The 56,658-nt window shown below is 70.4% G+C and carries 53 protein-coding genes and 2 tRNA genes (2 of these 55 only partly in view); 13 read left to right on the top strand and 42 right to left on the bottom strand.

Going from position 1 to position 56,658, the window contains the following annotated elements; translation table 11 throughout:
• The 4 genes from OG875_RS21630 to rplU form a co-directional block, all read right to left on the bottom strand.
• Positions 1 to 20: the 5' portion of a glycosyltransferase family 4 protein gene (locus OG875_RS21630; RefSeq protein ID WP_330175875.1), read on the bottom strand. It extends 2,014 nt beyond the left edge of the window; 20 of the gene's 2,034 nt are visible here — the first part of the coding sequence; it begins with the start codon at positions 18 to 20; its stop codon lies off the left edge, out of view.
• 467 nt (positions 21 to 487) lie between these two features.
• Positions 488 to 1,924: a GTPase ObgE gene (obgE, locus tag OG875_RS21625; RefSeq protein ID WP_330175874.1), complete on the bottom strand. Its 1,437-nt coding sequence runs from the start codon at positions 1,922 to 1,924 to the stop codon at positions 488 to 490.
• Positions 1,925 to 2,085: 161 nt separating this feature from the next.
• Positions 2,086 to 2,343 carry a 50S ribosomal protein L27 gene (gene rpmA, locus OG875_RS21620; protein WP_330175873.1) on the bottom strand — a complete coding sequence of 86 codons (258 nt, stop codon included), beginning with the start codon at positions 2,341 to 2,343 and terminating at the stop codon, positions 2,086 to 2,088.
• Positions 2,344 to 2,357: 14 nt separating this feature from the next.
• The gene (rplU, locus tag OG875_RS21615) at positions 2,358 to 2,681 is read right to left on the bottom strand and encodes a 50S ribosomal protein L21 (protein WP_330175872.1); all 324 of its coding nucleotides are present in this window, start codon (positions 2,679 to 2,681) and stop codon (positions 2,358 to 2,360) included.
• 383 nt (positions 2,682 to 3,064) lie between these two features.
• Between rplU and OG875_RS21610 the strand changes: the two genes are divergently transcribed.
• Together OG875_RS21610 and OG875_RS21605 are read left to right on the top strand one after the other, a co-directional pair.
• Complete coding sequence (locus tag OG875_RS21610; protein ID WP_330175871.1) at positions 3,065 to 4,141, top strand: acyltransferase family protein; 1,077 nt, start codon at positions 3,065 to 3,067, stop codon at positions 4,139 to 4,141.
• A 66-nt stretch (positions 4,142 to 4,207) separates the two neighbouring features.
• Positions 4,208 to 4,807 carry an acyltransferase gene (locus OG875_RS21605; protein WP_330175870.1) on the top strand — a complete coding sequence of 200 codons (600 nt, stop codon included), beginning with the start codon at positions 4,208 to 4,210 and terminating at the stop codon, positions 4,805 to 4,807.
• Positions 4,808 to 4,876: 69 nt separating this feature from the next.
• Here OG875_RS21605 and OG875_RS21600 read toward each other — a convergent pair whose 3' ends face one another.
• From OG875_RS21600 to OG875_RS21515, 18 genes are all read right to left on the bottom strand, one after another.
• A complete protein-coding gene (locus OG875_RS21600; RefSeq protein ID WP_330175869.1) occupies positions 4,877 to 6,160 on the bottom strand; it encodes a nucleotide sugar dehydrogenase in 1,284 nt (427 codons plus the stop codon).
• A complete protein-coding gene (locus OG875_RS21595) occupies positions 6,157 to 7,791 on the bottom strand; it encodes a glycosyltransferase family 2 protein (RefSeq protein ID WP_330175868.1) in 1,635 nt (544 codons plus the stop codon). Before OG875_RS21595 ends, OG875_RS21600 begins: the two co-directional genes overlap by 4 nt.
• Entirely contained in the window at positions 7,788 to 9,368 is a 1,581-nt protein-coding gene (locus OG875_RS21590; RefSeq protein WP_330175867.1) for a glycosyltransferase family 4 protein, read from the bottom strand. Before OG875_RS21590 ends, OG875_RS21595 begins: the two co-directional genes overlap by 4 nt.
• A complete protein-coding gene (locus tag OG875_RS21585; protein ID WP_330175866.1) occupies positions 9,358 to 10,380 on the bottom strand; it encodes a Gfo/Idh/MocA family protein in 1,023 nt (340 codons plus the stop codon). The genes OG875_RS21590 and OG875_RS21585 overlap by 11 nt, the downstream gene beginning before the upstream one ends.
• Positions 10,377 to 11,495, bottom strand: a complete 1,119-nt coding sequence (locus tag OG875_RS21580) for a DegT/DnrJ/EryC1/StrS family aminotransferase (protein WP_330175865.1) — start codon at positions 11,493 to 11,495, stop codon at positions 10,377 to 10,379. The genes OG875_RS21585 and OG875_RS21580 overlap by 4 nt, the downstream gene beginning before the upstream one ends.
• Before the next feature lie 356 nt (positions 11,496 to 11,851).
• Complete coding sequence (locus OG875_RS21575; RefSeq protein WP_330175864.1) at positions 11,852 to 15,850, bottom strand: Rne/Rng family ribonuclease; 3,999 nt, start codon at positions 15,848 to 15,850, stop codon at positions 11,852 to 11,854.
• A gap of 237 nt (positions 15,851 to 16,087) precedes the next feature.
• Positions 16,088 to 16,870 carry a TIGR03936 family radical SAM-associated protein gene (locus OG875_RS21570; protein ID WP_330175863.1) on the bottom strand — a complete coding sequence of 261 codons (783 nt, stop codon included), beginning with the start codon at positions 16,868 to 16,870 and terminating at the stop codon, positions 16,088 to 16,090.
• A 444-nt stretch (positions 16,871 to 17,314) separates the two neighbouring features.
• The gene (locus tag OG875_RS21565) at positions 17,315 to 19,243 is read right to left on the bottom strand and encodes a TIGR03960 family B12-binding radical SAM protein (protein ID WP_330175862.1); all 1,929 of its coding nucleotides are present in this window, start codon (positions 19,241 to 19,243) and stop codon (positions 17,315 to 17,317) included.
• 119 nt (positions 19,244 to 19,362) lie between these two features.
• Positions 19,363 to 20,988, bottom strand: a complete 1,626-nt coding sequence (locus OG875_RS21560) for a CYTH and CHAD domain-containing protein (RefSeq protein WP_330175861.1) — start codon at positions 20,986 to 20,988, stop codon at positions 19,363 to 19,365.
• 64 nt (positions 20,989 to 21,052) lie between these two features.
• Complete coding sequence (gene rodA / locus OG875_RS21555) at positions 21,053 to 22,255, bottom strand: rod shape-determining protein RodA (RefSeq protein ID WP_330175860.1); 1,203 nt, start codon at positions 22,253 to 22,255, stop codon at positions 21,053 to 21,055.
• Between the two features lie 3 nt (positions 22,256 to 22,258).
• Positions 22,259 to 24,523, bottom strand: a complete 2,265-nt coding sequence (mrdA, locus tag OG875_RS21550) for a penicillin-binding protein 2 (protein ID WP_330175859.1) — start codon at positions 24,521 to 24,523, stop codon at positions 22,259 to 22,261.
• Positions 24,520 to 25,185 carry a rod shape-determining protein MreD gene (mreD, locus tag OG875_RS21545; protein ID WP_330175858.1) on the bottom strand — a complete coding sequence of 222 codons (666 nt, stop codon included), beginning with the start codon at positions 25,183 to 25,185 and terminating at the stop codon, positions 24,520 to 24,522. The genes mrdA and mreD overlap by 4 nt, the downstream gene beginning before the upstream one ends.
• 11 nt (positions 25,186 to 25,196) lie before the next feature.
• Complete coding sequence (gene mreC / locus OG875_RS21540; protein ID WP_330175857.1) at positions 25,197 to 26,156, bottom strand: rod shape-determining protein MreC; 960 nt, start codon at positions 26,154 to 26,156, stop codon at positions 25,197 to 25,199.
• A gap of 268 nt (positions 26,157 to 26,424) precedes the next feature.
• Positions 26,425 to 27,444, bottom strand: coding sequence for a rod shape-determining protein (locus OG875_RS21535; RefSeq protein ID WP_330177846.1), 1,020 nt, complete (start codon positions 27,442 to 27,444; stop codon positions 26,425 to 26,427).
• Positions 27,445 to 27,730: 286 nt separating this feature from the next.
• Positions 27,731 to 28,141 (bottom strand): nucleoside-diphosphate kinase, encoded by a 411-nt coding sequence (gene ndk, locus OG875_RS21530; RefSeq protein ID WP_330175856.1) that lies wholly within the window; start codon positions 28,139 to 28,141, stop codon positions 27,731 to 27,733.
• Positions 28,142 to 28,258: 117 nt separating this feature from the next.
• Positions 28,259 to 28,609 carry a DUF4233 domain-containing protein gene (locus OG875_RS21525; RefSeq protein ID WP_330175855.1) on the bottom strand — a complete coding sequence of 117 codons (351 nt, stop codon included), beginning with the start codon at positions 28,607 to 28,609 and terminating at the stop codon, positions 28,259 to 28,261.
• A gap of 4 nt (positions 28,610 to 28,613) precedes the next feature.
• Positions 28,614 to 30,137, bottom strand: coding sequence for a bifunctional tetrahydrofolate synthase/dihydrofolate synthase (gene folC, locus OG875_RS21520; RefSeq protein WP_330175854.1), 1,524 nt, complete (start codon positions 30,135 to 30,137; stop codon positions 28,614 to 28,616).
• A 69-nt stretch (positions 30,138 to 30,206) separates the two neighbouring features.
• Entirely contained in the window at positions 30,207 to 32,828 is a 2,622-nt protein-coding gene (locus tag OG875_RS21515; protein ID WP_330175853.1) for a valine--tRNA ligase, read from the bottom strand.
• Positions 32,829 to 32,965: 137 nt separating this feature from the next.
• On the opposite strand from OG875_RS21515, the gene OG875_RS21510 reads away from it, so the two are divergent.
• Positions 32,966 to 33,898, top strand: a complete 933-nt coding sequence (locus tag OG875_RS21510) for a hypothetical protein (protein ID WP_330175852.1) — start codon at positions 32,966 to 32,968, stop codon at positions 33,896 to 33,898.
• 90 nt (positions 33,899 to 33,988) lie between these two features.
• Here OG875_RS21510 and clpX read toward each other — a convergent pair whose 3' ends face one another.
• The 5 genes from clpX to OG875_RS21485 form a co-directional block, all read right to left on the bottom strand.
• A complete protein-coding gene (clpX, locus tag OG875_RS21505; RefSeq protein WP_330175851.1) occupies positions 33,989 to 35,281 on the bottom strand; it encodes an ATP-dependent Clp protease ATP-binding subunit ClpX in 1,293 nt (430 codons plus the stop codon).
• A 153-nt stretch (positions 35,282 to 35,434) separates the two neighbouring features.
• Positions 35,435 to 36,118 (bottom strand): ATP-dependent Clp protease proteolytic subunit, encoded by a 684-nt coding sequence (locus tag OG875_RS21500; RefSeq protein ID WP_330175850.1) that lies wholly within the window; start codon positions 36,116 to 36,118, stop codon positions 35,435 to 35,437.
• 53 nt (positions 36,119 to 36,171) lie between these two features.
• The gene (locus OG875_RS21495) at positions 36,172 to 36,777 is read right to left on the bottom strand and encodes an ATP-dependent Clp protease proteolytic subunit (RefSeq protein WP_031231653.1); all 606 of its coding nucleotides are present in this window, start codon (positions 36,775 to 36,777) and stop codon (positions 36,172 to 36,174) included.
• Between the two features lie 280 nt (positions 36,778 to 37,057).
• Positions 37,058 to 38,509, bottom strand: a complete 1,452-nt coding sequence (tig, locus tag OG875_RS21490) for a trigger factor (RefSeq protein ID WP_330175849.1) — start codon at positions 38,507 to 38,509, stop codon at positions 37,058 to 37,060.
• A 179-nt stretch (positions 38,510 to 38,688) separates the two neighbouring features.
• Positions 38,689 to 38,765: transfer RNA gene (locus tag OG875_RS21485), tRNA-Pro, on the bottom strand.
• Between the two features lie 147 nt (positions 38,766 to 38,912).
• Between OG875_RS21485 and OG875_RS21480 the strand changes: the two genes are divergently transcribed.
• Positions 38,913 to 38,983 (top strand) — tRNA-Gly (locus tag OG875_RS21480).
• Between the two features lie 146 nt (positions 38,984 to 39,129).
• On the opposite strand, the gene OG875_RS21475 is transcribed toward OG875_RS21480, so the two are convergent.
• Entirely contained in the window at positions 39,130 to 39,324 is a 195-nt protein-coding gene (locus OG875_RS21475) for a hypothetical protein (protein WP_330175848.1), read from the bottom strand.
• 450 nt (positions 39,325 to 39,774) lie between these two features.
• Here OG875_RS21475 and OG875_RS21470 point away from each other — a divergent pair, with 450 nt between their 5' ends.
• The gene (locus tag OG875_RS21470; protein ID WP_330175847.1) at positions 39,775 to 40,980 is read left to right on the top strand and encodes an acyltransferase family protein; all 1,206 of its coding nucleotides are present in this window, start codon (positions 39,775 to 39,777) and stop codon (positions 40,978 to 40,980) included.
• Here OG875_RS21470 and OG875_RS21465 read toward each other — a convergent pair.
• Positions 40,960 to 41,406 carry an HD domain-containing protein gene (locus tag OG875_RS21465; RefSeq protein ID WP_330175846.1) on the bottom strand — a complete coding sequence of 149 codons (447 nt, stop codon included), beginning with the start codon at positions 41,404 to 41,406 and terminating at the stop codon, positions 40,960 to 40,962. The two genes, OG875_RS21470 and OG875_RS21465, sit on opposite strands and share 21 nt — an antisense overlap.
• A gap of 217 nt (positions 41,407 to 41,623) precedes the next feature.
• Here OG875_RS21465 and OG875_RS21460 point away from each other — a divergent pair, with 217 nt between their 5' ends.
• Positions 41,624 to 42,820, top strand: coding sequence for a cation:proton antiporter (locus OG875_RS21460; protein WP_330175845.1), 1,197 nt, complete (start codon positions 41,624 to 41,626; stop codon positions 42,818 to 42,820).
• Between the two features lie 184 nt (positions 42,821 to 43,004).
• Positions 43,005 to 43,493, top strand: a complete 489-nt coding sequence (locus OG875_RS21455) for a polypeptide N-acetylgalactosaminyltransferase 2 (protein WP_330175844.1) — start codon at positions 43,005 to 43,007, stop codon at positions 43,491 to 43,493.
• 79 nt (positions 43,494 to 43,572) lie between these two features.
• Here the strand turns inward: OG875_RS21455 and OG875_RS21450 are convergent, their stop codons facing one another.
• Positions 43,573 to 44,718: a PP2C family protein-serine/threonine phosphatase gene (locus OG875_RS21450; protein WP_330175843.1), complete on the bottom strand. Its 1,146-nt coding sequence runs from the start codon at positions 44,716 to 44,718 to the stop codon at positions 43,573 to 43,575.
• Positions 44,719 to 44,825: 107 nt separating this feature from the next.
• Here OG875_RS21450 and OG875_RS21445 point away from each other — a divergent pair, with 107 nt between their 5' ends.
• Complete coding sequence (locus OG875_RS21445; protein WP_330175842.1) at positions 44,826 to 46,088, top strand: GNAT family N-acetyltransferase; 1,263 nt, start codon at positions 44,826 to 44,828, stop codon at positions 46,086 to 46,088.
• Between the two features lie 27 nt (positions 46,089 to 46,115).
• Here the strand turns inward: OG875_RS21445 and OG875_RS21440 are convergent, their stop codons facing one another.
• Together OG875_RS21440 and OG875_RS21435 are read right to left on the bottom strand one after the other, a co-directional pair.
• Positions 46,116 to 46,937, bottom strand: a complete 822-nt coding sequence (locus tag OG875_RS21440; RefSeq protein WP_330175841.1) for an Fpg/Nei family DNA glycosylase — start codon at positions 46,935 to 46,937, stop codon at positions 46,116 to 46,118.
• A gap of 140 nt (positions 46,938 to 47,077) precedes the next feature.
• Positions 47,078 to 47,566 (bottom strand): ribose-5-phosphate isomerase, encoded by a 489-nt coding sequence (locus OG875_RS21435; protein WP_330175840.1) that lies wholly within the window; start codon positions 47,564 to 47,566, stop codon positions 47,078 to 47,080.
• A 166-nt stretch (positions 47,567 to 47,732) separates the two neighbouring features.
• On the opposite strand from OG875_RS21435, the gene OG875_RS21430 reads away from it, so the two are divergent.
• Positions 47,733 to 49,082 carry an FAD-binding oxidoreductase gene (locus OG875_RS21430; protein WP_330175839.1) on the top strand — a complete coding sequence of 450 codons (1,350 nt, stop codon included), beginning with the start codon at positions 47,733 to 47,735 and terminating at the stop codon, positions 49,080 to 49,082.
• 33 nt (positions 49,083 to 49,115) lie between these two features.
• On the opposite strand, the gene OG875_RS21425 is transcribed toward OG875_RS21430, so the two are convergent.
• The 5 genes from OG875_RS21425 to OG875_RS21405 form a co-directional block, all read right to left on the bottom strand.
• Positions 49,116 to 49,709, bottom strand: coding sequence for a biotin transporter BioY (locus OG875_RS21425; protein ID WP_330175838.1), 594 nt, complete (start codon positions 49,707 to 49,709; stop codon positions 49,116 to 49,118).
• Positions 49,710 to 50,152: 443 nt separating this feature from the next.
• Positions 50,153 to 51,328 (bottom strand): methyltransferase domain-containing protein, encoded by a 1,176-nt coding sequence (locus OG875_RS21420; RefSeq protein ID WP_330175837.1) that lies wholly within the window; start codon positions 51,326 to 51,328, stop codon positions 50,153 to 50,155.
• Entirely contained in the window at positions 51,325 to 51,462 is a 138-nt protein-coding gene (locus tag OG875_RS21415) for a hypothetical protein (protein ID WP_330175836.1), read from the bottom strand. Before OG875_RS21415 ends, OG875_RS21420 begins: the two co-directional genes overlap by 4 nt.
• A gap of 154 nt (positions 51,463 to 51,616) precedes the next feature.
• Positions 51,617 to 52,429: a helix-turn-helix domain-containing protein gene (locus tag OG875_RS21410; RefSeq protein WP_330175835.1), complete on the bottom strand. Its 813-nt coding sequence runs from the start codon at positions 52,427 to 52,429 to the stop codon at positions 51,617 to 51,619.
• Positions 52,426 to 52,956: a DUF6879 family protein gene (locus OG875_RS21405; protein WP_330175834.1), complete on the bottom strand. Its 531-nt coding sequence runs from the start codon at positions 52,954 to 52,956 to the stop codon at positions 52,426 to 52,428. Before OG875_RS21405 ends, OG875_RS21410 begins: the two co-directional genes overlap by 4 nt.
• 327 nt (positions 52,957 to 53,283) lie before the next feature.
• Here OG875_RS21405 and cutA point away from each other — a divergent pair, with 327 nt between their 5' ends.
• A complete protein-coding gene (cutA, locus tag OG875_RS21400; protein ID WP_330175833.1) occupies positions 53,284 to 53,607 on the top strand; it encodes a divalent-cation tolerance protein CutA in 324 nt (107 codons plus the stop codon).
• Here cutA and OG875_RS21395 read toward each other — a convergent pair whose 3' ends face one another.
• The 5 genes from OG875_RS21395 to OG875_RS21375 all read right to left on the bottom strand — a co-directional run bounded on the left by OG875_RS21395 (position 53,608) and on the right by OG875_RS21375 (position 55,524).
• On the bottom strand, positions 53,608 to 53,820 hold the full coding sequence (locus OG875_RS21395; RefSeq protein ID WP_330175832.1) for a DUF397 domain-containing protein: 213 nt from the start codon (positions 53,818 to 53,820) through the stop codon (positions 53,608 to 53,610).
• A gap of 80 nt (positions 53,821 to 53,900) precedes the next feature.
• Positions 53,901 to 54,113, bottom strand: coding sequence for a DUF397 domain-containing protein (locus tag OG875_RS21390; protein ID WP_330175831.1), 213 nt, complete (start codon positions 54,111 to 54,113; stop codon positions 53,901 to 53,903).
• A 45-nt stretch (positions 54,114 to 54,158) separates the two neighbouring features.
• A complete protein-coding gene (locus OG875_RS21385; protein ID WP_330175830.1) occupies positions 54,159 to 54,368 on the bottom strand; it encodes a DUF397 domain-containing protein in 210 nt (69 codons plus the stop codon).
• Positions 54,369 to 54,430: 62 nt separating this feature from the next.
• Positions 54,431 to 54,643: a DUF397 domain-containing protein gene (locus OG875_RS21380; RefSeq protein WP_330175829.1), complete on the bottom strand. Its 213-nt coding sequence runs from the start codon at positions 54,641 to 54,643 to the stop codon at positions 54,431 to 54,433.
• On the bottom strand, positions 54,640 to 55,524 hold the full coding sequence (locus OG875_RS21375; protein WP_330175828.1) for a helix-turn-helix domain-containing protein: 885 nt from the start codon (positions 55,522 to 55,524) through the stop codon (positions 54,640 to 54,642). The genes OG875_RS21380 and OG875_RS21375 overlap by 4 nt, the downstream gene beginning before the upstream one ends.
• A gap of 219 nt (positions 55,525 to 55,743) precedes the next feature.
• On the opposite strand from OG875_RS21375, the gene OG875_RS21370 reads away from it, so the two are divergent.
• The 3 genes in view from OG875_RS21370 to OG875_RS21360 are tightly spaced (at most 4 nt apart) and all read left to right on the top strand, a layout consistent with a single transcriptional unit that may run on beyond the window.
• Positions 55,744 to 56,070: a hypothetical protein gene (locus tag OG875_RS21370; protein WP_330175827.1), complete on the top strand. Its 327-nt coding sequence runs from the start codon at positions 55,744 to 55,746 to the stop codon at positions 56,068 to 56,070.
• Positions 56,067 to 56,411: a recombinase family protein gene (locus tag OG875_RS21365; RefSeq protein ID WP_330175826.1), complete on the top strand. Its 345-nt coding sequence runs from the start codon at positions 56,067 to 56,069 to the stop codon at positions 56,409 to 56,411. Before OG875_RS21370 ends, OG875_RS21365 begins: the two co-directional genes overlap by 4 nt.
• A gap of 4 nt (positions 56,412 to 56,415) precedes the next feature.
• On the top strand, positions 56,416 to 56,658 hold the 5' portion of the coding sequence (locus tag OG875_RS21360; RefSeq protein WP_330175825.1) for an ATP-binding protein. The gene runs 330 nt beyond the window's last position; the window shows 243 of its 573 coding nt (coding positions 1-243); the start codon lies at positions 56,416 to 56,418; its stop codon lies beyond the right edge, outside the window.

Genomic DNA, 56,658 nt, shown 5'->3' with positions numbered 1-56,658 from the left:
ATGAGGAAAGAGATCTTCATCAACGCTCCGTTCGGTGATCGGAATCCCGGGTGGTCGGTCCCGGGGTTCCCTGTGGTTCCGGACGGGTTCACGCGGCCCTGGCCCCCGTCCGCGAGAGTCCCGCCCGGCCTCCCGGCGGACAGCGGCACTTCGCGGAACCGGCACCTGCCGCCCCCTCAGGCAAGACGGGTCAACGCGGTCAACGGTTGTGCGCACGCGTGAGGAGAAACCGCATGCCTATTATTCCGCCCATATCGCTCAATACCCGCAGCTGTCTTTCGGCCAACGGGCGCGTCGCGGGACGTGTGTACGACGAAGGCCGCGGCCCGCTCCGAAGGGAGCGGACCGCGGCCTGTGCCGTCGGAGCCGTCGCGTGGGGTGAGAGGGTCGTCACCGCTCGAAATCGGCGGGTACGGACTCGAACCCGGCCCGGACCGGACTCGAACGCGTGTCAGGACCGGGCCGGGCGCGACTTTCGCAACACGCCTTAGAAAGGCTTGAACTCGTCGTACTCCTTGTCCGCGTCGTCCCGCTCCGCGTCCCGGTCCCTGCGCCGTACGGCCGCCGGACGGGGTGCGTCCAGCCGGTGGTCCTCACCGCGCCGCCCGAGCATCTCGGCGCCGGCCATCACGGTCGGCTCCCAGTCGAAGACGACCGCGTCGTCCTCGGGGCCGATCGCGACACCGTCGCCGGACCGGGCGCCCGCCTTCATCAGTTCGGCCTCGACGCCGAGCCGGCTGAGCCGGTCCGCGAGATAACCGACGGCCTCGTCGTTGTTGAAGTCGGTCTGCCTGACCCAGCGTTCGGGCTTGTCGCCGCGGACGCGGTACAGGCCGTCCTCCTCCAGCGTGACGGTGAAGCCGGTGTCGTCCACGGCCTTGGGCCGGATGACGATCCGGGTGGCCTCCTCCACGGGCTTGGCGGCCCGCTGGGCGGCGATGATCTCGGCGAGCGCGAAGGAGAGTTCCCGCAGCCCGGTACGGGCCACGGCGGACACCTCGTACACCCGCAGGCCGCGCGCCTCCAGCTCGGGCCGGATCATCTCGGCGAGGTCCTGGCCGTCCGGGATGTCGATCTTGTTGAGGACCGCGATACGCGGGCGGTTCTCCAGACCCCCGTACTGCTTCAGCTCCTCCTCGATCATGTCGAGGTCGGAGACGGGATCGCGCTCGGACTCCAGCGTCGCGGTGTCCAGGATGTGCACGAGGACCGAGCAGCGTTCGACATGGCGCAGGAACTCCAGGCCGAGGCCGCGGCCCTGGCTGGCGCCGGGGATCAGACCGGGGACGTCCGCGATGGTGTAGACGGTCGAACCGGCCGTGACGACACCGAGGTTGGGGACGAGCGTGGTGAACGGGTAGTCGGCGATCTTGGGCTTGGCCGCGGAGAGCACGGAGATCAGCGACGACTTGCCGGCGCTCGGGTAGCCGACGAGCGCGACGTCCGCGACGGTCTTCAGCTCCAGGACGACGTCGCCGGAGCGGCCGGGCTCGCCGAGGAGCGCGAAGCCGGGGGCCTTGCGGCGGGCGGAGGAGAGCGCGGCGTTGCCGAGTCCGCCGCGACCGCCCTCGGCGGCCACGTAGACGGTGCCCTGGCCGACCAGGTCGGCGAGGACGTTGCCCTGCTTGTCGAGGACGACGGTGCCGTCGGGGACCGGCAGGACGAGGTCCTGGCCGTCCTTGCCGGAACGGTTGCCGCCCTCGCCGGGCCTGCCGTTGGTGGCCTTGCGGTGCGGCGAGTGGTGGTAGTCGAGCAGCGTCGTCACCGACTGGTCGACGACCAGGATGACGTCCCCGCCCCGGCCGCCGTTGCCGCCGTCGGGGCCGCCGAGCGGCTTGAACTTCTCACGGTGTACGGAGGCGCAGCCGTGGCCTCCGCTACCCGCGGCGACATGCAATTCGACGCGGTCCACGAAGGTGGTCATGGTGGTGCCTCCAGTACATACGGAAAGTCTTGCCTTCACCGGACCGTCGGGTCCAGTGGGTTCCACGCGTTCAACACGCGAAGGGCGGACCCGCTTCCCGTACGGGAAGTGAGGTCCGCCCTCGCGAGAAACCGATCGAAGATCGCTCTACGGGTACCGAATTACTCGGCGACCGGAACGATGTTCACGACGTTGCGGCCACGGCTCTTGCCGAACTCGACCGCGCCGGGGGTGAGCGCGAACAGCGTGTCGTCGCCACCACGGCCCACACCCGAACCGGGGTGGAAGTGGGTGCCACGCTGGCGGACGAGGATCTCACCGGCGAGCACGACCTGACCGCCGAAGCGCTTCACGCCGAGCCGCTGAGCGTTCGAGTCGCGCCCGTTACGGGTGGACGATGCGCCCTTCTTGTGTGCCATGTCTCCTCAGTCCCTTACTTCTTCGCCGCGGCGGGAATCGCGGTGACCTTGATCGCCGTGTACTGCTGGCGGTGGCCCTGGCGACGGCGGTAACCGGTCTTGTTCTTGTAGCGAAGAATGTCGATCTTCGCACCCTTGTGGTGGTCCACGACCTCGGCGGTGACCTTGATGCCGTCCAGCACCCACGGGTCGCTGGTCACGGCCTCGCCGTCGACCACGAGCAGGGTCGAGAGCTCGACCGTGTCGCCAACCTTGGCCGTGGGAATCTTGTCAACCTCAACGATGTCGTCGACAGCAACCTTGTGCTGGCGACCACCGCTGCGCACGATGGCGTACACGCGGAACTCACTCTCGCTCGGAACGGGACTCCTGATGCCAGCCGCTCACGGGGCCCGGGGACCCCGCCGCATCCGGATCGGACGAGCGGCCTCCGCCGGCGGCGTCGATGACAGCCACCGGTAGGTGAGGTGCTCAGGAGCAGGCGCGCACAGAAACACGCCGAAGGTAGAGACTACGGGTCGGCCGCGCGGGGGGTCAAACCAGGTGGGGAGCCGGGCGCGAGCCGTCCCGGGGAGTGGGCGGCCACGGGTCGGCCCGCAGGACGGCGCGCTTGACGCGCCCGGTGGTGCCGTCCGCCCCCGGGACCGGTGGGGCCTTTGGCGAATCACCGGCGGGGCGGGCCCGCAGGAGCCACGGATGTGGCGGGATCTAGGGTGTCGCCATGGCCTCATCCCTCTCCCGGACGCTTCCCGAAACCTCCGCCGACACGCGTGCCGGGGACGCCGCCGGGGTGCGGGATCCGTTCTTCGACAACGCGAAGTATCTGGCCATCGTGCTGGTCGCGGTCGGGCACGCGTGGGAGCCGCTGCCGGGCAGCGGGCGGGTGGTGGAGGCGCTGTACAGCTTTGTGTACGCCTTCCACATGCCCGTCTTCATCGTGATCGCGGGCTACTTCTCACGCGGTTTCGACATGAGCCCGAAACGGGTGTGGCGGCTGTTCACCGGGATTCTCGTGCCGTACGCGATCTTCGAGGTGGCGTACACCCTCTTCCACCGCGCCGTGGAGGACCCCGGCTTCCCGCTGACCCCGGCGGACCCGTACTGGATGCTCTGGTTCCTGCCCGCTCTCTTCCTGTGGCGGATCACCACGCCGTTCTGGCAGCTGGTCCGGTGGCCGGTGCCCCTGGCGCTCGCCGTCGCCGCGTTCGCGTCGATGTCGACCGGGATCGGGGACGATCTCCAGTTGATGCGGGTCCTTCAGTTCCTGCCGTTCTTCGTGCTGGGCCTGTGTCTGCGCCCCGAGCACTTCGCCGCTCTGCGCCGCACCCGGGTGCGGGTCGCGGCGGTGCCCGTCTGCCTGGTCGCGCTGCTGGGCGCCTACTGGTCGGTCCCGCGCATGTCCACGTCCTGGTTCTTCAGGAGCTACGGGGCCCGGGAGCTGGGTGAGCCGGTCTGGGCGGGTGCGGCGATGACACTGCTGCTGTTCGCCGTCGCGCTGGTGCTGGGCGCGTGCTTCCTGGCGTGGGTGCCGCGCCGTCGCCTGTGGATGACCGTGCTGGGCGCCGGGACGCTCTACGGATATCTGCTGCACGGCTTCCTCGTCCGGGGCGCGCGCTACCTCGGCGGCTACGACCACCCGTTCCTGGAGACCCCGGCCGGCCGGATCGCGGTGACCCTGACCGCCGCGCTGCTCGTGACGGCGCTGTGCACACCGCCGGTGCGGAGGGTGTTCCGGTACGTGGTGGAGCCGCGGATGAGCTGGGCGCTGCGGCGGGACGGTGCCGGGACGCGGGCGTAGCCTCCCGCGGCCCGCGACGTATGCTCAGCCGTCGGAAACGCACTCGGACATCCGGAAGGCAGCAGCGTGAACTACAGGGTCCAGCCCACCGCCCAGGTCGACGAGACCGCCGCGGTCGGTGACGGCAGCAGTGTCTGGGAGCTCGCGCAGATCCGGGAGAACGCGCGTCTCGGCGAGAACTGCGTGGTCGGGCGGGGTGCCTATGTCGGGACCGGGGTCCGGATCGGCGACAACGTCAAGATCCAGAACTACGCGCTGGTGTACGAGCCCGCCGAGCTGGCCGACGGGGTCTTCATCGGGCCCGCCGTCGTCCTCACCAACGACCTGAACCCCCGCTCCGTGGACCCGGACGGCACCCTGAAGCGCGGCTCCGACTGGGAGGCCGTCGGCGTGAAGATCGCGGAGGGCGCCTCGCTGGGCGCCCGGTCGGTCTGCGTCGCGCCCGTACGGATCGGCCGCTGGGCGATGATCGCCGCCGGGGCCGTCGTCACGAAGGACGTGCCGGACTTCGGGCTGGTCGTGGGCGTGCCCGCCCGCCGGATCGGCTGGGTCGGGCGGGCCGGTGTGAAGCTCGTGGAGCGGGACGCGGAGCCCGGGGTGTGGGAGTGCCCGAGGACCGGCGCGCTGCACGACGAGAAGGACGGCGTCCTCACCGAGCGCCGCTGACACCGTCGCCGGACGGCGAAGAGGCCCGAACCACCGTGGTTCGGGCCTCTTGCGGTCTGCCGGGAGCCGTCAGCCGCCGATGACGACACGGCGCACACCGCGCCAGGCGTCCGGGTCGGTGGTGCGGCGGCCGTCGACCAGGACCGTGACGTCCGGCAGGTCGGCCGGCTTCAGGTCGCGGTACTCGGCGTGGTCGGCCTGGAGCACGGCGGCGGTGACCTTCTCGCCCTGGTGCGGCGGCAGGCCGTGCGCGGTCAGTTCCTCGGCCGTGTACATCGGGTCGGAGACGTACGGCACGGCGCCGCGTGCGCGCAGGGCCTCGACGGTCGGGTAGACGCCGGAGAACGCGGTCTCCTTGACGCCGCCGCGGTAGGCGGCGCCCAGGACGAGCACGTTCACGCCGGCCAGGTCGCCGTACGCCGCCGCCAGCAGGTCCACCGCGTACTCGGGCATGGCCGCGTTGGCCTCGCGCGCCGAGCGCACGACCGTCGCCGCCGGGTCGTTCCACAGGTACATGCGCGGGTAGATCGGGATGCAGTGGCCGCCGACGGCGATGCCGGGCTGGTGGATGTGGCTGTAGGGCTGGCTGTTGCAGGCTTCGATGACCTTCTTGACGTCGATGCCGTTCTGGTCGGCGAAGCGCGCGAACTGGTTGGCCAGACCGATGTTGACGTCGCGGTACGTGGTCTCGGCGAGCTTCGCCAGCTCGGACGCCTCGGCGGTGCCGAGGTCCCAGACGCCGTTCGCGCGCGGCAGGTCCTCGCGTACGTCGAAGTCCAGCACGGACTCGTAGAACTCGACGCCGTGCCTGGCGGACGCCTCGTCGATGCCGCCGACGAGCTTGGGGTAGCGGCGCAGATCCGCGAACACCCGCCCGGTCAGGACGCGTTCGGGCGAGAAGACCAGGTGGAAGTCCTCGCCGGGGGTGAGCCCGGAGCCCTCCTGGAGCATGGGCGCCCAGCGGGTACGGGTGGTGCCGACGGGCAGGGTGGTCTCGTAGCTGACGAGGGTGCCGGGCTTGAGGCCCTTGGCGATCGCCTTGGTGGCGTTGTCCATCCAGCCGAAGTCGGGCACGCCCTCGGCGTCGACGAAGAGCGGGACGACGACCACGACGGCGTCGGACTGCGCGACGGCGGCGGCGGTGTCGGTGGTGGCCGTCAGCAGCCCGGCGCCGACCGTCTGCTTGAGCTTGACATCCAGGTCGTGCTCGCCGGGGAACGGCTCCGTACCGGCGTTGACCAGGTCGACGACCTTCTCGTTGACGTCGGCGCCGAAGACGCGGTGGCCCTTGGCGGCGAACTGCACGGCGAGCGGCAGACCGATCTTGCCGAGCGCGACTACACAGATGTTCATCGGGCTACTTTCCTCTTGTTCCGGGGCAGCAGGCTTCGCACCCGCGCGCGGAAGGACGGTGTCGGCTCCCACAGCGGAGCGGTGGTGATCACCAGTCGTCCCTTGGGATTCACATTGGCCGAGGCGCGGTAGGGGACGCGGTCGCCCCAGCGGCGGGCGAGCGGCATCGGCAGGCCACGGGTACGGACGGGGATCTCGTACGTCGAGCCGGCCACGTCCACGTAGACGCGGACGCCCGCCTTGACCTTGGCCGGCGGGAGCGGGACCCGCGCGGTCAGGACGGTGCCGCCCCCACCACCGGGTTCCGGGATCCGGGTGAACTCGCCCACGGCGTCGGGGAGTTCGTGCCCGGCGGGCAGCCGGCGGGCCGCCGCCTTGTCGGCGCTCGCGGGCATCGCGGTGCGGGCCAGCCGGATCACGGCGGAGTCGGTGTGTCCGGTGATCCCGATCCGTACGGCGAACACGGCGAACAGCGTGTCGCCGGTCCGCTCCCATTCGGCGGAGAGCAGCCGCGTCCCGTCGGCCAGCCGGCCGGGGACCGCCTCTCCCACCAACTCGTAACCACGGTCCGGCAGTTGCAGGGCCGGGTCGCGCAGGCCGGGGTAGACGGCGAACGCCCGCCCGGCGTCGAGCAGGAACGGCGGCGCACCGTGTCCGGCCTCGTCGGCGATGGCCCTGCCGAGTTCGGCCACGGCACCGCGCTGGGCCAGCAGGATCCGGACCCGGCGCTTGACGTCGAGCGAGTCGCGCAGGCCGTCCGTCAGGTAGTCGTCGGCGAGTTCCGCTATTCCCGCGCACAGTTCACGCTGCGTGGCGGCATCGAGCGGCAGGAAGTCGTCCTGGATCAGCTTGGCCAGCTCCCAGGTGAAGTGCCGCTTCAACACGGCGTCACGCCGGGGACCCGCCTCGATCAGCTCCGCCGCGTGCCGCATGATGCGGGTGGTGCAGTGCAGCCGGGACAGATGGTTCGCGCGGTAGGTGATGTTGCTCGCGTCGCCGCGCTTCACCGCGTAGTAGTACGTGTAGTCGCCGAGGACGGAGATCCGCTCCGCGCGGACGCACGCCTCGATGGTGAACGGCTGGTCGCTGCCGACCGGCAGGTCCTCGGGGAAACGCAGCTTGTGCTTCTCGACCAGTTCGCGCCGGAAGAGCTTGGTGTTGGCCAGGGCGAACGGCAGGTCGGAGTCGTACAGACTGATGTCCGGGTCGCTCTTCTTGTAGAGCGTCTGCCGGACGTAACGGCCGTTGGTGCCGACCATCCTGCCGACCACCACGTCCGACCCGTGCTCGTCGGCGCAGGCGACCATGCGCTCCAGGGCCTCCTCGCCGAGGTGGTCGTCGGAGCCGACGAAGTACACGAAACGGCCGGTGGCGATCTCCAGGGCGCGATTGCTGGGGGCCGCCGGGCCACCGCTGTTGGTCTGGTGGATCACCTTGACGGTGCCGGGGTACCGCTCGGCGAAGCGGTCGAGTTCCGCGCCGCTGTCGTCGGTCGACCCGTCGTTCACCGCCACGATCTCCAGGCGCCCGAGACCGATGCTCTGTCCGACGAGCGAGTTCAGACACTCGGTCAGATACGGCATCGTGTTGTACACGGCCACCACGACCGTGACGTCCGGCGCGGCGCTCATGCCGCCACCCGGGTCGCCCTGGCTTCGGCCGTGCCCCGGGCGCGGCCCAGGAGCCGGGAGTAGACGCCGTCGAGGATCTCGGCCTGCGCCTCCCAGGTCCATTCGGCGAGCAGCCCCTGGTCGTCGTACACCGCGCGGTACCGCTTGGGGTCGGCGAGGACCGCCTCGACCGCGCGGACGTAGTCCGAGACGTCCTCCGCGGTGAAGACCTCGCCCTGCCCCGTCTTCGCGACCATCTCCCCCATCGTCTTCACGTCGCTCACCACGAACGGCAGCCGGGCGTGGGAGTACTCGAAGAACTTGGTGATCAGTGCGATCTCGTGGTTGGGCCAGTGGTGGATCGGGATGACCCCGATGTCCGCCGCGGCGAGGAACGGCACGACCTGGTAGTGCGGCACGTACGGGAGGATGTGGACCCGTTCCGCGACGCCCAGTTCGGCCGCCCTCAGCAGCAGCGAGTTCATGTACTCCGAGGTGGGCCGCAGCACCACGAACGCCACATGGACGCCGGGCAGTCGCGGAAGGGACTCGACCATGATGTCGAGGCCGCGCTGCGGGGCCGCCGCGCCGCTGTAGACCGTCAGCGGGACGTCGGGTCCTATCCCGCACAGGGCGCGCAGGTCCGGCACCGGCTCGGCGGCCTGTTCCGGGGAGATCTCCGCGTCCGGGGCGTTGAGCACGACCTCGGGGGCGGCGGGCAGGCCGTGGCGTTCGACGAGCATCTCGCCGAGCGTCCCGGAGACGGTGGTGACGGCGTCCGCGTGTGCCGCGTACTCGCTCTCGTGCGCGATCTGGGCGATGTGCCAGCGCGGGTGCGGGTTCCACGGCTTGATGCCGGGCAGGAACTCGTGCGCGTCCCAGACCAGCTTGATCTCCCGGCCCCGGCCCTTGGCGCGCAGCTTCGCCCGCGCGCCCACACCGATCATGCGGAAGTCGTTCGCGTGGATCAGATCCGGGTCGAGGGCGTCGATGACCTTGCCGTAGGCGAGTTCGATGTCCCACAGGAAGGGGTCGAGCCGCCGCCAGGCGCGCACGCCCATCGTGCGCTGCCAGAAGGAGGTCGAGAAGCGGTCCAGCGGAGACGTCATGTCCTTGCGGCGGCGCTCCAGGGAGCGTGCCTGCCGGGCGCGCAGCCCGACCCACTTGCTCATCAGGTTGGAGGCGAGGCGCTGCGGGATCAGGGCCAGCCGCCGGACGGCCGAACCGGCCAGCCGGGCCTCGATGAGCCGGAGGTTCAGCTCGGCGCGCCACGCCTTCATCTTCTGCCTGCGGTACGCGGCGAGCGGCCCCGGCCGGTAGGCGAGGGGGGCGCGCAGGATCGCGCGGCGGTACTCGTACCGGCGCCGGTGCATGGGGTTGGCCACCGGCAGCAGCCTGACCTCGGCGTCCCCGAGGCGCCATGTCTGCTCGCTCTTCGTGGGCGACTTGCCGAGCAGGATCACGTCCCAGCCGGCCGCCGCCGCCGAACGTGCTTCCTTCTGGACTCTGGAGTCACCGTTCACGCCGTTGTCCACGAGCATCACGATCCGCCCGCGTGAGCTCGCGTTCCGCTGGGCCACCAGATTGTCAGCCGACATGGCTTGCGGGGTCTCCTGTCTCAAGTACCACGGTCGTGCCGTTCGCGGCCGACTCGAGGACGGACGCCGCCACCTCGACCGTGCGCAGTCCCTGCCGCAGGGTGCAGATGTCGTGCGACTTGCCGAGCACCGCGTCCCGGAACAGCTCGTGCTCCACCAGCAGCGGCTCGCGCTTGGGGATGGCGTAGCGGATCATGTCGCCCTCGGCGACGCCGCGGAAGGCGCGCAGCGCCTCCCACTCGGTCGTCACGGCGGCGTTGGAGTAGAAGGTCAGGTCGGCGGTGAGCGTGTCGGCGATGAAGCAGCCGCGCTCGCCGGTGACCGAGGTGAAACGTTCCTTGAGCGGGCTCAGCCAGTTGACGAGGTGGTTGACCATCGTCCCGTCGGAGAGCCGGCCCACGGCGGAGACCATGTCCTCGTGCGGACGGCCGCTCTTGGACACCGTGTGGGCGGAGATCGACGTGTACGTCTGGCCGGTCACCCAGCCGGTCAGGTCGATGTCGTGGGTGGCGAGGTCCTTGACCACGCCGACGTCGGCGATGCGGTGCGGGAACGGTCCCTGACGGCGTGTCACCACCTGGTACACGTCGCCGAGTTCACCGGCCTCCAGCCGGGCACGCAGGCTGCGCAGCGCCGGGTTGCAGCGCTCGATGTGCCCGACGCCGGCGACCAGGTCGCGCGACTCGAACGCCTCGACCAGTCGGCGCGCGCCGTCCACGGTGTCGGCCAGCGGCTTCTCGATGAGCGCGCAGACCCCGGCCTCGGCGAGCTGGAGGCCGACCTCCTCGTGCAGGGCGGTCGGGCAGGCGATCACGGCGTAGTCGACACCGAGCGCGAGGAGTTCCTCGACGGTGGACAGGACGGGCGCGCCCTGGGCCAGCCCGTTCTTGTCGCCCAGCGGGTCGACGACGCCGACGAGCGTCACACCGTCGAGGCCCGCGAGTACGCGTGCGTGGTGGCGCCCCATCGAGCCCAGACCGATCAGTCCGGCGCGCAGTATCCCGGTGGTCACAGCTTCTCTCCCAGCGTGTTCACGGCGGTGACGATCCGCTCCAGGTCGCCCTCGGACAGCGAGGGGTGCACCGGGAGGGAGACGACCTCGGCGGCGGCCCGCTCGGTCTCCGGCAGGTCCCAGTCGCGTCCGGCCTTCTGGTCCGGCTCCCAGAACGGCCGCAGCCGGTGGATGGGGGTCGGGTAGTACACGGCGTTGCCGACGCCCGCCTCGGTGAGCGCGGCCATGGCGGCGTCGCGGTCACCGGTGATCCGGACGGTGTACTGGTGGTAGACGTGGTGTGCGCCCTCGGCGACCGGCGGGGTCACCACGCCCGGCGCGGTGATGTTGGCGCTCAGGTACGCGGCGTTCTCGCGGCGCCGTTCGGTCCAGCCGGGGAGCTTGCCGAGCTGTACCCGGCCGATGGCGGCGGCCACGTCGGTGAGGCGCATGTTGGCGCCGACGATCTCGTTGGCGTACCGCTGCTCCATGCCCTGGTTGCGCAGCAGACGCAGGGTGCGGGCGACCTCGGCGTCACCGGTGGAGATCATGCCGCCCTCGAGGGAGTGCATGTTCTTCGTCGGGTAGAAGCTGAAGGTGCCGCCGGAGCCGAAGGCGCCGACCGGGGTGCCGTGCAGCGAGGCGGCGTGCGCCTGGCAGGCGTCCTCGACGACGGCGAGCTTGTGCTTGTCGGCGAGGGGCATCAGCCGGTCCATCGAGGCCGGGTTGCCGTACAGGTGGACCGGCATGATCGCGGCGGTGCGCGGGGTGATCGCGGCCTCGACGGCGGCCGGGTCGAGGCCGAAGTTGCCGGGCTCGATGTCGGCGAAGACGACGTCGGCGCCGACGAGGCGGACCGCGTTGGCGGAGGCGGCGAACGAGAACGAGGGCACGATCACCTCGTCGCCCGGACCGATACCGAGGGCGAGCAGCAGCAGGTGGAGTGCCGATGTGCCGGAGTTCACAGCCACGCAGTGGCGGCCGGCGACCAGTTCGGAGAAGCCTTCCTCGAACGCGGCCACCTCGGGCCCCTGGACGACCCGTCCGGTGCGCAGCACACGGACCGCGGCCTCGATCTCTTCTTCCCCGATGACCGGGCGGGCTGCGGGGATGGGCTGCACTTCACTGCTCGACATGGACGTCGTCCTCCTTGAAACACCGCGAAAGCTCTCTGGGGCAGAGGTCTGGGGTGCAGCGGGCGTCTCACGAGGCCGCGAGTACCCGTGCGGCGCGACGGCCGACGCCCTGCCAGGAATGTGGGACCGCTGTCCCGGTCCCTGTACGGGCCGGTCGCCGACCGCGAATTCCGGGCGGAGACTGTCGACGGTGAGGGACCGCCGGTCACATTATCAGGGATTTCCGACCGAATTTCGGCCGCGTTAACCGCCAAGTGCATCAATCCCGAAACAAAACGGCCCGTGTCCGCCACTGGAATGCCAGAGGCGGACACGGGCCGTTCAGACGACCGTCATCACTTGTTCAGTTCGGCGACTCACCCATCCGAGGACACCGACACGGCCGGAGCCGTCTGCTGCTCGGCCGCCGAGGTCTTCTTGGCCGCCGACTTGGTGGTCGTCTTCTTCGCGGTGGTCTTCTTGGCGGTGGTCTTCTTCGCGGCGGTCTTCTTCGCCGCCGCCTTCTTGGCCGGGGCCTTCTTGGCGGCCTTACGGGTCGCCTTCTTGGCCGGAGCGGCGGATTCCGCACCGTCGTCACCGGTGCGCCCACCGGCGAACTCGTCGGTGTGTCCCGTGGATTCCGGGGCCGCCGATTCGTCCGTCCGGGCGGTTTCCGCTGCCGAGTCCACCACCAGGACGGCCGCCTCCTCGGCGCCCGCCGGCGAACCGGCCGGGGCCGACGCCTTACGGGTCGCCCGGCGGCGCGCACGCGGCGGCGCGGCCTCGGGCGTGTCGGTGACGGGAGCCTCGGCGGCGGACCCACCGGTCACCGGCTCGGGCTGGACGTCCGCCGGTTCGGCCGCGGGCGGCGCCGCCGGCTCCACGACGACCTCGGCCGGCTCCTCGGACCCGGCCGCCTTCGGCGAACCGGCCGGAGCCGACGCCTTACGGGTGGCCCGGCGCCGCGTACGACCCTGCGGAGCGACTTCCTCCACCACGGCCTCGGGCTCGGCCACCGGCACGGACGACGCGACCGGCGCCGGCACCTCCGCCGGCTCGTCGGCCCCGCCCCGCCGCTCGGGCTCCGCCGCCTTCGGCGAACCGGCCGGGGCCGACGCCTTGCGCGAGGCCCGGCGGCGCGAACGCCCGCCACGGGCGGCCGACTCGGCCTCCGCGACGCTGCTGTACAGCTCCTCGTCGGGCACGAACTCGGGCGCGGCCAGCGCGACCGGCGCGGCGACCTCCGCCGCCACCTCGGCCTCGGACTCGCTCTCGGAGTCCGTACCCTCGGCGCTCTCGTGCTCGTGCTCGTGGTCGTGATCCGCCCCGGACCCGCCGCGCCGCTTCTTCCCGCGCTTGCCGCCACCGCCGCCACCGGTACCGGTCGGCTGCTCCATGTGGACGATCACGCCACGCCCGTTGCAGTGGACACAGGTCTCGGAGAACGACTCCAGCAGCCCCTGGCCGACCCGCTTACGGGTCATCTGGACCAGGCCCAGCGAGGTGACCTCGGCCACCTGGTGCTTCGTACGGTCCCGGCCGAGGCACTCCAGCAGCCGCCGCAGCACCAGGTCCCGGTTGGATTCGAGAACCATGTCGATGAAGTCGATGACGACGATGCCGCCGAGGTCGCGCAGCCGCAGCTGGCGCACGATCTCCTCGGCCGCCTCCAGGTTGTTCCGGGTGACGGTCTCTTCCAGGTTGCCGCCCTGGCCGGTGAACTTCCCGGTGTTGACGTCGACCACGATCATGGCCTCGGTCTTGTCGATCACCAGCGAGCCGCCGCTCGGCAGCCAGACCTTGCGGTCCAGCGCCTTCATCAGCTGCTCGTCGATGCGGTACGAGGCGAAGACGTCGACCTCGCTCGTCCAGCGGTTGAGCCGGTCGGACAGGTCGGGCGCCACGTGCTCCACGTACCCGTGGATGGTGCGCCACGCCTCGTCACCGCTGACGATGACCTTGGTGAAGTCCTCGTTGAAGATGTCGCGCACGACCCGGACGGTCATGTCCGGCTCACCGTAGAGCAGCGTCGGGGCGTTGCCGTTCTTCGTCTTCTTGCGGATGTCGTCCCACTGCGACTGGAGGCGCTCGACGTCACGGCGCAGCTCGTCCTCGCTCGCGCCCTCGGCGGCCGTACGGACGATGACGCCCGCGTCCTCGGGGACGATCTTCTTCAGGATGGTCTTCAGCCGCGCCCGCTCGGTGTCCGGGAGCTTGCGGCTGATGCCGGTCATGGAGCCCTCGGGGACGTACACGAGGTACCGGCCGGGCAGCGAGACCTGGCTGGTGAGACGCGCGCCCTTGTGGCCGATCGGGTCCTTCGTCACCTGGACGAGGACCGACTGGCCGGACTTGAGCGCGGTCTCGATGCGGCGCGGGCCGCCGGACATGCCCAGCGCCTCGAAGTTGACCTCACCGGCGTACAGGACGGCGTTGCGTCCCTTGCCGATGTCGACGAACGCGGCCTCCATGGACGGCAGGACGTTCTGGACCTTGCCCAGGTAGACGTTGCCGACGTAGCTGGTGGCCTGCTCCTTGTTGACGTAGTGCTCGACCAGCACGTTGTCCTCGAGGACGCCGATCTGGGTGCGCTCGCCGTTCTGCCGGACGACCATCACCCGTTCGACGGCCTCGCGGCGCGCCAGGAACTCCGCCTCGGTGATGATCGGCACCCGGCGGCGGCCCTGCTCGCGGCCCTCGCGGCGGCGCTGCTTCTTCGCCTCCAGCCGGGTCGAGCCCTTGATGGACTGGACCTCGTCCACGCCGGTGCCGGGCTCGGTGTCCTTCGTACGGCGTTCCCGGGGCTCCCGGACCTTGACGACCGTACGCTCCGGGTCGTCCACGCCGTTGTTCTCGTTGTCGGAGCCGCCGTCACCGCTGCGGCGGCGCCTGCGGCGCCGACGGCGGCTGCTGCTGCTTCCGCCGCCGCCCGACTGGGTCGCGGAGTCGTCGTCGTCCTGGTCGTCGCCGTCGGCGGCGTCCGGGTCGGCGCCGGCCTCGTCCTCGTTCTCGGCCTCGTCGTGGTGCTCGTCCGACTGCTCGTCGTTCTCGGCGGACTCACCGCGGCGGCGGCGACGGCCGCCCCTGCGGCGGCGGCGCGACGGGCGGTCGAACTCGTCGGTGTCCTCGGACTCCGCCGGCTCGTCGGCCTCGGCGGACTCCTCGGCGGCGGAGTCGTCGGTGTCCCGCTCGGCGGCGGGCGGCGCGGGCGCGGCCTCGGGCGCCTCGGCGGCCTCGCCGCGACGACGGCGCCGGCGGCGGCCCGTCGGCTCGGGGGCGGGCGCGACGGCCGCCGGCTCGTCCTCGACGTCCTCGATGTCGAGTTCGTCGTCGTCCCCGTAACCGGCGGCGGCCATCGCGGCGGCCGTCTCGGGGGTCTGGAACATCGGCTCGGCGAAGACCGGCGCCTGGAAGACGGCGACGGCGGGCCGGGCGGCGCGGCGGCGCGAACGCTCCGGCGCCTCGGCCTCCGGCTCACGCGCGGCGGACGGCTTGGACGTGTCGCGCTGCTCGGCCTTGCGCGCCCTCGGCTCGGCGGCGGGCTCGGACTTCGGCTGCTCGGCCACGGCGGCCTCGGGCGCGGTGGCCCGGCGCCGGGAACGGCCCCGGGTGGCGGCCTTCTCGGCCGCCTCGACCTGGGCCTCGTCGGCGGTGATCTGGGTGACGACGTCCGCGGGGAGCGTCTCGCCCGGTACGGTCGCGTCGCTCTCCCCGTCCTCGACGGGCGCGGGGGCGGCGACCTTACGGGTGGCCCGGCGGCGGGCACGCGGCGGCGCGGCCTCCTCGGCCACCGGCTCGGCGGCGGCCTCGGCCACGGGCTCGGCGACCGTCTCCGCGACGGGCTCCGGCACGCTCTCGGCGGGGGCGGCGACCTTACGGGTCGCCCGGCGGCGCGCACGCGGCGGCGCGGCCTCCTCGGCGGCGGCCTCGGCCACCGGTTCGGCGACCGTCTCCACGGCGGCGGCCTCCACCACCGGCTCGACCACCGGCTCGGCGACGGCCTCGGCCGGGGCGGCGACCTTACGGGTCGCCCGGCGGCGCGCACGCGGCGGCGCCGCGTCCTCGGCCGGCGGTTCGGCGAGTGTCTCGGGAGCCGCGACCTCGGCGGTGGGCTCGGCCACGATCTCCGCGGGAGCGGTGGCCTTACGGGTGGCCCGGCGGCGGGCACGCGGCGGCGCGGCCTCCTCGGCACCCGCCGGGGCGTCCTCCGGCGCGCTCGCCGTGATCGTCGTCCCCTCGGTGCTCTCGGCCGCCGCGGAGGGCGGTCCGGCCGGGCGCGACGCGGCGCGGCGCCTGCGGCGCGGCGGCAGCGTGTCGCTGGGGCTGTTCAGTTCTTCGTCGGTGTCCCGGTTCGTACCGGGCTCGTTCTGGGACATGCGGGCGGTTCTCCCGTCACGCTCCCGGGCGCCGCGCCTTGATCCGGTCCGGCCGCGGCCCGCGCTGAGGCGCGGTGCCGCCGTCCGGGGCGCGGGCGCCGCACAGGAGCTGTTATGTCTGGGTCGCCGGTTCCGTACGGACGCGTTGTCCGTACGGCCTGGCGAAAGTCTTCGTGGTCAGCACGCCGTCCGACCCAGGTGGCTCCCGAGTCCAGGACCGCGCTACAACAACCGTCCCTACGCGGGGACCGCACCTTCCGGCGTCTTCGCGGCGGCGGGTCCGGCGGCCGTGGAAGGCGCTGCCGTGACTGCCTCGCGGTCGGGCGCGAGCGGGTCGGTCACCGTTCCGGACTCCTCGTCGAAGAGCCCCTGCGCCAGCCTGGTCACCGCTGCGGGGACCGGCGGCGCCAGGTCGGCCACAGCTCGGAGACCGGAAAGGACGTCGTCGGGTCGCACGGCGGGTGTCACGTGCCGTACAACCAGCCGCAGTATCGCACAGGGCCCGCCCCGGGGCCTATCGGCCTCGGGAGGAAGCACCCGCAGCTCCACGACGGCTTCCCGCGCGTCGAACGTACGCATCCCGTTCTTCGCGCGGCGCTCCACCTCCACCACCTCGGCGGCGAGGAACGCGGTCACGGCCCGTTCGGCCGCTTCGTGCTCCACCCCGTCGAGCCGCAGCTCCCACTCGGAGGCGGTGAGCCGGTCGGCGAGGCCCGAGGTGCGGGCCTCGACGGCGTCGATGATGTCGAGCCCGGTGGGCAGCGACTCGTCCAGCAGTTCGCGCAGGGTGTGGGGGTCGCGCGCCGTCACGAGGGCGATCTCCAGATACTCGGCCTCGCTGCCCGTGCCGGTGGGTGCGGCATTGGCGTAGCTCACCTTGGGGTGCGGGGTGAAGCCCGCCGAGTACGCCATGGGGACGTCGGCCCGGCGCAACGCGCGCTCGAAGGCGCGCTGGAAGTCGCGGTGACTGGTGAACCGGAGGCGGCCACGCTTGGTGTAACGCAATCGGATGCGCTGCACCGCCGGCGCGGGCGGGGGGCCTTCGGGCTGTCGCTTGCCCAGTGGTTCTTCTCCTCGGTGCGGGGTGCGCGCGGTGGCGCACACCCTCAAACGCGCGGCCGACCGGGCGGTCGGCCCCGGAAACCCGGCTCACACCCGCTCGCGCGGGGAGATCTCGGGTGCGGGTACCACGCCGGGGACGGTCGTTGTACTACCCAGCGTACGCGCCCGGCCGACCGGACCCTTCACAGGCTCGGCCGGGGGGGAGCTCCCGGCCGGGGGCACACCGGGCGTCCCGGCGGATCTGCCGGACTGCTTCCCCGCCGGACGGCGGCGCACTCCCCGCCGCCGGGACGTATTCCACGTCCGGGCCGCCGGGCCCGGAACACCGCGTGCGACCGGTCCCGCCTCCGCCGTGGCCCCCGCGTCCCTCGCGCCCTCGCGTCGTGCGCTACTTCACGTGCGCTACTTCACGACCGTCAGCGGCAGCAGCTTCTTGCCCGTCGGGCCGATCTGGATGTCGAGGTCGAGCTGCGGGCACACCCCGCAGTCGAAGCACGGCGTCCAGCGGCAGTCCTCGACCTCGGTCTCGTCCAGCGCGTCCTGCCAGTCCTCCCAGAGCCAGTCCTTGTCGAGACCGGAGTCCAGGTGGTCCCAGGGCAGGACCTCCTCGTAGGTGCGCTCGCGGGTGGTGTACCAGTCGACGTCCAGGCCGGCCTCGGGGAGCGTCTTCGCGGCGGCGGTCATCCAGCGGTCGTAACTGAAGTGCTCGCGCCAGCCGTCGAACCGGCCGCCGTCCTCGTACACCGCGCGGATCACCGCGCCCACCCGGCGGTCGCCGCGCGAGAGGAGGCCCTCCACGATGCCGGGCTTGCCGTCGTGGTAGCGGAAGCCGATGGAGCGGCCGTACTTCTTGTCGCCGCGGATCTTGTCGCGGAGCTTCAGCAGCCGCGCGTCTGTCTCCTCGACGCCCAGCTGCGGCGCCCACTGGAAGGGGGTGTGCGGCTTGGGGACGAATCCGCCGATGGAGACGGTGCAGCGGATGTCGTTCTGGCCCGAGACCCGGCGGCCCTCGGCGATGACGTTGACCGCCATGTCGCCGATCTGGAGGACGTCCTCGTCGGTCTCCGTCGGCAGCCCGCACATGAAGTAGAGCTTCACCTGGCGCCAGCCGTTGCCGTACGCGGTGGAGACCGTACGGATCAGGTCCTCCTCCGAGACCATCTTGTTGATGACCTTGCGCATCCGCTCGGAGCCGCCCTCGGGGGCGAAGGTGAGGCCGGAGCGGCGGCCGTTGCGGGTGAGTTCGTTGGCGAGGTCGACGTTGAAGGCGTCGACGCGGGTGGACGGGAGGGACAGGCCGATCTTGTCCGCCTCGTACCGGTCGGCGAGGCCCTTGGCGACGTCGGCGATCTCGCTGTGGTCAGCGGAGGACAGCGACAGCAGGCCGACCTCCTCGAAGCCGGTGGCCTTCAGGCCCTTGTCGACCATCTCGCCGATGCCGGTGATGCTGCGCTCCCGGACGGGCCGGGTGATCATGCCCGCCTGGCAGAAGCGGCAGCCCCGGGTGCAGCCGCGGAAGATCTCCACGGACATCCGTTCGTGGACGGTCTCGGCGAGCGGGACCAGCGGCTGCTTCGGGTACGGCCACTCGTCCAGGTCCATGACGGTGTGCTTGGAGACCCGCCAGGGGACGCCGGAGCGGTTGGGGACGGTACGGGCGATCCGGCCGTCCGGCAGGTACTCGACGTCGTAGAAGCCGGGGACGTACACCCCGCCGGTCTTCGCGAGCCGCAGCAGCAGCTCCTCGCGGCCACCGGGGCGGCCCTCCGCCTTCCAGGCCCGGACGATGTCGGTGATCTGGAGGACGGCCTGCTCGCCGTCGCCGATGACGGCGCAGTCGATGAAGCTCGCGATCGGCTCGGGGTTGAACGCGGCGTGGCCGCCCGCCAGCACGATCGGGTGATCGACGGTGCGGTCCGCCGCGTCGAGCGGAATCCCGGCCAGGTCGAGCGCGGCGAGCATGTTGGTGTAGCCGAGTTCGGTGGAGAAGGAGAGCCCGAAGACGTCGAAGGCGGAGACGGGGCGGTGCGCGTCGACCGTGAACTGCGGGACCTGGTGCTCACGCATCAGCGCTTCGAGGTCGGGCCAGACGCTGTACGTGCGCTCCGCGAGGACGCCCTCGCGCTCGTTGAGCACCTCGTAGAGGATCATGACGCCCTGGTTGGGCAGGCCGACCTCGTACGCGTCCGGGTACATCAGCGCCCAGCGGACGTCGCACGCGTCCCAGTCCTTGACGGTGGAGTTGAGCTCACCACCGACGTATTGGATCGGCTTCTGCACATGCGGGAGCAGAGCTTCGAGCTGTGGGAAGACCGATTCAACAGCAGACATCACGGCGACTTTCGTGGGCTGACGGAGTGACGGGGTGACCATCCAGGCTACCCCGGCCGCCACCCGGCCCTCGCCGCCCGGACGCCTGCCCGGCCCCGAGGGGCCGGGGGCCGCCGTGGTCAGGCCGTCAGTGCCGTACGGAGTTTCCGTCGCGCCGACCGGCGCCAGACGCGCGGCAGTTCGCGCTCCCGGTCCGCCGCCCGCATCTCCTCCTCGCCGTACAGCAGCCCCCAGATGAACGCGGACTCACCGGCCGCGTGCGCCTGGATGGCGAGGTCGCGCAGGGAGTCCCGGGCGACGACGCTGTCCTGGTGGTCGCCGAGCACGCTCTGGACGGCCTTCATCCGCTTCGCGAAGCGCTTGGCGGGCCCACCGAGCGCCGGCCTGGCCGCGTCGGCGGCGTAGCGGGCGCGTTTGGCGGCCTTGCGGGCATCGTGCAGCGCCAGGTCGCGCTCCTCCCCGGGGGTGAGCGCCAGCGCGTGCTCGACGCGTCCGGCGAGGCGCCGGTAGTCCTTGACGACGGCCCGGGGCAGCACCCTGCCCGGCTTCTTCCGGGCCCGCGCGGGGAGCAGCGGCGGGTCGGCGAGGAGGGTCTCGATCGAGTCGAGCAGGCGCAGATAGCGGGCGCTGTCGAGGACGGCGAGGGTCCGGGCGCGCGCGTCGGTGCGGCCGTCGGCGGCCCAGATCCGGAGCCGGGCGTGCACCGGGCCGAGCAGGAGGGTGGTGTCGTGGGCGTCGACGCGTGCGGTGAGCCGTTCGGCGAGGACTTCCTGGTCGCGGTCGACGCCCAGTTCGCCGGCAAGCCACTTCAGTTCGGCGCCGATGGGGCGGGTGGCGTCGCGGTCGAGCACCTTCTGGTACGAGCGGAAGGCGGAGCGCATCCGGCGGGTGGCGACCCGCAGCTGGTGGACGGAGTCGGGCAGGTCGCGGCGGACGGCGGGGTCGTACGAGAGGATCGCGTCGGCCTGTTCGCGCAGATAGGCCAGGACGTGGTCACCGGCGGTGACCGGCGCGCCGCCGTCAGTGCTCGCGCGCCTTTTCTTCCCGGTCTTGGTGCCGGTGCTCCTTCCGCGCGGCGCGCCGGCGGCCCTCTTTCCGCGCGGCGCGTCCTCGGCGGGCGCGGTCTCGGCGAGGGCCCTGGCGAGTTTGGACGGGGAGGCCGACCGGCGTACGCCCGCCTTGCGGAGCACCTTCTCGACGGCGTCCAGGAGTGCCGGGTCGCCGCCGTCGGCCAGTTCGACCTCGATCTCGGACCAGCGGGCGCTGCCGGTGCCGGCGGGGAGGCGTTCGGCGTGGACGGTGTCCACGGCCACCTCGGCGAGGGTCCGCCCGGACGCGTCGGTCAGCAGGCTGATGTCTCGTGCGGTGCGCAGCCGTACGACGGGCAGGAGCGAGGCGCCCCGGACCCGGGAGCGCACCAGCGCGGCGAGTTCGTCGGGGAGGGTGTCGGAGAGCGGGGCGTGGATCTCGTCGCGGGCGTCGCCGCCGACGGGGAATTTCAGGTGCCAGCCCTCGTCACCGCCGCCGGTCCGGCGGCGCAGGGTGAGGCGGCCGGTGGTCAGTCGCTGGTCGGGGGTGTCGTAGTAGACGGCGTCGAGTTCGGTGACGCCCCGCGGGCTGACGGCCGTGACGCCGGCGGCCCGGGTGAGGTCCGGCAGGGCGGATGGCCCGTCCGGTACGGCTCCGCCGTCCGCCGGCCCCGTGAGTTCGTACTTGCGTTCGATCTCTCGCTGTGTCTCAGCCATCTGTACAAAGGTAATCGCGGGGGCCGCCGGACGGCGACTCCCGCGACAGGTCCTGTCCGGCGGATCACGCCGTTATCGGCCGCTGGACCCTGATCGACTGGAGCAGGCCGACCGCGATCCACACCGCGAACATCGACGTGCCTCCGTACGACACGAACGGCAGCGGCAGCCCCGCCACCGGCATGATGCCCAGCGTCATCCCGACGTTCTCGAAGGACTGGAACGCGAACCAGGCGATGATCCCGGCCGCCACGATCGTCCCGTACAGCTCGGTCGTCTCCCGGGCGATCCGGCACGCCCGCCACAGCACCACGCCGAGCAGCACCAGGATCAGCCCGGCGCCGAGGAAGCCCAGTTCCTCGCCCGCCACGGTGAAGACGAAGTCGGTCTGCTGCTCGGGCACGAACTGGCCGGTGGTCTGGGAGCCCTTGAAGAGTCCGGTGCCGGTCAGTCCGCCCGAACCGATGGCGATCCGAGCCTGGTTGGTGTTGTAGCCGACGCCCGCCGGGTCCAGCTCCGGGTTGGCGAAGGCGGCGAAGCGGTTGATCTGGTACTCGTCGAGCACACCGAGCGCGGCGACCGCGACGGCGCCCGCGATCCCGGTGCCGATCAGCCCGAAGATCCACCGGTTGGACGCCCCGGAGGCCAGCAGCACGCCGAGCACGATCATCGCCATGACCATCACCGAGCCGAGGTCCGGCATCATCATGACGATCACGATCGGGATGACCGCCAGGCCCAGGGACTTGGCGACCGTCCGGTGGTCCGGATGGACCTGGTCGCCCGCGTCGACCCGGGCCGCGAGCATCATCGCCATGCCCAGGATGATGGTGATCTTCACGAACTCCGACGGCTGGAGGGTGAAGCCGCCGCCGAGCACGATCCAGGCGTGCGCGCCGTTGATGGTGGCGCCGAGCGGGGTGAGGACCAGCAGCACCAGCACCACGGAGATGCCGTAGAGCACGGGCACCGCGCCGCGCAGGGTGCGGTGGCCGAGCCAGATGGTGCCGATCATCAGGGCCAGCCCGATACCGGTGTTCAGGACGTGGCGGAAGAAGAAGTAGTACGGGTCGCCCTGGTTGAGGTCCGTACGGTTGCGGGTCGCCGACCAGACGAGCACCGATCCGACGGCGGACAGCGCGAGCGCGGAGAACATCAGCGGCCAGTCCAGCCGCCGCGCCATCGAGTCACGGGCGGCGAGCGTCGCCCACAGCCCGCGCTCGCCGGGACCGTATCCGGAGACGGAGAATCCGCCGGTGCCGGCCATGTGTCAGTCCCTTCGCGCGGGCGGTCCCGCGAGCTGTCCGATGTCGCCCGAGGTCCGTCCCTGTTCGTCCGGGTCCGGCCCCGCGGTGTCGGGGTCCCCCGTCACCGGCCCGTTGTTGTCACCGGCGGGCGCGATCTCGTTGCCGTCCAGCGGGGTCTTGTCCGGTACGTACGGCTTGACCTCCGGCGCGTCGATCGAGCCGTCGGGCTGGATCTTCGGCAGGGCGGTGCGCGGCTTGGGCAGCAGAGCCTTCTTCACGTTCTGCCCGCCCTTCTCGTCGAGGCCGTACATCGCCTCGTAGATGTTGCGGACGGCGGGACCGGAGGCCCCGGAGCCCGTACCACCCTGGGAGATCGTCATCACGATCGTGTAGTCCTCGGTGTACGAGGCGAACCACGAGGTCGTCTGCTTGCCGTAGACCTCCGCCGTACCGGTCTTGGCGTGCATCGGGATCTTGTCCTGCGGCCAGCCGCCGAACCGCCAGGCGGCCGAACCGGTGGTCGCGACGCCCGCCAGGGCCTTGTCGAGCTGGTCGCGGAGCGTGCCGTCGACGGGCAGCTTGGCCTGCGACGCCGGCTTGATCTCCTGGACGCTCCGGCCGTCGGGGCTGATGATCGCCTTGCCGACGGTGGGGGCGTGCAGGGTGCCGCCGTTGGCGATCGCCGCGTAGATCGTGGCCATCTGGATCGGGGTGACGAGCGTGTCGCCCTGGCCGATCGAGTAGTTGACCGCGTCACCGGCGCGCATCCGGTTGCCTTCGAGGCAGCCCTCGTACGCCAGTTGCTCGACGTACGTGCCGCCCTTCTTGCCCTGCTTGCACCAGCCGGCCTTGTTGGCCTCCCAGAAGGCCTGCTTCCACTTGCGGTCCGGGATACGGCCCGTGACCTCGTTGGGGAGGTCGATGCCGGTCTCCTTGGCGAGCCCGAACTGCTTGGCGGTCGTGTAGAACCAGTCCTTGGCGCCCTTTCTGGGCTTGGTGCCGCCGTCCTTCTGCCACTCCTTGTGCGCGAGCCCGTAGAAGACGGTGTCGCAGGAGACCTCCAGTGCGCGGCCGAGGTCGATGCTGCCGTAGCCCTGGGACTCGAAGTTCTTGAAGACCTGGCTGCCGATGGAGTACGAACTCGGGCACGGGTAGCTGCCGTTGAAGTCGTAACCGGCCTTGACCGCCGCCGTGGACGAGACGACCTTGAAGACCGAGCCGGGCGCGGCCTGCGACTGGATACCCCGGTTCAGCAGCGGGAAGTTGGATTTCTTGCTGGTGAGTTTGGCGTAGTCCTTCGCGGAGATGCCGCCGACCCAGGCGTTCGGGTCGTACGTCGGCTGGGAGGCCATCGACACGACCCGGCCGGTCTTGGACTCCAGCACGACGACCGCGCCCGCGTCGGCCTTGTAGTTCTCGTTGGTGTTGCGGTCGTGCTCCTTGCGCGCGGCCTTCATCGCCTCGTGGAGCTCGTACTCGGCGACGGCCTGCACCCGCGCGTCGATGGAGGTGACGATGTTGGAGCCCGGCTCCGCCTTGTCGCTCCTGGCCTGGCCGATGACCCGGCCGAGGTTGTCGACCTCGTAGCGGGTGACGCCCGCGTCGCCGCGCAGGTACTTGTCGTACGTGCGTTCCAGCCCGGAGCGGCCGACCTGGTCGGAGCGGAGGAACGGCGAGTCGGTGTCCTGCGCCTTGGTGATCTCCTCGTCGGTGACCGGCGAGAGATAGCCCAGCACCTGGGCGGTGTTGGCCTTGGCGGGCGAGGCGTAGCGGCGTACGGCGGTCGGTTCGGCGGTGATGCCGGGGAAGTCCTCGGCGCGTTCCCGGATCTGGAGGGCCTGCTGGGTGGTGGCCTCGTCGGTGACCGGGATCGGCTGGTAGGGCGAGCCGTTCCAGCAGGGCTGGGGTGTCTCGCTGTCGCAGAGCCGGACCTTGTCGTGGACGTCCTTGGGCTTCATGCCGAGGATGCCGGCCAGCCGGGTGAGGACGGCCGTCCCGTTGTCCTTCATCTTCAGCAGTTCGGTGCGGCTGGCGGAGACGACGAGACGGGTCTCGTTGTCGGCGAGCGGGACGCCCTGCGAGTCGAGGATCGAGCCGCGTACGGCCGGCTGGACGACCTGCTGCACATGGTTGTTCTTCGCCTCGTCCGTGTACTCCGCGCCGTTGCGGACCTGGAGGTACCAGAGCCGTCCGCCGAGGGTGAGCAGGAGGGAGAAGACGAGGACCTGGATGACGACGAGCCGGATCTGGACCCTGGGTGTCCGTCCGGTCTCCGGAATGTTGCTCACAGTCGTTTGACCCCCTTGATCCGTCCGGCCCGTGCCGCGCGGGAGCGGGCCGCCTTCATCCGCAGTCCGCCGCGCTGGTTGCCGATCTTCAGTCCGGTGCCCGTCGCCAGCCAGCCGGAGGCGACGTCGGTGCCGCCGCTCGACGTGTCGGCGAGCGGGTCGTTCTCCGCGCGTCTGGCCAGGGCCATGATCAGCGGGACGGTGAACGGGGCCAGCAGCAGGTCGTAGATGGCCGCGGTGATCACCAGGTTGGACAGGCCGACATGGCGGGCGGCGGTGTCGCCGACGAGGGCGCCGACCCCCGCGTACAGCAGGGTCGTGCTGACGGCCGCGCCGACGACCACGACCATCGGGCCCAGCGCGGTGCGCAGTTGGCCGTTGTCGGGCTTGGCGAGTCCGGCGAGGTAGCCGATCAGGCAGAGCACCAGCGCGTAGCGTCCGGCGGCGTGGTCGGCGGGCGGCGCGATGTCGGCGAGGAGCCCGGCGCCGAAGCCGATGAGCGCGCCGCTGACATGGCCGTAGACCAGGGCGAGCGCGACGACGACGAGGAGCAGCAGATCGGGTACGGCGCCGGGGAGTTGGAGCCGGGCCAGTACGCACACCTGGAGGACCAGCGCGACCACGACGAGGGTGACGGAGAGCAGCATCCGGTTGAGGCGCATGGGGATCAGCTCTACTCCTGCTCGGTGACCTGGCCGTCGCCCTGCGGGTTCTGGCCTCCCGGCGGCGGGGTGGCCGTGACGGTGACGGTCGGGGTGGGCTTGGGCTTGGCGGGCTTGGTCGGAAGGACCATGTCGCGGGGGTCGTCGCGGGGCGCCTGGACGACGACGCCGACGATGTCCAGCTTGGTGAAGCCGACGTACGGGCGGACGTAGATGTCCCGGGTGAGGTCGCCGCCCGCGGGGTCGACGCGGACGACCTGGCCGACCGGTACGCCGGGGACGAACGGCCGGTCCTTGCTGGAGCCGAAGGTGACCAGCCGGTCGCCGTTCCTCACCTTGGCCTTGCCGTTGAGGAGCTGCACGTTGAGCGGCTGGTCGCCCTGGCCGGTGGCGAAGCCCAGTTCGTCGGACTTCTCCATCCGGGTGCCGACGGTGAAGTCCGGGTCGTTGGCGAGCAGGACGGTCGCGGTGCTGGGGCCGACGGTGGTGACGCGGCCGACGAGCCCGTCGCCGTTCAGTACGGTCATGTCGCGCTTGAGGCCGTCGTCGGTGCCCGCGTCGATGGTCACGGTCCAGGAGAAGCCCTGGGCCGCTCCTATGGCGATGACCTCGGCCGCCTTGATGCCGTACTGGCCGGCGCCCGCCGTCCTGAGGAGCTTGTCCAGCTCCCTGACCCGGCTGCGGTTGCGGTCGTCGCTGCCGAGCCGCTGCTTGAGCGCCGCGTTCTCGCGCTCCAGCAGGGTCACCCGGTCGTGTCTCTCACCGGAGTCCCGTACGGCGCCGATGGCGTTGCCGACCGGGTCGACGGCCTTCGCGACGCCGTTCTGCACCGGTCCGAAGACCGAGGCGGCGGCCTGGCGGGCACCGTCGACGGGTGACGCCTCTCCGCCGCGGATATCCACCGTGATCAGTGCGAACGCGATGGCGATCAGCAGCACCAGGAGCAGCCGGCTCTCTCGTGTGTCCCTCACGTGCGGCGGCCGTGCCTTCCTCGTTGGAATGCCTCGTCGGAAATTGTCGTGCCGATCGCGGGAATCATCCGCGGGGGATTTGTCTCCACGGGCACATCGGATTGGTCTTGTCTGTATATCAACGTTCCACCGGCGGGGCCGTCGGCGTTCCCCCGGAGTTGTCCCCCCGGATCCGTCGGGCCCGGGGAGATATTCGTTCGTGTCACGATCCGCCTTGTCACGATCCGCGCGGAACGGCGGGCACGCCCCCGTTCCGCGCGGAAACGTCCTACCTGCGCGGCGACGCGTCCAGCACCTGCTGGAGCGCCTCGAACTCCTCGACGCACTTTCCGGAACCGAGGGCCACCGAGTCCAGCGGGTCCTCGGCGATGTGGATGGGCATACCGGTCTCCCGGCGCAGCCGCTCGTCGAGGCCGCGCAGCAGGGCGCCGCCGCCGGTGAGGACGATGCCCCGGTCCATCACGTCGCCGGACAGCTCCGGCGGGCACTTGTCGAGTGTCGTCTTCACCGCGTCCACGATGGCGTTGACGGGCTCCTCGATGGCCTTGCGGACCTCGGCGGCCGAGATGACGACGGTCTTCGGCAGCCCGGACACCAGGTCGCGGCCCCGGATCTCGGTGTGCTCTTCCTTCTCCAGGTCGTAGGCCGAACCGATGGTGATCTTGATCTGTTCGGCGGTGCGCTCACCGAGGAGGAGCGAGTACTCCTTCTTGATGTGCTGGATGATCGCGTTGTCGAGTTCGTCGCCGGCGACCCGGATGGACTGCGCGGTGACGATGCCGCCGAGCGAGATCACGGCGACCTCGGTGGTGCCGCCGCCGATGTCCACGACCATGTTGCCGGTCGCCTCGTGGACGGGGAGGCCCGAGCCGATGGCGGCGGCCATGGGCTCCTCGATGATGTGCACCTGGCGGGCGCCGGCCTGCGTGGACGCCTCGATGACGGCGCGCCGCTCGACTCCCGTGATGCCGGAGGGCACACAGACGACGACCCGCGGGCGGGCCAGGTAGCGGCGCTTGTGGATCTTGAGGATGAAGTAGCGCAGCATGCGCTCGGTGATCTCGAAGTCGGCGATCACGCCGTCCTTCAGCGGCCGGACGGCAACGATGTTGCCCGGTGTCCGGCCGATCATCTTCTTCGCTTCGGCGCCGACCGCGAGGATGCCGCCGGTGTTGGTGTTGATGGCGACGACGGACGGCTCGTTGAGCACGATCCCCCGGCCCCTGACGTACACCAGCGTGTTGGCGGTCCCGAGGTCGACAGCCATGTCACGGCCGATGAACGACATCTTGTTCCCCATGAGGATGCGTCTGGCCTTCCCAAATCGAAGCGTTGACGGCTTTTCAGGATGGCGAAGTGGATGCTGTGGCGTGGAGGCTTCCATCGTAGTGCCGCCCGTGCTGACGCGGCGCGGTAGATCCACCTCTAATAAAGGTGACGATGTGTCGGGGCCATGCGTTCCCGATCTGGCTCCGCATATGCCGGGTGCGCCCGAATTCCGCCGGTCGCCGCAGGCGCACTCGGCGCGATCCGGCTGACATGCGATCAGGAAAGACCAGGATAAGGGGTGTCTTTCAGTGCTCGGGAAAGAAAAGTTTCAGTTCCCGAATGGCGGACTCCTCGGAGTCCGAGGCGTGGATCAGGTTCTCCCGGACAATCGTTCCGAAGTCCCCCCGAATGGACCCCGGCGCTGCGGCGATCGGGTCAGTGGGACCCGCCAGCGCGCGGACGCCCTCGATGACCCGCTCACCCTCCACGACCAGCGCGACGACCGGGCCCGACGCCATGAACTCGATCAGCGGCTCGTAGAACGGGCGGCCCCGGTGCTCGCCGTAGTGCTGCTCCAGCGTCGCGCCGTCGAGGGTCCGCATCTCCAGCGCGGTGATGCTCCAGCCGGCCTTGCGCTCGATGCGGCCGATGATCTCTCCCACCAAAGCGCGGCGGACGGCGTCCGGCTTGAGCAGGACGAGAGTGCGCTGGGTCATGGTGTGCGGCTCCTTGTGGGCGTGCGCTACGGGCAAACGGGTGAAGTGGTGTGAGGCTACAGGTGCTTGCGGGACGTGCCGTAACCGGTCCTCACCCGGGTGCGTCAGGAACCGGGCTCAGCTCGGTGCCCCCGTCGCCGCCTGCTCCGCCCAACGGGCCTTCGCCGCGTCGATCTTGCGCCCGTAGTGGACGGAGGCCCCCCACAGCGCCCCGAAGAGCACCCCCAGGAAGAACATCACCGGCACCACGAAACCACCCGCGACCAGCGCGATCTGGAACGCCCAGCCGAGCGCGACCCCGCCGGGGCGGGTGATCGTCCCGCACAGCAGCAGGGACAGCAGCATCGCGACACCGCAGACCGTCCACACCGCCGTCATCGACAGGTCGTCGGACTTCATGGCGACGAGCCCGGCGAACCCGATCACGAAGAACTCGCCGATCAGTGTCGACGCGCAGAGCGTACGCATGCGGTCACGCCTTTCCCAGAAGCAGCCGGGCCTCGCCGACCGTGATCACCGAACCGGTCACCAGCACCCCGGCGCCCGCGTACTCCCCGTCCTCCTCGGCGAGCGTGATCGCCGCCTCCAGCGCGTCGTCCAGCCGGGGCTCGACCTGCACCCGGTCGCCGCCGAACACCTCGACGGCCACCGCCGCCAGATCGTCCGCGCCCAGCGCCCGGTCGCTGGAGTTCTCCGTGACCACGACCTCCGCGCAGACCGGCTCCAGGGCTTCGAGGAACCCCCGGACGTCCTTGCCCGCGCTCGCCCCGACCACGCCGATCAGTCTGCTGAAGCCGAACGCCTCACCGATGGCCTCGGCCGCGGCCCGCCCGCCCGCCGGGTTGTGCGCCGCGTCCAGGACCACGGTCGGCGAGCGCCGTACGACCTCCAGCCGGCCCGGCGACACCACGGAGGCGAACGCCGCGCGCACCGTGTCCACGTCCATCACCCGGGCGTGTTCGGCGCCGACGCCGAAGAACGCCTCCACCGCCGCCAGCGCCACCACCGCGTTGTGCGCCTGATGGGCGCCGTGCAGCGGGAGGAAGATCTGCCCGTACTCGCCGCCGAGGCCGCGCAGCGTCAGCATCTGCCCGCCGACCGCGACCTCGCGGGAGACGATCCCGAACTCCATGCCCTCGCGCGCCACCGTCGCGTCGACGTCGACGGCCCGCTTCAGCATCACCTGCGACGCGTCCACCGGCTGCTGCGCCAGCACGACCGTCGCGCCCGGCTTGACGATCCCGGCCTTCTCCACGGCGATCTCGCCCGGTGTGGAGCCGAGCCGGTCGGTGTGGTCCAGGTCGATGGGGGTGACCACGGCCACCGTCGCGTCGATGACGTTCGTCGCGTCCCAGGTGCCGCCCATGCCGACCTCGACCACCGCCGCGTCCACCGGGGCGTCCGCGAAGGCCGCGTACGCCATGCCGGTGAGCACCTCGAAGAACGACAGCCGGTAGTCCTGGGCGGCGTCCACCATGTCGACGTACGGCTTGATGTCCTCGTACGTCTCGATGAACAGCTCGGGCCGGATCGGTTCCCCGTCCAGGCTGATCCGCTCGGTCACCGACGACACGTGCGGGCTGGTGTAACGCCCGGTGCGCAGGTCGAACGCGCCGAGCAGCGCCTCGATCATCCGGGCGGTCGACGTCTTGCCGTTGGTGCCGGTGATGTGGATCGACGGATACGCCCGCTGCGGGTCGCCGAGCACGTCCATCAGCGCCTCGATACGGGTGACCGACGGCTCCAGCTTGGTCTCGCCCCAGCGGCCGGCCAGCTCCCGCTCGACGGCGCGCAGCGCCTTGTCGACCTCCGGGTCGGCGGGCCGCGCCGGGACGCCGTCCCCCTGCGGGAGGCCCGCCTGGGCGCGGAGCGTACGGCTGCCGGCCTCGATGACGGCGAGGTCGGGGTCGCGGGTCGTCTCGGCGTGCACGATCTCGTGGAAGTCGTCGTCGTACGCGCCGGGCTGGTCTGGCTGGTCGGGCTGGTGCTGGCTCACGGGGCCAGTCTACGGAGCGGGTACGACACGGATGTCGCCCCGCCCCGTGGACCGGCCGCCGGGGGCCGCTCAGCCCTCCGGGAGCGCCGCGAGCTGGGCGGTGATGCGCGCGATGTCGGCCTCCGCCTTGGCCAGCCGGCCACGGATCTTGTCGACCACGTTGTCGGGGGCCTTGGCGAGGAACGCCTCGTTGCCGAGCTTCGCCGTGGCCTGCTGCTTCTCCTTCTCCGCCGCGTCCCGGTCCTTCGTGAGCCGCTTGCGCTCGGCCGGGACGTCGATCGTGCCGGACAGGTCGAGGGCGACCGTGGCGCCCGCGACCGGCAGGGTCGCGGTGGCCTGGAAGGCGTCGCCCTCCTCCTGGAGGCGCAGCAGCTGCCGGATCGCCGCCTCGTGCGCGGCGAGCGGGGTCGCGGACAGGTCGAGCCGGCCGGGGACCTTCTGGCCCGGCTGGAGCCCCTGGTCGGCGCGGAAGCGGCGGACCTCCGTGACGACCTGCTGGACGTGCTCGATCTCCCGCTCGGCGGCCGGGTCACGGAACCCGGAGTCGGCCGGCCAGTCGGCGACGACGACCGACTCCTTGCCGGTCAGCGTGGTCCACAGCGTCTCCGTGACGAAGGGCACGATCGGGTGCAGGAGGCGCAGGGTGACGTCGAGGACCTCGCCGAGGACGCGCCCGGAGACCTTGGCCCCCTCGCCGCCCGCGAAGAAGGTGGTCTTGGACAGCTCGACGTACCAGTCGAAGACCTCGTCCCACGCGAAGTGGAAGAGGGCGTCCGAGACCTTCGCGAACTGGTAGTCCTCGTAGTACGCGTCGACCTGGGCGACCGTCGCGTTCAGCCGCGAGAGGATCCACCGGTCCGTGGCGGACAGCTTCCCGGCGTCGGGCAGCGGGCCTTCGACCGTGGCACCGTTCATCAGGGCGAACCGGGTGGCGTTCCAGATCTTGTTGGCGAAGTTGCGGGAGCCCTGGACCCAGTCCTCGCCGATGGGGACGTCCGCGCCCGGGTTGGCGCCGCGGGCCAGGGTGAAACGCACGGCGTCGGAGCCGTACGCGTCCATCCAGTCCAGCGGGTCCACCGCGTTGGGGTTGGACTTCGACATCTTCTTGCCGAACTCGTCGCGGACCAGGCCGGTCAGCGCGATGGTGTGGAACGGCGGGGTGCCGTCCATCGCGTACAGACCGAACATCATCATCCGGGCGACCCAGAAGAAGATGATGTCGTGCCCGGTGAGCAGGACGTCGGTCGGATAGAACTTCTCCAGATCCGGGGTCCGTTCGGGCCAGCCGAGCGTGGAGAACGGCCAGAGGCCGGAGGAGAACCAGGTGTCCAGGACGTCCGGGTCCTGGAACCAGCCCTCGCCGGCGGGCGGTTGGTCGTCGGGGCCGACACAGACCTGTTCGCCGTTCGGGCCGTACCAGACGGGAATGCGGTGGCCCCACCACAACTGCCGCGAGATGCACCAGTCGTGCATGTTGTCGACCCAGTCGAAGTAGCGCTTCGACATGTCCTGCGGATGGATGGCGACCCGGCCGTCCCGGACCGCGTCACCGGCCGCCTTCGCGAGCGGCTTGACGTCGACCCACCACTGGAGCGACTGACGGGGCTCGATGGTGGTCTTGCAGCGCGAGCAGTGACCCACGGAGTGGGTGTACGGCCGCTTCTCGGCGACGACCCGGCCCTGCTGGCGCATCGCCTCGACGATCGCGGACCGCGCCTCGAACCGGTCGAGTCCCTCGAAGGGGCCCGGCACGGTGATGACGGCGCGCTCGTCCATGATCGTGAGGGATTCGAGGCCGTGGCGCTCGCCGATGGCGAAGTCGTTGGGGTCGTGCGCGGGCGTCACCTTGACCGCGCCGGTGCCGAACTCGGGGTCGACGTGCGTGTCCGCGACGACCGGGATGGTGCGGTCGGTGAGCGGCAGCTTGATCCGCTTGCCGATGAGATGCGCGTAGCGCGGGTCGTCGGGGTGGACGGCGACACCGGTGTCACCGAGCATCGTCTCGACCCGGGTGGTCGCGACGACGACCGTCTCGTCGCCCTCGCCGTACTTCAGCGAGACGAGTTCGCCGTCGTCGTCCTGGTACTCGACCTCGATGTCGGAGATCGCGGTCAGACAGCGCGGACACCAGTTGATGATCCGCTCTTTGCGGTAGATCAACTCGTCGTCGTAGAGCCGCTTGAAGATGGTCTGGACGGCCTTCGACAGCCCCTCGTCCATCGTGAAGCGCTCACGTGTCCAGTCGACGCCGTCGCCCAGGCGCCGCATCTGGCCGAGAATCCGGCCGCCGTACTCGTCCTTCCACTGCCAGACCCGGGAGACGAACTCGTCCCGGCCGAGGTCGTGCCGCGACTTCCCCTCCTCGGCGAGCTGCTGCTCCACCTTGTTCTGGGTGGCGATGCCGGCGTGGTCCATGCCGGGCAGCCACAGGGCCTCGTAACCCTGCATGCGCTTGCGGCGGGTGAGGGCGTCCATCAGCGTGTGCTGGAAGGCGTGTCCGAGATGCAGCGAGCCGGTGACGTTCGGCGGCGGGATGACGATGGTGTACGGGGGCTTCTCGCTCTTCGGGTCGACCGTGAAGTAACCGCGCTCCACCCAGCGCTCGTACAGCTTCCCCTCCACCTCGGCCGGCGCGTACTGGGTCGGCAGTTCAGGGTTGGCTGCGGGCTGCGCTTGAGAGTTCTCGGTCACAGCGCACAGTTTAGGGGCGTCACAGCTCCGCACTGAAACGGGATAGTTCGGTAACGGTGCGGTCCCCGGCGGTCCGCCGCACCGTTCCTTCCGTCAGGATGTCGGGAACGCGTAAGCATCTGGAGGGGACAGAGCACATGAGCTACAACCAGCCGGGCCCGTACGGCGGGCAGCCGCCGCAGGGCCAGCCCGGACCGTACGGGCAGCAGCCGCCGCAGGGCCAGCCCGGCTACGGCTATCCGCAGCAGCAGCCGCAGGGGCAGCCCGGTTACGGCTATCCGCAGCAGCCGCCGGGAGTCCCGCACCAGGGGTACGGCCAGCCGCAGCAGCCGGGCCCGTACGGTCAGCAGCCCCCGTACGGCGGGGCACCCGGTTACCCGCCGCCGGACGGGGCTCCGAAGAAGAAAACCGGGCTGATCGTCGCCTCGGTCGTCGTGGCGCTGGCCGTGATCGGGGGTGGGGCGTACTTCCTGGTGGGCGGAGGCAGCAGCGACGTCGCCGACGACGGCCCCCACAAGCTGGTCACCCCGGCGACGGTGCTCGGCGGCGAGTACAAGAAGGGCACCGGCGCGGACGAGGCCGGCGGAATGACCGCGGACGACCTCAAGGACGCCGAGAGCTGGGGCGTGAAGAACGCCAAGGACGTGAACGCCAGCTACCAGGCGGGCAGCGTCGAGGAGAACCCGCTCGCGGCGAAGATGATCACCTTCGGTGGTGTGTACGGCGAGATCGACGACCCGGAGAAGACCGTCGACGCCATGTTCGCCTCCATGAAGGCGGACGCCACGAAGGAGGGCGAGGGCGGCTCGCTGGAGGGCAGCCCCCAGTCCTTCGAACCCGCCGGGCTGGACGGCGCGGTCATGAAGTGCCAGGCCATGACGCTCAGCGAGGAAGCGTCGGGCACGCCCACGGAGATAAAGTTCTCGATCTGCATCTGGGGCGACCACAGCACCGTGGGCTTCTCCATGCCGGTCGACCTGGGGAGCGCCATGGGGGGCAAGTCCGGCTCCCTGGAAGAGGCCGCCGCCACCACCGCCAAGCTGCGCGACGACGTGCGCGTCAAGCTCTGACGACAGTCGCTCCGACGACAGACCCGCTTACGTACGAGGAGGGGCACCCCAACCGGGGTGCCCCTCCTCGTACGTGCGAGGTCCGCGCCGCTACGCCGACTTCTCGTGGCGGCCGTCGTTCTTCACGATGCGCGGCTCGCGCGGAACCAGCGTCGGGTTGACGTTGTTGCGCACGACGTCCGCCGTGATGACCACGCGGGCCACGTCCTTGCGGGAGGGCACCTCGTACATCACCGACTGGAGGACCTCCTCCAGGATCGCGCGCAGACCGCGCGCGCCGGTGCCGCGCAGGATCGCCTGGTCGGCGATGGCCTCCAGCGCCGGGAGGTCGAAGTCCAGCTCCACACCGTCGAGTTCGAAGAGGCGCTGGTACTGCTTCACCAGCGCGTTGCGCGGCTCGACCAGGATCTTCAGGAGCGCTTCGCGGTCCAGGTTGTGCACCGACGTCAGGACCGGGAGGCGGCCGATGAACTCGGGGATCATCCCGAACTTCACCAGGTCCTCCGGCATGACCTCCTGGAACTGGTCGCTCTCCTCGATCTCCCGCTTGGAGCGGATCGTCGCGCCGAAGCCGATGCCCTTCGCGCCGGCCCGTGACTCGATGATCTTCTCCAGGCCCGCGAAGGCGCCGCCCACGATGAACAGCACGTTCGTCGTGTCGATCTGGATGAACTCCTGGTGCGGGTGCTTGCGGCCGCCCTGCGGCGGGACCGAGGCCGTCGTGCCCTCCAGGATCTTCAGCAGGGCCTGCTGGACGCCCTCGCCGGAGACGTCGCGGGTGATCGACGGGTTCTCGCTCTTGCGGGCGACCTTGTCGATCTCGTCGATGTAGATGATCCCCGTCTCGGCCTTCTTGACGTCGTAGTCGGCCGCCTGGATCAGCTTCAGCAGGATGTTCTCGACGTCCTCGCCGACATAGCCGGCCTCCGTCAGCGCCGTCGCGTCCGCGATGGCGAACGGGACGTTCAGCATCCGGGCCAGCGTCTGGGCGAGAAGAGTCTTGCCGGATCCCGTGGGGCCCAGGAGCAGGATGTTCGACTTGGCGAGCTCGATCGCGTCGTCGCGGCCTCCGCCGCCGCCGTTCTCCCCGGCCTGCACCCGCTTGTAGTGGTTGTAGACCGCCACCGAGAGGGCCTTCTTCGCGGGCGCCTGCCCGACGACGTACCCCTCCAGGAACTCGTAGATCTCCCGCGGCTTGGGCAGTTCCTCCCACCGCACCTCGGAGGTCTCGGCGAGCTCCTCCTCGATGATCTCATTGCAGAGGTCGATGCACTCGTCGCAGATATAGACCCCGGGACCTGCGATGAGCTTCTTCACCTGCTTCTGGCTCTTGCCGCAGAACGAGCACTTGAGCAGGTCGCCGCCATCACCGATGCGTGCCACGAGGTGCTTCCCCTTCGCCTGGGAGCAGCCTGTTTCAGCGGCTCCTGTGCCTCATACCCGACGGTACCTTGCCTGGCCCCCCGTTCGGGCCCCCCTTGGCACGGTTCACGTGGACGTGAGGACACGCACACCGCGCCAAGGGCACCGGACGGGTCAGGCCGCTGCCGCCGCCGTGGTCTTACGGGTCGAGACGATCTGGTCGACCAGACCGTACGCCAGGGCGTCGTCGGCGGTCAGGATCTTGTCGCGCTCGATGTCGTCGCGGACCTTCTCGATCGGCGTCGTCGAGTGCTTGGCCAGCATGTCCTCGAGCTGCGCGCGCATGCGCAGGATCTCGTTGGCCGCGATCTCCAGGTCGGAGAGCTGCTCACGGCCGGTCTGGCTGGACGGCTGGTGGATCAGGACGCGCGCGTTCGGCAGGGCGAGGCGCTTGCCCGCCGTACCGGCCGCGAGAAGGACCGCGGCGGCGGAGGCCGCCTGGCCCATGCAGACCGTCTGGATGTCCGGCTTCACGAACTGCATCGTGTCGTAGATGGCGGTGAGCGCCGTCATCGAGCCGCCGGGGCTGTTGATGTAGATCGAGATGTCCCGGTCGGGGTCCATCGACTCCAGGCACAGGAGCTGCGCCATGACGTCGTTGGCCGACGCGTCGTCGATCTGGACACCGAGGAAGATCACGCGCTCCTCGAAGAGCTTCGCGTACGGGTCGTACTCGCGTACGCCCTGCGAGGTGCGCTCCACGAAGCGCGGGACGACATAGCGGTTGTCCACCTGGGGGCCGGTGTAGAGGCCGCTCGCGGAGGCGCCGGGGAAGTTGTTCATGTGGGTGTTCACCATCCTGGTGGCGTTCGATGGGCTGACGTGGCCGGTCCTGGGCGTACCGAAGGCCCTCAGGCGCCGGTGCCGCCGCCGCCCGGAACACCCGAAGCAGCGGAGATGATCTCGTCGATGATGCCGTAGGAGACGGCCTCCTCGGCGGTGAACCAGCGGTCGCGGTCACCGTCGCGGATGATGGTCTCCTCGGTCTGGCCCGTGTGCCGGGCGGTGATCTCGGCCATGCGCTTCTTCGTACGGAGCAGCTGCTCGGCCTGGATCTTGATGTCGGAGGCGGTGCCGCCGAGGCCCGCGGAGCCCTGGTGCATGAGGATGTCGGTGTTGGGCAGCGCGAAGCGCTTGCCGGCGGTGCCGCCGGTCAGCAGGAACTGGCCCATGGAGGCCGCCATGCCCATTCCGATGGTCACGACGTCGTTGGGGATGTACTGCATGGTGTCGTAGACCGCCATGCCCGCCGTGACGGAACCACCGGGGCTGTTGATGTAGAGGTAGATGTCCTTCTCGGGCTCGGCCGCGAGGAGAAGGAGCTGCGCGGTGATCTTGTTGGCGATGTCGTCGTCGACCTGCTGGCCGAGGAAGATGATCCGCTCACCGAGCAGTCGGCTGTAGACCTGGTCGCCGAGGCCACCACCGAGGGACGGCTCACCGGCGGCGTAAGGCATCAGATTCGTCACGTATCCACCTGCTCGTCTCTGACGGCTCCGGCCGTCTCAGCGTCTTTCGTTCCGGGGGACGGGGGAGACCCCAGCCCTCGTATTCATGGACCCTAACGCGCTGGTCGGCGGGCGCCATCCCGCTTCCTGGACTGTTCGCTGGCAGCGCAAGGTAGTTGGGTCGTCGCAGGGGACGGGGGGTGCGGGCGCGGGCCGGGCCGGAACGGAGCGGGCCCCAGGGCGCGAGTCGCGTCCCGGGGCCCGGAGATCCGGTCGGTCGAGGACTCGCTCAGCCCTCGTTCTTCGCGTCGGCCTTGCCGGCCTTGTCCGTGTCCTCGGCGGACTCGGCGGACTCGGCGGACTCGGCTGACCCGGACGGCTCGGCGGCGGTCTCGACGGCCTCGGCGTCGACGCCGTCCGTCTCGTCCTCGTCGTCGCTCAGGTCGACGACCTCACCGTTGGTGTCCGTGACCTTCGCGGACTCGACCACCACGGCCAGTGCCTTGCCGCGGGCGACCTCGCCGACGAGCATCGGGACCTGGTTGCCCTCGACGACGGCCTGCGCGAACTGGTCGGGCGACATGCCGGAGGACTGCGCGCGGCGCATGAGGTGCTCGGTGAGCTCCTCCTGGCTGACGTTCAGCTTCTCCTTGTTGACCAGCTCGTCCAGGATGAACTGGGTCTTGATGCCCTTGACCGCCTGGTCCTTGGTCTCCTGGTCGAACTCTTCCTCGGTCTTGCCCTGGATCTCCAGGTACTTCGGAAGGTCGAGGCCCATCTGACCGAGCTGGTGGTGCTCCAGGTTGTGCTTGCGGGTACGGATCTCGTCCTCGAGGAGCTTCTCGGGGATCGGGACCTCCGCCAGCTCCAGCAGCGCGTCGAGGACCCGCTCCTGGGCCTGGGTGGCCTGGTCGTACTGCTTGCGGTCGCCGAGGCGCTTGCGGCTGTCCGCGCGCAGCTCCTCCAGGGTGTCGAACTCGCTCGCCATCTGCGCGAACTCGTCGTCCAGGCCGGGCAGCTCGCGCGCGGCGACCTGGGTGACCTTGACGGTGACCTCGGCGTCCTTGCCCTCGGCCGCGCCGCCCTTGAGCTGCGAGGTGAAGGTGGCCTCGCCGCCGGCCTCCAGGCCGGTCACGGCCTCGTCGATGCCGTCGAGCAGCTCGCCGGAACCGATGGTGTACTGCACGTCGCTCGCGACGCCGTCGGGCAGGACCTCGCCGTCGACCTTGGCCTCCAGGTCGATCGTCACGACGTCGCCGTCGGCGGCGGCGCGCTCCACGGGCGTGGTCGAGGCGAAGCGCTCACGGAGGTCCTCGACGGCCTTGTCGATGTCCTCGTCGGACACGTCGACCGCGTCGACGGTGACCTCGATGCCGGAGTAGTCCGGGATCTCGATGACCGGGCGGATGTCCACCTCGGCGGTGAAGGACAGCAGTTCGCCGTCCTTCAGCTCCTTGATGTCGACCTCGGGCTGCCCGAGGACATTGAGCTCACCCTCGTTGACGGCCTCCGTGTAGAACCTGGGGAGCGCGTCGTTGACGGCCTCCTCCAGCACCGCTCCACGGCCGAACCGCTGGTCGATGACGCGGGCGGGGATCTTGCCCTTGCGGAAGCCCTTCACCGTGACCTGCTCGTTGATCTTCTTGTACGCCGCGTCGAGGCTGTCCTTGAGCTCCTCGAAGGGCACCTCGACAGTGAGCCGAACCCGGGTCGGGTTCAGGGTCTCCACGGCGCTCTTCACGGTTCGGTCTCCTTGGTGGCTGATTCTGGGGTTCTGCCGGTCACGCCGGGACTCCGGCGGACCAGCGGATTCGGCCCGGTCTTCACCGTCTCTTCAGACACACGGGCACGCAGCTTGCATAGTAGCCGCAAGCAAGAGGGGGCCCACAACGCGATCAGGAACAGGCAGAGGCCTGCGAATGGTCGGGGTGGCCGGATTCGAACCGACGACCTTCCGCTCCCAAAGCGGACGCGCTACCAAGCTGCGCCACACCCCGTCGGTGCGACACGTAGGGTACATGCCCGCGGGCGCGGCGACGGACCTTTTCACAGGTGGGTCGGTGGCCCGGAGGTGATGTGCGGCGGACGGCCGCGACCCGCTAGGATGTGTCCTGCCGTCGCGGTCCAGGCGACCTGCGGCGCATGCGGGCGTAGCTCAATGGTAGAGCCCTAGTCTTCCAAACTAGCTACGCGGGTTCGATTCCCGTCGCCCGCTCTGTAGGACCTGTACGACTCAGGGCCGGACCGGTGGAGATTCCCGGTCCGGCCCTGAGTCGGTCCGCGCCCGTGTCCCGGACCGTTCCGCGTCCGGGCCTCGGACTGGGGACTGCGGGCTCCGGCTCCGGGCTCCGGCTCCGGGCGCTAGAAGTCGATCTGGTTGACCATCTCCGCCAGCGAGTTCATGAAGCGGTTGACGGACGGGGCGATGTCCGTGGACGCGAGGAAGAAGCCGAAGAGGATCGCGACCACCGCCGGCCCGCCCTTGAGTGAGCCGCCTCGGATCAGCACCACGAGGACGACCGCCAACAGCACCACCACAGACAGTGAAATGGCCACAACTGATCACACCCTCGGTCGGTCGGTCCTGCCCGGCCGCGGGAGGTCACGGCCTCGATCGTCCCCGCGCCCTCCCATGGTGCCACCAACCTCCGCCCCGGTGGGGGTCCGTGACGAATCATCGACGTAGGGATCACGCCAATCGCCCCGGCGCGGCGCCGGGGGCGCACGACCGGCGCGACCCACCCGGAACGGTATTCACCGACGGGAATTCGGCCTGATCATTCGGTTGTCCGCACACTTCTCACACAGCCGATTCACCGCGCGGTCCGAAGAGTTCACCGCCGGAATTCACACGGCGTCACCCCGGACGGCAGACCCTGATGATATGCACCATTTAAGAGGGATTAACGGGGGCATATCTACCGGTGGGAGACTCTTTCCGTGTCGAACACCCCAGTTTTCCGGGAGGTTTTACTCAGCACATCCGGCGACGCTAAGCTCAATCAGATGTCCCCTGCTCCCCATGGATATGAGAGGGCCCCGCTCCCCCACACGCGGGAGTCGGACCCCGTCCCCCACACGGCATCGACCGCATCGGCCATGGTGGCCGAAATCCCCGTATCGACTCCGCAGGACTCCACCAGGCCGGCACCCCCCACGACCGGCGCCTCCACGAAGCGGGACGCGTTCTTCGACAACGCGAAGTACCTGGCCATCGTGCTGGTGGCCATCGGCCACGCCTGGGAACCGGTCATGGAGGGCAGCCGGGCGACCAAGGCGCTCTACATGGTCGTCTACTCGTTCCACATGCCGGCCTTCATCATCATCTCCGGCTATTTCTCCCGGAGTTACACCGGCCGCCCGCAACAGATCAGACGGCTGCTGACCGGGATAGCCGTCCCGTACATCGTCTTCGAGGTGGCGTACTCGCTGTTCAAGCGGGCCACCAACGACCCGTCCCATCCGATCAGTCTGCTCGACCCCTGGTATCTCACCTGGTTCCTCGCCGCGTTGTTCGTCTGGCGGCTGACCACCCCGATCTGGCTGTCGCTGCGCCATCCCCTGCCGGTCGCCCTCGGCATCGCCGCGCTCGCCTCCTTCACGCCGAACATCGGCGAGGACCTCAACCTCCAGCGGATGCTCCAGTTCCTGCCGCTCTTCGTGCTCGGACTGCTCCTCAAGCCCGAGCACTTCCAGCTGGTGCGCCGGCGTGAGGTCCGCCTGCTGGCCCTGCCGGTCTTCGCGGGCGCGCTCGCCTTCGCGTACTGGGCCGCCGCCCGGATGCAGAACGCGTGGTTCTACCACAACAGCGCGGCGCAGGACCAGGGCGCTCCGTGGTGGGTCGGCGTCGTCATGACCTTCGCGCTGTTCGGCTGCTCGGTGGTGCTGACGGCCGCGTTCCTGGCGTGGGTGCCGCGCCGCAGGATGTGGTTCACGGTGCTGGGCGCGGGCACGATCTGCGGCTATCTGCTGCACGGCTTCCTGGTCAAGGGCGCCGTCTACAGCGGGATCTTCGACACGAACGCCTGGCTGGACGAACCGGCCGGCAAGGTCTTCCTCACCCTCCTCGCGGGCGTCGCGATGACGCTGCTGTGCACCCCGCCCGTACGCCGGGTCCTCCGCTTCGCGACGGAGCCGGAGATGGCGTGGGCGTTCCGCCGGGAGCCCGGCTCCCGCGCGGGGGCCCGGCGGTCAGCGGGAAAGACCGAGTAGCCGCCGTACCTCCGCGTATTTCCCGGTGAGCCTGGTCCGGGTCGCCTCGTCCAGTACGGCGAGGCGGCCCGGATCCGCGTTGTGGGCCAGGTCCGCCTCCTTGACGAGCAGCGCGCCCGGCGTGGCCAGGATGCGGCGGGTGTACGCGACGGTGGACTCGCCCGGCACCTTGGTCACCGCCAGCACCATGTCCTTGACGGTGGGCGGCAGTTCGGCGGCGTCCAGCCAGCCACGGGAGAGCGCGCCGTCCTCGACGGAGTCGTGCAGCCACGCCGCCGCGATCTGCTCGTCCGAGCCGCCACGCTCCCGCACCCCGTCGGCGACCGCCCGGAGGTGTTCGGCGTACGGGCGGCCCGCCTTGTCGGTCCGGCCTTCGTGCGCCTCGCGGGCGATCGACTCGACGTCGGCCAGGCTGAGACGGGTCATGGGCTTCCTTCCCTCGGCGGGTGTCGTCGCCATGCTCCCCGACGGTCCCGCGAACGACTCCCCGAACGGCCCTCGGAACAGGCCTGGGAACGGCTCTCCGCGCAAGCCAGAAGTTGCAGAGTAAACCGTTTGGTAAACTAATTACTGACGGTTTCTTGACGCGCCCTTGACTTGATGGAGGACCGGTCCCATCGGACACGCCGACACACTCATCGCCATGGGCGGCGCCTTTCTCGCCGCCGCTTTCCTCGCCCGCCTCGGCAGCCGGATCGAGCTGCCGACGATCCCCCTGTTCATCCTGGCCGGCATCCTGCTCGGCCCGCACACCCCCGGCATCGTGCTCCTCTCCGATCCGCACGATCTGGAGATGCTGTCGGCCCTGGGCCTCGTCCTGCTGCTCTTCTACCTCGGTCTCGAATTCCATCTGGACGATCTGAAGGCGGGCGGCCGGAAGATGGCCGTCGCCGGCGGCGCCTACCTCGCGCTGAACGTGGGCGCCGGGCTCGGCTTCGGCTTCGCGCTGGGCTGGGGCACCTCCGAGGCGCTGGTCCTCGCCGGGGTGCTCGGCATCTCCTCGTCCGCGATCGTCACCAAGATCCTGGTGGACCTGGGCCGGATCGGGAATCCCGAGACCCGGCCGGTGCTCGGGATCATCGTGGTCGAGGACATCTTCCTGGCGCTCTATCTGGCCGCGCTCCAGCCGATCCTCTCCGGCGCCGACAGTCTCGCCGCGGCGCTGGCCGACGGCGGGAAGGCGTTCGGCTTCCTGCTGCTGCTGGCCCTCGCCGCGCGTTTCGGCACGAAGACCGTCGGGCGCCTCATCGGCACGAAGGACGACGAGCTGCTCGTCATCTCCTTCCTGGGCGCGGCGGTGTTCATGGCCGGGGTCGCCGAGTGGTTCGGTGTCGCGGACGCGATCGGCGCGTTCATGGTCGGTCTGATGCTGGGCGGTACGACCTCCGGCGACCGCATCCGCACGCTCGTCCATCCGCTGCGGGACGCGTTCGGCGCCATCTTCTTCTTCGCCTTCGGTCTCTCCATCAACCCGGGCGATCTGCCCACGGTGCTCTGGCCGGTGCTGGCGGCGGTCACGGTGACCCTGACGATGAACGTGGTCGCGGGGCTGGTGGCCGCGCGGGTCTACCGCTTCGGGCCGGGTCCCGCCGCGAACATCGCGACGACGCTGGTCGCCCGGGGCGAATTCGCCCTGATCCTCGCGACGATGGCGGCGGGCGCGGCACTGGACGAGCGGCTGGCGCCGTTCATCGCCGGATACGTCCTGATCCTCGCCGTCCTCGGGCCGCTGGCGGCGGCCAAGTCGTCCTGGCTGGCCCGGATTCTGCCGGGCGGCCGTCGCGGCGGGACTCCGCCGGCCGGCAGTGAACCCGTGCCGGCCGAGGTGTCGAACGCCTGACGGGCGGGACCGGCCCGGCGGTCGCGCGGGTCACCGCCGGGCCGGAGTGCCCTGTGACGCGTGCGACGCATAGGGGCTCGCGATGAGGGGGACTGTTCCAGGGCCACCATCATCCGGACGCCCCGGCCGGGACCGCGCACGCGTCCCGGCCGGCGGATGTCCACCGACCGGGAAGGGTTCTCCCATGACCAAGACCGCGCTCAGACTTCTCTTACCCGCGCTGCTCGCCCTGGCGTCCCTCGTCCTCCCGTCGTCCGCCGCCGCGGCCGACGGCACCCGCTCCGCCGCAGGCCCGACCGCCGGTGTCATGTGTCTGAGCAGCGACTATCCGCGCACCCGCATCATCAACGTGGAGGGCTGCAACCCCTCGGACTCGCGCCAGCGCTGGACCGTCGGGGGCGGGCTGATCTCGCAGTCCGCGCACCCCGGCATGTGCCTGCGCAGCGACTACCCGCGCACCCGCATCATCAACGTGGAGGGCTGCGACTCCTCCAACGGCACCATGCTCTGGACCGTCGGCGGCGGCTTGATCTCGCAGTCCGCGCACCCCGGCATGTGCCTGCGCAGCGACTACCCGCGCACCCGGATCGTCAACGTGGAGGGCTGCAACTCCTCCAACGCCGCCATGAACTGGACCGTGCTGGGCGAGCAGATCAGCCTGACCTTCGTCTGATCCCGCCCCATCGGCTTCCCGCACGTCCGCCGGCGGGCGCCGTCGCGCCCGTCGGCGCCCGCCCCCGGCCGCCGACGCCCTACGCCTCGCGGCAGATGAGCAGCAGCGCCCGGTCGTCGTTCACGTGCTTCGCGACCGCCTCGATCAGGTGCCACGCGGCGCCCTCGAAGCCCGCCGCGACATAGCGGTCGGCCTCGCCGGAGAGTCGGTCGATGCCCTCGCTGAGGTCCCGGCCCGACGCCTCGACCAGACCGTCCGTGAACAGCATCAGGACGTCGCCCGGCAGCAGCGACCCCTTCACCGGGTCGAACTCCGCGCCGTCGTAGACCCCGAGGAGCGGGCCCTCGGCCGCCATCTCCTCCCAGCGCCCGCTGCCCGCGTGGAGCTGGAGCGCGGGCAGATGGCCGGCCGACAGCAGTTCGTACTCGCCCGATTCGAGATCCAGGACAAGATGGATCGAGGTCGCGAAGCCCTCGTCCCAGTCCTGGCGGAGCAGATAGCCGTTGGCTGCGGGCAGGAAGCCGTGCGGCGGGAGCGACCCGAGCAGTCCGCCGAACGCGCCGGAGAGCAGCAGCGCGCGGGAGCCCGCGTCCATGCCCTTGCCCGAGACGTCGGTGAGGACGACCTCCAGCGTGCGGCCCCCGTTGGTGCGGGCCGCGACGACGAAGTCACCGGAGAAGGACTGCCCGCCGGCGGGCCTCAGCGACATCTCGCGGTGCCAGCCCTTCGGCAGGGGCGGCAGGGCGCTCTGGACCCTGATGCGTTCGCGGAGGTCGAAGAGCATCGTGCCGCCGCCCCGCCACGGCACCCCGACCCGGGCCCTGAACTGCGCTATCAGCAGCCCGAACAGCCCGCAGGCGGCCACCACGAGAACGGTGCCGGGTGTCACCGTGGCGGGCCCCTGGTCGTACGGTCCGAGGACCAGCGACTCGACGATCAGCGCGGTGGCCGCGGCGGCGTACAGGATGAGCAGGCTCGCGGGCCGCAGCAGCAGGCCCCCGGCCACGATGGGCAGGACCAGCGCCGACGGCGCGAACCAGACGGGGATGGCCATGGTCGCGACGGCGATGCCCGGGACGGTCATCAGCAGTCCGGCGAGGGCGATCCAGTCGGAGCCGTCTCCCCGGAAGTAGTCGACCCCGGACTTGCGCACGCCGTTGCGGGCCCGGTGCAGCGACTTGCGCATCCGGGCCGTGTACGAATCCGCTTTCGCGCCACCGGTCATTGTCTTTTGACCTTATCCATCGACGGGCCCTCCGTGCAGGGGGACCCTGTGACATTGCGTTCGATATCGGGTCGCCCCGAACGCCCACGTCCTGGTACTGATGGCATATGACCACAGACACTCGGGTACTCGAAGCCCCCGACTGGGACCGCTGGTTCGCCACGCTGGAACGGGCGTTCGGCGGGGCGGTCGCCAACTCGTCGGAGGAGCGCGAGTCGTCGCGCGCCGTCACGGAGTACGAGCGCTCCGTCGGGGTCTGGGAGGGCGACGCGTGCGTGGGCACGGCGAGCGCGTTCTCCTTCGGGCTCACGGTGCCGGGCGGTGCCCGGGTGCCCGCCGCGGGTGTGACGATGGTGAGCGTCGCCGCGACCCACCGGCGGCGCGGCATCCTGACCTCCATGATGCGGCGGCAGTTGGACGACGTCCGCTCCTGGGGCGAGCCGGTCGCGCTGCTGACCGCGTCGGAGCCGGACATCTACGGCCGGTTCGGATACGGCGCCGCGACACGGCAGTTGAGCGCCGAGATCGACACCTCGCGGGTCTCGTTCCGGGTCCCGGCCAACACGGACGGTACGGAGGGCCCGGACGGGATCCGGCTGCGGTACGCCGCGCTGGACGACGCGCGCGCGTCGATCGAGTCGGTGTACGCGCGTCTGGTCCCGTCCCGCCCCGGCATGCTGGAGCGCCGGCCGGGCTGGGAGAACAAACTGCTGGTCGACCCGCCGGAGGCACGCGACGGGGCCTCGGCGTTCCAGTGCGTCCTCGCGCGGCGCGGCGAGGGGGAGGGCGCCGAGACGGTGGGCTACGCGCTCTTCCGCGTCAAACCCACCTGGGACGAGGCGGGCCCGAAGGGCACGGTCGTCGTCAACAAGGTCCTGGCCGTGGACCCGGTGGCGTACGCCACGCTGTGGCGCTTCCTCGGCGACATCGACCTGACGTCGACGGTGAGCGTGTCGAACCTGCCCGTGGACGATCCGTTCCAGTTCTTCGTCTCCGACGTCCGGCGCTCCAACCTCCGGGTGCGGGACTCGCTGTACGTACGTCTGGTGGAGGTGGGCGCGGCGCTCGCGGCGCGCACGTACCAGACCCCGGTGGACATGGTGCTGGAGGTCGAGGACGCCTTCTGTCCCTGGAACGAGGGACGCTGGCGGCTGACCGGGGACGAGAAGGGCGCGTCCTGCGAGCGGACGGCGGACACGGCGGATCTGTCGCTCTCCGTACGGGAGTTGGGTTCGATGTATCTGGGCGACACCTCGGCGGCGGCGCTGGCGGGGGCGGGGCGGGTGCGGGAGTCGCGGCCGGGCGCGCTGACGGAGGCGTCGGTCGCGTTCGGGTCGCCGGTCGCGCCGTGGCTGCCGCACGGGTTCTGAGCGGGATCTCCCACGTCGTCGGCGGGTCTACGCCTTCTGGCAGCCGGGGCACCAGAAGAGGTTCCGGGCCACGAGGGGAGCCGTACGGATCTCGTCGCCGCACAGATGGCAGGGCATCGCCGCGCGGCGGTAGACGTACACCTCGCCGCCGTGGTCGTCCACGCGCGGCGGGCGGCCCATCGCCTCGGGCAGGTGCTCGGGCCGTACGGTGTCGATGCGGTTGTGCCGGACGCCCTCGCGCATCAGCGCCACGAGGTCGGCCCACAGGGCGTCCCACTCGGCGCGGGTGAGGTCGCGGCCCGCGCGGTACGGGTCGATGCCGTGCCGGAAGAGGACCTCGGCCCGGTAGACGTTGCCGACGCCCGCGACGACCTTCTGGTCCATGAGCAGGGCGGCGACCGTGGTGCGGGAGCGGGAGATCCGCGTCCACGCGCGGTCCGGGTCGTTGCCGGGGGCGTCGGGCGGGCGCAGCGGGTCGGGGCCGAGCCGGTCGTGTATCGCCTGCTTCTCGGGTTCGGTGATCAGGGCGCAGGCGGTGGGACCGCGCAGGTCCAGGTAGGACGTGTCGTTCAGCAGCCGCATCCGGACGGTGTCGGTGGGCGGCGGGGCGGGGGTGTCGCCGAGGGCGACCTTGCCGAAGAGGCCGAGATGGACATGGATCCAGCCGCTGCCGCCGAAGCCGGCGAAGAGATGCTTCCCGTGGGCGCTCGCGCCGTCCGCCACCCGTCCGTCGAGGAGTGCGGCGCTGTCGGCGAACCGGCCCTGCGGGCTGGTGACGCGGACCGGGCGGTCGTGGAAGCGGTGGGTCAGGTCCTGGGCGAGGCGGTGGATCGTATGCCCTTCGGGCACGGGGTCTCCTTGGTGCGTACCGCGTGAAGCGTCGTGCTGGGTGGTGCTGTGTCGTGTCACGTGGGGGGTGGGGGTGGGCGCGACGGCATGGCCGCGCCGCCGGGCGGGTGGGCCCGGCGGCGCGGTCCGCCGTCGGTTTCTCAGTCCTGCCGGGGGTGGTGTGCCGGGATCGGGGGCACCTCGCCCGTCGACTCGTACCGCGCCAGCATCTCGATGCGGCGGGCGTGCCGCTCCTCGCCCGTGTACGGGGTGGCGAGGAAGATCTCCACGAACTTCGTCGACTCGTCCCGGGTGTGCATCCGGCCGCCGACGGAGAGGACGTTCGCGTCGTTGTGCTCGCGGCTGAGGGCGGCGGTCTGCTCGTTCCAGACGAGCGCCGCGCGGACGCCCTTCACCTTGTTCGCCGCCATCTGCTCGCCGTTGCCCGAGCCGCCGATCACGATGCCGAGGGCGTCCGGGTCCGCCGCCGTGCGCTCCGCGGCGCGCAGGCAGAAGGGCGGGTAGTCGTCCTGGGCGTCGTAGATGTGGGGGCCGCAGTCGACGGGCTCGTGGCCGTGGGCCGTGAGCCATTCGACGAGGTGGTTCTTGAGTTCGAAGCCGGCATGGTCGGAGCCGAGATACACGCGCATGGGCGAAGTGTGGCACGTCGGGCGCGGTGCGGGGCGCTCCGGGGTGGCCGGTGCCGTACGCATGAACGGCGACGGATGTCGGGGGCCGGTTCCCCGGCCGCCTGTCTCCGGGCGCGCCCGGCGGCGCGCGCGTACGGCACCAGGCTTCACTGGAGGGAGAGTTCCCATGTCCGACAACTCACTCGCGGCGCTCCCGCGGGTCTTCCGGGCCGGCGATCCCGGTTACGACCCCGAACTTGAGGGTTTTCAGCTCGGTTTCCCGTCGCGTCCGGAGGTGGTCGTCGGGGCGACCGGCACCGACGACGTGCGGGCGGCCGTCGCCCACGCCGCCGCGCACGGTCTGCCGGTGGGCGTCCGGGCCACCGGTCACGGGGTGGCGGCGGCGGCCGAGGGCGGTCTGCTGATCAGCACGAAACGGATGGACGGGGTGCGGATCGATCCCGTCGCGCGTACGGCCCGGATCGAGGCGGGGGTGCGCTGGCGGCAGGTGGTCGCGGCGGCGGGGCCGTACGGGCTGGCCCCGTTGAACGGTTCGGCGCCGGGAGTGGGGGCCGTGTCGTACACCCTGGGCGGTGGACTGGGGCTGCTGGGGCGGGAGTTCGGGTACGCGGCGGACCATGTGCGGAGTCTGGAGGTGGTGACGGCCGACGGCCGGCTGCGGCGGGTGACGCCGTCGAGCGACCCGGACCTGTTCTGGGCGCTGCTGGGCGGCGGGCACAACTTCGGTGTGGTGACCGGTCTGGAGACGGGTCTGATGCCGGTGGAACGGCTGTACGGCGGGGCGCTGAGCTTCGACGGTCGGCTGCGCGAGGAGGTCGTGGTCGGGTATCTGGACTGGCTGGCGACGGTGCCCGAGACGCTGACGTCGGCGCTCGCCGTGATGGTCCACCCGAACATGGACCAGGTGCCGCAGTTCCTGCGGGGCCGGTACACGCTCTCGGTGCGGATCGTGTTCACGGGTGACGCGGCGGAGGGCGAGCGGCTGGTGGCGCCGCTGCGGGAGATCGGGCCGACGGTCACGGACTCGCTGCGGGAGATGCCGTACACGAGGTCCGCGACGATCCACAACGATCCGGAGCAGCCGCACCCGTACTGGGGGGACAGCGCGATGGTCTCCGCGCTGGACGCGGGGACGCTGACGGAGCTGCTGGCGATGACGGGGCCGGACGCGCCGACGATGTGCATCGTGCAGGTCAATCCGCTGGGCGGGGCGCTGGCGCGGCAGCCGGAGGTGCCCAACGCGGTGCCGTACCGGGAGGCGGCGTTCCTGGTACGGGGGCTGTCACCGCTGGCGGGTCCGGATCCGGCGGCGGTACGGGAGGTGTACGGCCGGTTCTTCGGGCGGCTGGCGCCGGTGACCGTGGGGCGCTCGCTCAACTTCGTCTTCGGGGACGGCGCGCGGACGGAGGGGCTGTACGACGGGGAGACGGTTCGCCGGCTCGGGGAGCTGAAGGCCCGGTACGACCCGGCGAACCTGTTCCGCCGCAACTACAACATCCGTCCCGCCACGTCGTAGGCGTGACGCGGTGCGGGTGCGGGCGACAGCAGGTCAGTCCTGGCGGCCGACGAGCTTCCAGGAGGCGGGCAGCAGCCCCATCGCGAGCGCGGCCTTGAGGGCGTCGCCGAGCAGGAAGGGGGTGAGACCGGCGGCGACGGCCTGGCCGAGGGTCAGATCGGCGGCGACCGCGAGATACGGCACACCGACCGCGTAGATGATCAGCGAACCGGCCACCATCGTCCCGGCGGTGCGCGCCACGGAGCGGTCGCCGCCGCGCCGGGCGAGCGCGCCGGCGACCGTGGCGGCGAGCAGCATGCCGAGTACGTAACCGAACGAGGCGCCGCCGGGGCCCGACGAGCCCGCGGAGAACCACGGCACACCGGCCACGCCGACCAGGGTGTAGACGGCGAGGGCGAGAAAGCCGCGCCGGGTGCCGAGCGCGGTGCCGACGAGCAGCGCGGCGAACGTCTGGCCGGTGACGGGGACCGGGGAGCCGGGCACGGGCACCGCGATCTGCGCCGCGATGCCGGTGAGCGCGGCCCCGCCGAGCACGAGGGCGGTGTCAACGGCGTAGCGGTGGCGGGCGACGGGGAGCAGATCGGCGAGGACCGCTCCGGTCCGGGTGGTGACGGCGGCAGTGCTCATCGGGGCTCCGCGAGGGTGAGGGAGAAGGCGTCCGGGCGGAGGTGCCCGCCGGCGGACACGTGGGGAACGGGCTGACGGTAGCCCACCCGCGCACCCCCGGACATGGGCCACCGGACACAACAGGACGACCCGGCTGATGGTGGAAACCCAACAACGGGGGCGCTCCATGCGGCCGGTGGACGTGACACGCGTCACGGAATCCGGGGAGGTGGGGGTCGTGGGGTGTTCCCGAAGGCGGCCGGCGGACTGTGGGATTCCGCCAACGCGCGGTGGGGGCTCCGTACGGTCGGCGCCGGTCGCCCCGCCCACCACCACCCACTCCTGCGGCGACATCAACGGCGTCGGCCCGACGCCCGACGCTGTGCCCGGCCCGGCATCGTGGAGCCGGCTCCGTGTCGCCTCGTGGCAGGGAGCGTGACGGGCGTACGGGCAGTCCCGAACGGTCAGAGCGGCCAGGATTCCTCCGGGTCGTCCAGCCACGCCCGGTGTCCGCGCGGCGTGACCGTGAGACCGAACCGGGTCACGTCCGGGCACCCCCGGTCCCGCCACCAGCGGTACGCGTCGGACACCTCGTCCCACAGTCGGCGCGGGCCCGACTGCCAGACCCGGGCCTCCGCCTCCCCGTCCTGGAACATCACGCAGGCCCACGACAGGTCCGACAGGCTGTGGAACCACACGGGCCGCGCGCCCTCGCGCTTGTCCGCCACCGCCTGGCGGCAGGCGGGCACCCGGAGACCCAGAACGAACGGCAGGTCCGACCACTGTCCGGGCAGGAACTGCCCCTCCGTCAGGGAGGTACGGGACATGTCGGCGTCCTTCACAGGCCCCCGGGACAGGTAGTCGTCCGCCACCACCTCGGGGCCCCGCTGGGCGCGAAGCTTCATGAACTCCACCCGCCGGGTGAAGCGCCCGGCGGCGGTCTCCCCCCGTCTCTCCAGCCGGACCATGGCGTCGGCGTTGCCGTACGGGGTGCCGAACGGGGCGAGAATGATCGCCCCGGCCCGGGTCTGCCCGATCCAGGCATCCGGGATCCGCCGGACTCCCACGCTGGCCACGATCCGGTCGTACGGCGCGCTGCCCGGGTGACCGTCGAACCCGTCGCCCACGACCATCTCCGGGTGCGGGCCGCGTCGGCGCAGCCGTTCGCGGGCCGCCCCGGACACGGCCGCGTCCACGTCGATCGTGGTCACGTTCTCCTCGCCCAGGCGGTGGGCCAGGGCCCCGGCCGTCTCGCCGGTGCCCGTGCCCACGTCCAGTACGCGCATACCGTCCTCCACCGCCAGGTCCTGGAGCAGGGCGTAGACGGTGGAGGGCATGGACGAGGAACTGGTCGACAACTTCCCCGGGCCGGGGCCGGGATGAGCGCCGTCGTCCCACTGGGTGACGATGGGGACATCACTGTCCGCCGCCGCGTACCAGGCGCCCGGGTCGTCCCGCCTGTCGACGGTGACGGTCGCCCGGGAGGCCATGTCGTACGGCCACATCAGGTCCGGGAGGAACTCCGCCCGGTCCACGGCGGCGAAGGTCGGCGCCCAGTCCGGGGACAGCACGCCGGATTCCGTGAGAACCCGCCCCAGCTCGTCGCGGCCGGGACGGTCCGTCCGTAGTACGTCGGTCACTTGCGGTGCTTCCCGTCGCCTTCCGGGCTGGACCCGTCGGGACTCGGCGAGTCCGGCGCGGGCTGCCAGGGCTGGCCGGGCGTGCTGTCGTCGGGGTCCGGCGCGTCGTACGGGACGCCGCTGTGTGCCCTCACGGTTGTCTCCTCGATCGGTCGGCGGTTGCCATGACCACCACGTCGGTGAATCCCTTGAACGGGTTCGGGGAAACGGTCCCCCTTGCCGTCCTGCAACCTGTCCCAGCGCCGCCACGCTACGAACAACAGCCCCAGAATTCCAGCGAATTGGGCGTTACCGCAAAAACTCATCCCGGATTCCGGCGACGAAGGAGCGCATGTCGTTTCCCGCGAGGCTCACGTCCACGAACCGCTCAAATTTGGCCAGGTACACGTCAATATCGCGCGGCTCACGAGTCGTTATCTCAGCGTGCGGGACTTCCACGATGGCCAATCGCCTGTCGTAGACCGCGAATGAGGACGTGGGAACCTCCCCCATGTCGGCCGACAACGGCACCACGCCGATCCATACGTTCGCCAGCCGCGACACAGCGATGAGCCGATCAAGCTGCATGGCCATCTCGGGCGAAGAGACCAGACGCCAGCGCAGCACGGATTCCGCGACAACAAAGCGGAAGGTCTTCTCAGCTTCGAAGAGGACTCGCTGACGTTCCATCCGCGCCCCCACGGTGCGCGACAGCATGTCCTCCGTGAGGTTCTTCCGAGCAAGGACTGCCCGTACGTACTCCGGAGTCTGCACCAGGCCAGGAACGCAGGACGGTTGGAAAATCCTCTGAGTTTCCGTACCGGCCTCTATCGCCTTGATCGCATCCTGATGTCGGGCGAACCCCGTACGGCGACAGAGCCGCCACGCAACAGCCTCTGTCGCTGCTTTCCGGGCCACCGCCAAGAGTTCGGCCCGCACCTCATCGGAAACACCAACAGCCGCGAGAATCCGCTCGACGTCCAGCACGGCCGGCGTCGCCTTGCCTGTCTCGATACGACTCAGCTTGGAAGCGGACATGGCAGCGCTCCGGGCAACCGCCTTGGCCTCCATCCCGCCGGCCTCGCGCAGCTCCCGGAGCACCGCTCCGATGTCGCTGGTCACCCTCTACCGTGCTCCGCCCACCACTCGGCGAACGGAACCGCCTCGGCAAGCGCGGCATCCCGGATGCCCAACCACTTTTCCGCATCGGCAGTCGGCTCTTGTCGCGCTCCCAGGAACTCACCGTTGTCGCTGTATTTCATGGTGACGACCGCGGACTCGTCGAATGCCCAGAAGTCGGGGATTCCTTCGAGGGGGTTGATCCGTTCGGTGACATCCAGGATGAAGAACTCTTCACCGGCCTCCGAATTCCTCACATACCCCCAGCTCATCTCGTAGCGGAGATATTCGGTCAGCGGGCGCCGGACGACATGAACCCGGTACATCCGCTTGCCGGATTCCACATTCCCGCGAATCGTCGCCACCCATGGCGCATTCTTGTGCCTGTCCGGCTGAGGCTTTCCTTCCTTGAAGGCAGAGAAGGTTTCCTGTTCATCCGGCATCGTGTAGACACTCAGAGTTTCCAGCCGGAATGCCTCGCGCCGGAACTCCGCGAACAGCTTGCCGAAATCAGCCGGAGGGATGGTCACGCGCAACCTGCCTCAGAAGCTCGATGGGGATACGGACGGCCGTTTCATCGCCCGGCAGCCGCATGGTTTCCAACGCCTCCGGGTCGTCCACCTTGAAGCCCTGGACAATGACATCCTGCGTGCCTGTGGCCCATACAGTCGGACACGGCCCACTCTCACAGTTACTCGCAAGCTTCGTGAGCTTCACGGAACCCCCTCTGTCAGTGTGTCATCGTCGATGCTGTCGCCCTGTCGGCTTGGGCGCAAGGGGGTCCAGTTGCAATAGCGCGCAATCGGGCTTCCCGCGCGAATAAGTCGCCCGTACCGGGGGGGGACAGGCTCCCGGGCATGACTGAGTTTGTGCAGGTGTCCACCGCGACCGGGAGCCGTGAACAGGCCGTCCAGCTCGCGCAGTCGGTCGTGCGTGCGCGGCCGGCCGCCGGGGCACAGGTCATCGGCCCCGTGACATCCGTGTTCTGGCACAACGGCGAGTTCGGTACGGGCGTGGAGTGGCAACTCCTCATGAAGACCCGCGCCGACCGCTTCCCGGCCCTCGAAGCGCACCTCCTGGAACACCGCCCGTGGGACAGCCCCGAGGTGTCCGCCGTTCCCGTCGTTGCCGGCGCGGAGACTTGTCTCCGGTGGGTGGCGTCCAGCACCGAAGCTGAGTAGCTACGGGCGCGTCAACCCGCCTTCTGTTGCTGCGGACTCGAACGCGGTCCAGCCGCCGCGCGAGACGAGCAGGGCGGGGCCGGTACCGAGGTGCTTGGTGTCGCGGAGGGCGACGCGGTCGTCGGGGAGGAAGGCGACCTCGACGCACTGGCTGTTGTTCGCGGAGCGACTGGACTTACGCCACACCGCGTCGGGCAGGTCACGACTGTTCACCGTCTCAGCTCCCCTCGCCAACGACTCAAACGGGCACGCAATGCGGCGCCCGACCTCGATGGGAGGTAAGGCGCTTGGTGTTACGGGCGGCCGAACTCGCCCTCCTGGACACCGCCTTCGAACGCTGCCCACTCGGCGTGAGTGAAAACCAGCGCCGGGCCAGCACCCAGGTCCTTGCTGTCCCGCATGGCTACCCGACCGTCGCCGAGGAACGCGACCTCAACACACTGGCCGTTGTTCGCGGAGCGGCTGGACTTACGCCACACAGCAACCCTCAGATCAGAACTCTTCATTGCCTAAGCTCCCGTCGTAGCCTTCGATGAACGGGCGGGGTGGGCCTATCCGAGGTTGCCGTCCGACACGCCGGACTTGAACGCAGCCCAGCCACTGCGAGCGAAGATCAGGGCGGGGCCGGTGCCGAGGTGTTTGGTGTCGCGGAGGGCGACGCGATCGTCGGGGAGGAAGGCGACCTCGACGCACTGGTGGTTGTCCGCCGAGCGGCTCGACTTACGCCACACCGCAGCCGTCAGATCAGCGCTGTGCACCATCTCAGCTCCCTCACCGGACCGATGCGGCGCCCGACCTCGGTGGGAGGTCGGGCGCTCAAGCCTTACGGGCGGCTGAACTCGCCGTCCTGGACGCCGCCTTCGAACGCTGCCCACTCACCACGGGTGAAAACCAGCGCGGGGCCGGCTCCCCGGTCCTTGCTGTCCCGCATGGCCACCCTGCCATCGCCAAGGAAGGCCACTTCAACGCAGTTAGCCTGGCCGTTGCTGCGGCTGCTCTTGCGCCAGACCGCACCTGTCAGGTCGGCACTGTTCACTTGCCTAGCTCCCTTGCTGCTTGCTTTAGAAGGCTCGTGCTCCCTGCTTCGTCATGTGCCGAGCCCCAGATTGATTCGAATGCTCCGTCATAGCGCGCGATCTCGTTGGGTTTGTCGAGGTACAGGGCTCCGGTAAAGCCCTCTACATAGACAGTGGGTGGCTCAGTCTCTCGGCCATCAGCACCGACCGGGAATCTCATCGTGACGAACGCCCCAGACATCATGCCAGCGTGCAAGCCAGCCGAGTAAGGCACAACGCGTAGTGACACGTTGGGCAAGCTGTTCAAGTGAACCAGCCGGTCAAGCTGGTCCTCCATAATTTTCTGACCACCGACGGGACGGCGAAGGACCGCCTCGTTCAGGGCGACGTCCACCGTTGGGGCGGCCGTTACCCGGCTCAACAACGCCTGCCGAGCGATACGTACGTGAACCCGTCGCTCGATCTCCTCTTCACTGACACCGCGGTTGTCTTCTCGAATCAGCGTGCGCGCGTAGTCGTCAGTTTGCAGCAGGCCCGGCACGAGTTCCGACTCGTACCAGGACAAGTGCGACGCCGCCTCCTCCAGACCGATGTAGAGATCGAAGTTCTCCGGGATCACATCCCCGTACGAGTGCCACCACCCCCGCGCCTTCGTCTCCTTGGCCAGGCCCATCAGGCCCTCGGTCAGCTTCGCGTCCGCGCCGTACACCCTGCACATCGTCTCGACGTCGTGGCTCCGCAGCGACGTCTGGCCCGTCTCGATGCGCCAGATCTTCGGTTCCGACCACTCCAGCACCTTGGCCGCCGCCCGAACCGTGAACCGTGCCTGGTTACGCAAGTCGCGCAGGCGTCGGCCGAGTTGCCGACGCGGCACCGTCGAGCCCGTGGTTGTCGCGGTCACGTGCACCCCTCTCTTCGATTCCGAAAACTCTTACACCCGATACGTAAGCACCGCACTCCCCACTACGCAATGTCAGACATTCATTCGATGAGTATCGTTCGATTCTTAAGAAATGTAGTCTTGCATTGGCGGCCCTTTCAGTGCTTCACTCGCTAACCCAAAGGAATGCCACGAGCACCTTGCGTGAGCGTCGGCATGGGTGAAGGAGCGTGTGCCGCTGTGAATGCACCGATCTACGGGTACGTCCGGGCGTTGCCCGGACTGAGCGGGCAGGACGTCGACCGGTTACGCCGTGACATCGCCGCCTTCGCCCAACAGCGGGGATTCGACGCGCCGTTGGTGTTCACCGAGCAGAGCTGGACCCGGGTGGCCGCCTGGAAGGCGCTCGTCGGGGCCTGTCGGCGGAGCCGTACGCGGGACGTCGTCGTGCCGAGCTGGCAGCACCTGAACACCCATTACTCGCTCAGCGCCACCGCCCGGCGGGCCTTGCAGGACGCCATTCGCGGGCAGGTCTGGTACGCCTCCGCCACGGGAGAAGCATCGTGAACCACGGGAACACCGAACAGCCCCCGCCCGTTTACGGCTATCTGCGGGTCTTCTCCGACGCCGACCACGAGGCGGCGCCCCGCCTGGAGCGGGACATGGAGCGCTTCGCGCGGCACCAGGGGCTTCGACTGATGCGCGTGCAGCGGGAGTTGGCGTACGGCAGGCTCGACGGGTTCACCGCCCTGGTGGACACCCTGCGGCGTACCGGTGCCCAGGACGTGTGCGTGCCGTCCCTGGGCCATCTCGGGCAGAGCGACACCCTCCAGCGGGTGTTGATGGACCGGCTGGAGACGAGCCTCGGCGTCACCGTGCACCTGCTCGACGAACTCCGGCGGGGGTAGCGCCGTGCCGCTTCTGCGTGCCTGGGACCGGTTGGCGCTCGTCGCCGTACCCACGGCGGTGAGTTGCGCCCGCGCCTTCGCCACCCAGACGCTGCGCTGGTGGGGTGTGCCACGGGTGACCGACGACGCGCTGCTCGTCGTCTCCGAGCTGGTCACCAACGCGGTCAGGGCGGCCGGGCCGCGAACGCCCGAGCCGGAGTGGGTCCAGGTCACGGCGGAGCACGTCATCGGGGTGCAGCTCCGGGTC

Source organism: Streptomyces sp. NBC_01498 (assembly GCF_036327775.1).
Taxonomy (GTDB): Bacteria; Actinomycetota; Actinomycetes; order Streptomycetales; family Streptomycetaceae; genus Streptomyces.
Note: the sequence above shows the minus strand (reverse complement) of the source record. Positions and strands in the feature narration are given on the sequence as shown.

What these genes read in the sequence shown, in the direction of transcription:
- OG875_RS21450 (WP_330175843.1), bottom strand. Translation starts at nt 44,718, where the DNA reads ATGACCGGTGGCGCGAAAGCGGATTCGTACACGGCCCGGATGCGCAAG.
- rpmA (WP_330175873.1), bottom strand. Translation starts at nt 2,343, where the DNA reads ATGGCACACAAGAAGGGCGCATCGTCCACCCGTAACGGGCGCGACTCG.
- OG875_RS21455 (WP_330175844.1), top strand. Translation starts at nt 43,005, where the DNA reads ATGACCAAGACCGCGCTCAGACTTCTCTTACCCGCGCTGCTCGCCCTG.
- OG875_RS21460 (WP_330175845.1), top strand. Translation starts at nt 41,624, where the DNA reads ATGGGCGGCGCCTTTCTCGCCGCCGCTTTCCTCGCCCGCCTCGGCAGC.
- rodA (WP_330175860.1), bottom strand. Translation starts at nt 22,255, where the DNA reads ATGGCCGGCACCGGCGGATTCTCCGTCTCCGGATACGGTCCCGGCGAG.
- obgE (WP_330175874.1), bottom strand. Translation starts at nt 1,924, where the DNA reads ATGACCACCTTCGTGGACCGCGTCGAATTGCATGTCGCCGCGGGTAGC.
- OG875_RS21465 (WP_330175846.1), bottom strand. Translation starts at nt 41,406, where the DNA reads ATGACCCGTCTCAGCCTGGCCGACGTCGAGTCGATCGCCCGCGAGGCG.
- OG875_RS21385 (WP_330175830.1), bottom strand. Translation starts at nt 54,368, where the DNA reads ATGGTGCACAGCGCTGATCTGACGGCTGCGGTGTGGCGTAAGTCGAGC.
- OG875_RS21445 (WP_330175842.1), top strand. Translation starts at nt 44,826, where the DNA reads ATGACCACAGACACTCGGGTACTCGAAGCCCCCGACTGGGACCGCTGG.
- OG875_RS21590 (WP_330175867.1), bottom strand. Translation starts at nt 9,368, where the DNA reads ATGTCGGCTGACAATCTGGTGGCCCAGCGGAACGCGAGCTCACGCGGG.
- OG875_RS21510 (WP_330175852.1), top strand. Translation starts at nt 32,966, where the DNA reads ATGAGCTACAACCAGCCGGGCCCGTACGGCGGGCAGCCGCCGCAGGGC.
- OG875_RS21610 (WP_330175871.1), top strand. Translation starts at nt 3,065, where the DNA reads ATGGCCTCATCCCTCTCCCGGACGCTTCCCGAAACCTCCGCCGACACG.
- OG875_RS21565 (WP_330175862.1), bottom strand. Translation starts at nt 19,243, where the DNA reads ATGTCTGCTGTTGAATCGGTCTTCCCACAGCTCGAAGCTCTGCTCCCG.
- OG875_RS21470 (WP_330175847.1), top strand. Translation starts at nt 39,775, where the DNA reads ATGTCCCCTGCTCCCCATGGATATGAGAGGGCCCCGCTCCCCCACACG.
- OG875_RS21390 (WP_330175831.1), bottom strand. Translation starts at nt 54,113, where the DNA reads ATGAAGAGTTCTGATCTGAGGGTTGCTGTGTGGCGTAAGTCCAGCCGC.
- OG875_RS21580 (WP_330175865.1), bottom strand. Translation starts at nt 11,495, where the DNA reads ATGTCGAGCAGTGAAGTGCAGCCCATCCCCGCAGCCCGCCCGGTCATC.
- OG875_RS21535 (WP_330177846.1), bottom strand. Translation starts at nt 27,444, where the DNA reads ATGTCGTTCATCGGCCGTGACATGGCTGTCGACCTCGGGACCGCCAAC.
- OG875_RS21495 (WP_031231653.1), bottom strand. Translation starts at nt 36,777, where the DNA reads ATGCCTTACGCCGCCGGTGAGCCGTCCCTCGGTGGTGGCCTCGGCGAC.
- cutA (WP_330175833.1), top strand. Translation starts at nt 53,284, where the DNA reads ATGACTGAGTTTGTGCAGGTGTCCACCGCGACCGGGAGCCGTGAACAG.
- OG875_RS21435 (WP_330175840.1), bottom strand. Translation starts at nt 47,566, where the DNA reads ATGCGCGTGTATCTCGGCTCCGACCATGCCGGCTTCGAACTCAAGAAC.
- OG875_RS21560 (WP_330175861.1), bottom strand. Translation starts at nt 20,988, where the DNA reads ATGGCTGAGACACAGCGAGAGATCGAACGCAAGTACGAACTCACGGGG.
- OG875_RS21525 (WP_330175855.1), bottom strand. Translation starts at nt 28,609, where the DNA reads ATGCGTACGCTCTGCGCGTCGACACTGATCGGCGAGTTCTTCGTGATC.
- OG875_RS21595 (WP_330175868.1), bottom strand. Translation starts at nt 7,791, where the DNA reads ATGAGCGCCGCGCCGGACGTCACGGTCGTGGTGGCCGTGTACAACACG.
- OG875_RS21430 (WP_330175839.1), top strand. Translation starts at nt 47,733, where the DNA reads ATGTCCGACAACTCACTCGCGGCGCTCCCGCGGGTCTTCCGGGCCGGC.
- mreD (WP_330175858.1), bottom strand. Translation starts at nt 25,185, where the DNA reads ATGCGCCTCAACCGGATGCTGCTCTCCGTCACCCTCGTCGTGGTCGCG.
- ndk (WP_330175856.1), bottom strand. Translation starts at nt 28,141, where the DNA reads ATGACCCAGCGCACTCTCGTCCTGCTCAAGCCGGACGCCGTCCGCCGC.
- OG875_RS21500 (WP_330175850.1), bottom strand. Translation starts at nt 36,118, where the DNA reads ATGGTGAACACCCACATGAACAACTTCCCCGGCGCCTCCGCGAGCGGC.
- OG875_RS21575 (WP_330175864.1), bottom strand. Translation starts at nt 15,850, where the DNA reads ATGTCCCAGAACGAGCCCGGTACGAACCGGGACACCGACGAAGAACTG.
- OG875_RS21425 (WP_330175838.1), bottom strand. Translation starts at nt 49,709, where the DNA reads ATGAGCACTGCCGCCGTCACCACCCGGACCGGAGCGGTCCTCGCCGAT.
- OG875_RS21600 (WP_330175869.1), bottom strand. Translation starts at nt 6,160, where the DNA reads ATGAACATCTGTGTAGTCGCGCTCGGCAAGATCGGTCTGCCGCTCGCC.